Here is a 41,574-nt window from a genome sequence, read left to right as displayed (position 1 = left end):
GGCGAAACGCGGACAAAAATGCTTCACGGACGACCCCGGGAAGGCCATCGTCGTCAACGGCCAGTACCCGACGACCAGAACATATTCGGGCAACGGCGTGCACACCGGCAGGATCGACCTCCTCGCAGCGAGCGCCGCCCCTGAGCGCAACCCGTGAGCGCCGCTACGCCGTGCTACACGATGCTATACCGTGCTATACGACGCTATACGGCGTTGAGCTGATGCAGCCCTTTCACGATTGCCGCAGTCAGACGAGGAGGACGGCATGACCTACGGCGGTTGGCCGCCCGCGCGGGGCGAGGACGTGCGCCCTCAGGCGAAGCAGTACGAGTACATGGGCGAGGACGACCCCGTGGAGGAGCCCGCGCCTTCGCCGAGGCCGGATCAGCAGCTGACGCCATTGGAGATGGAGCGCTTGCTGATGAAGCAGCTCGGCGGGCTCCCTAAACAGGGCGAGCGGCAGACGGTGTCGTGGGAGCGCGGCCCCGACGGCATCGGGGAGTCGAAAGAGGTCGCGGAGGCGGACCTGAAGGAGCATCAGCGCCGCGTGTGGGCACGGGAGGACGAGCGGGGCGCGGAGCTGAGGGCCAAAGCGGCGCGGGAGCGCGAGGAGCAGGAGGGAACACGTGGCTGACCAGAGCAATGCGCGGTTGACGCTCACCGCAGGGGCATTGGAACGCTTCGCGGGCAGGTTGGAGGAGAGCGCGGGTTCGTTGGGCTCGATGTCTCCGTGGGATCGGCTCGCGCAGATCAGAGCCCCCGGCCTCAAGCTCACAGATTTGGCCGCGGCGCACGCGGACCGGATGCGGGCCGCGCACACCGGGATCGCCCAGGCTATGGGCGCGACCGCCCGCTCGACCCGGCAAGACCACAACGCCTATCACGAGACCGACCACGACGCGGGCACGGGCATTGCCGCAACGACCGGGCGAATCGGGGGCATAAGTGTCTGATTTGCCGACGCTGCAGCAGATCCTCGACTTCGACGCGCAGAGCTTCACCGCCGTGGGCGAGGGCTGGATCGAGGACAGCAAGACATACGACGCGCACGCCCGAAGCCTCCAAAGCATCCACGACGCGCATCTGGAGGCGACTGAGGGCAAGGGAGAGCAGGCCCGAGCCGAGTCCCTCTTGCCGCACCGCAAGGACCTCGACGCGTGTGGCGAGGCGCTCGTCGAAGCGGGCAGGCACGCGGTGGAGGGCGGCGGAGAGCTCGCGCGTATCCAGGGCTTGGCCAAGGCGTTGTTCGACCGGCACGGCAAAAGCGGGCAGATCGAGCTCCTGCCCAACGGGAAGGTGCTCGGGCCCCGCTGGGACTGGGAAGAGGGCGAGGCTGTCGCGGACGACCTCTACGAATACCGTCAGCAGTTCGCCGACGCCGACGCCCAAACCCACGCCAAGATCGACGCCGCTCTCGCTGGATTCGACAACAAACACGGCAAAGCGCCCGTAGAGACGGGCGAGAAGGTCAACTTCTTCGGGCCGATGAAGGACAGCCCGGCCGATCCGAGACACGACGGGCCCTACGACCCCCATATGGATCCGCACGAGGCAGCGAAAGAGATCGCGGACGGCACGATGCCGCTCCCCGCCGACTCGGACCTGCGGGATTTGTGGAGCCATCTGAGCGACGACGAGAAGCTCGGGATCTACAAGCAGCACCACGACATCGGCAACCACAACGGCCTCCCCTGCGCGGACCGCGACAAGTACAACCGCCTGTACTTGGACCAGTTCATCGGCGGCGACGTCGCGAAGACGGTGGACGGGGTCATCAACAGCCGGAGCACCGACCTCCCGGACGAGCGGCGCATGCTCCTCTACGTCGATCCGAAGGGGCACACAGCCATCGCCACGAAGAACCCGGACACCGCGCAGAACGTCGCGGTGTTCGTGCCGGGGATGGGCACCAGCCTCCACGGCGAGGACATGGGGCCGATCATCGGCCACGGCATCGGCGTCGCGGACGGACTGGGCATCTGCGACGACATCCAACGCGCGGCGGACCACCAGCAGCGCGGCAGCACGGCGGTGGTGTACTGGGACGACTACGACGCGCCGACGGGCCCGCTGCACGGCGCGACGGAGTCCGACTCCGCGAAAGCCGGGGCATACCCGTTCGCCCAGTTCACAGACGGCCTGCACGCCTCCCACGCAGGGACCGGGCATTTCACAGCGGAGGGATGGTCGTACGGGTCGGTCGTGCTCGGCGAGGCCGCGAAGACGTACTCCCTCGACGTGGACGACATGATCTTCGTCGGCTCCCCGGGGGTGGACGCGGACAACGCGGGCCAGCTCCAGTACGGGGGCCACCTCGGCGAGCAGGGCTACTCGCGGGCGCACACCTGGGCGACGATGGAGGCTGGCGACCCCCTGCGGCTCGCGCCCGACGCGGTGGCCGGGCACAACGCCTACCCGACCGAGCCTGGATTCGGGGCGCAGGTCTTCGAGAGCGACCCGCACTACGACGGCAGCGGCCACACCAGCTACTGGGACTACGGCAACAAAGGCCTAGAGACCCAAGCTCAGGTCATCACCGGAGCAGCCCCGGAGAAACCCCCAATCCCGCCGGTCCAGCGATACCCTGGAGACAGCCTGCCCGTTCCGCCAGGCGCCGGGAACGACCACATGCCCACCGCCCCCCGATCCGGACAAGGCGGCGCTAGCTGATGCCCGAGCCCCAAGGCACACCTCGACAATCCGGTCTCGACCCGACGACTCGAGCGATCGCCGAAGCTATCGGCGCACCACGCGGGAAACGCGACGAAGAACTCGCGCCAGAGCCTCCCGCTGCCCCGACTCGCCGATGGCGCTGGGGACGCTGGCTCGCGCTCGGGAGCGCGCTGCTCCTCGTCCTCGGCTGCGTCGGACTCGGGATCGTGTTCCGCCACGGCGTGTTCGGCCCCCGGCACACGCGCGAGAACGCCCCCTCCGCCCAGACGACAGGAGCCCGTATGCCCGCCAGCGAGGCCGAAGCCCGCCAAGACGTGATCGACTTCTACCGCACAACCCTCCAAAACATCGGCGAGGACTGGTACTGGAGCAGCACCGCCCCAGGAGACAACGTGGTGGACCGAGAAGGAGAAAGCCACAACCGCGGCGGACAAGACTCGACCTTCACCACCTCGTTCTGGCTCCGCGGCGACATCATCGACACTTCCGAGCAGCCCGAGCACGCCGACCCGTTCTTCGACAGGATCATCTCCGTCTGGGAGCGCATCGGCTGGCACGGCACCGACCGCCAAACCCGCCCAGACGGCACCCGCTTCTACAACGGCGTCACCGACCGTGGATTGGAGATCGACCTCACCATCGGTGCCAAAGGCGGCATAGCCACCATCTGCCAAACCCGCTTCCCGAAGAACGGGGCAGAACCGCGCGGCGCGGACGGCACCTTCCCCCGCCTGATCACCCGCGACGGCCCCGCCCCCTGGACCCCATCAAACACGCGTTGAGTGCGGAGCACAACTTGGCGACAGGTTCAAACGCCCTTATTCGGCGGACTCGAGGTAATTGTTCACGGCTGCGACCAGTTCCGAGAGCTGCCCTGCGACCGGTTCGTCTAGGTTGCGGACCATTTTGAGGACCCCAATTGAGCGGTCACGCGCGCTGCGAAGCTGTTGATCCACCTCAGCTCGCGAGAGGGGCGTTCGTCCCGCATCAAAGGCCCGGCAATCGGCACGCAACTGCGCGCCTTCTTTCTCGTGGCGTTTGAGCTGCGCTTGCGCTTTACGACGCTCTGCGACAGCAATTTTCTGACAGTCGGACGAGCAATAATCCTGACGACGACCACGGCCTAGACGCCTCCGAAACTCTTTGCGGCACGCTGGCCGCGAACAGCGGGTCGTTTCGACCTCAACCTGGTCACCCTGCCGTTTCGGGGACCGGAAGGGGACGACTTTTCCACTCATACTGTCCTCACAAAATTTGCATACAAATCAAATACAAAATAACAGTTCAGGCGCATAAATTCAAGAGAAACAACTTACGACACGCCGACTAGATTGCGATTTGAATTGCGCAGATTCAGCAGGGAAGGAGAATGATCTTACCAGGGAAATCTTTTCGAGCATGGTGTTGCAGGTGCCAGCGGTTTTGAAGGGCAGGGATATGACCGACAGAGAATCTCGGTCCGGGGTGAAGTTGTCGTCGCAGCTCGGACTCATCGCGTGCACACATCCGCAGGCCTACACGCTGCCCCTAGTCTCCGACTACGTCGCGGACAGCAGCGACGTGCTCGTCTCCCGTTTGGGTTCCGCCAATGACATAGTCCCGCATCTGCGCGAAGCGGGCGAACGCTCGAACATGATCGTCGATGCCGGGTGCTGGAAGAAGAGCATCACCGGACAGGGGGCATCGGCCGTTATCGGCGATGGCCTCGATGCCCTTAACCTCGAACAATGGGCGAAGCAGGTCGTCAAGAGCACCGCAGCCCGAGCCGTGCTGACCCCGAGCTACCACGTGCCGTTTGGGGAGTGGGACTCGCTCGAGGCCCTACTCCGAGCCACCGCCGCCGAGCATCACCCGAGCCTGGTCACCCTCGTCCCAATAGGGGCCAAAGTCCTCGAAGGCCAATACCTCGACCAATTCCTTGACCGCCTATCAGCGACCCGGCCCAGACAAATGGCCTTCGTGTTCACCGGGAACAAGAAGCCGTTCAGCCCTGACAGCATGCCCGGCGGCAGGGCCAGGATCCGAGGGCTGCGCCGACTGCTCGCCCGCTTTCCGGGCACATGGGTGCTCGGGGTCGATCCGCTCATCGCCACCGACGCGCTGGCATACGGCGCGGGCCTCGTCGCCGTCGGCCCCAACTACGGAGAGCGCAATCCTTCCGGACCCGACGACAGAAGCAGCGGCGGTCGTGCCGTCAAGGGCCTGCCTGGCTTTTTCCTGTCCTCATTGCTCGAGCTGCGCAGCCCCGGCATGTATGAAGAGTGGTTCTCCAACCTGCCCCCGGATGAAGTGGAGTTCTGTGAGGAGTGCGACCGGCACGTCGACAGTTTCGACTCCACAGAGGAAGACAGGCAGAGAATCTTCGAGCACAATTTGCACGCCACCGCCGGTTTCGTCAATGAGCTCGTCGGCCGACAGGAGCGGGGCCGGGAACGACGGGCTTGGTTGGACAAGCGGAGATGCCACGCCCTCGAAGGGCACACCGGTCGCGGCACAATGGTGGGGCCTATCCAGGCAGACCAGACGCTTCGAGCGCTGTGCGAGCTCGACGACCCCTGGGGCCGTTCGACGAACACTCACGGGGCGTGGATTTGAGGTAGGCGCGATACGCCGTTTCTTGGAAAGCCCATCCAGACCGCTTCCATGCCCGTCTCACGAACGGTCCTGCGGGCACTATCTCGACGATCTCGCCGCCGACCTTGAGCCAGATCCCGATCCCCGCGACGGACGCCTCCCAGACGTAGGAGTCGAACTTTTTGGGCAACCGGTCGAATAAGGCGATCTGTTGGCAAAAGGGCAGAAACTGCGCCGCTCGGCACACTGTGCTTCGCCACGCCGCGCCCTCCACGATCGCCGCGCCGACAGTGAGCGGCGAGGCAAGCCGCCGAACGACCTGGTGGTCAGCTTCAAAGTCGACTGCGCCAGCCGGGGGGTTGTTGAGCGCAAGCATGGTGCGCACCGGCAGGTCATGCATATCCACAGGCGTGTTCAACGGTAGCTCTAGCAGAGCTCCGAGGAGCGGTAGGCTGGGCACCGCACCTAAGCCATGTCCCGCACGCCTGGCCGCCTCCGTTTCGTTAAGGCGCACAACGGCCGCGGCCTTTGCCCCTGTCACGACAGCACCGCCGGGCACAAGTTGCCACTCCCCGTTTGCCAGGTCTCCGGGACGTATCGGCTCGGTCACCGCCAGCGGATGAAGCATGCCCCAATCTTGTCATATATCAATAATTGAACGAAGATAGACATGCTGATCGTGTTCAATTATGTTTAATTGTGAGGAATTGATGGAGATCCCGGACAGCGCGCGGATGTTCAACGCGAGCAAGCTCGCCGAACAATCAGGCGTGAGCGTCGCCACGATCACGAACTGGTCGAGCTTGGCGGACCGCCCGCTGCGGGCGCACGTCGGCGAGGACGGGAAACGGCTTTTCCGATGGGGTGACCTCATCGAATTCCTCGATGCCCACCCAGGCCTGCCAGCGGCAGCGAAAGCCGCGAAAAAGATACGCACAAACCCGCATGGGTCCGCTGGCGTCTCAGGACCGGATCGTGAGACCCTCAAGGCCATTGCCCGGGAGATCAAGGCTGCAGCAATCGCGACGGCCGACGCGACGCTGCGCGCGGCGGAGCACCAACGAGACATAGCGCACGAAATGGCAGAGACCCAATTGCAGATGGTGCGGGACTTGTGTACCACGGTCAAGGCGTTGGACAATGCCTTGACCTTGGCGCTGGCGCCGAACACGCTCAACGACTAGCGAAGTGCCCTCTGATGGCTTGCTCCTCCTCGGGGGCGCAGGGGAATGCTGTGTTTCTTCGCCCAGCGAGCAACGCTGGAAGTGCTTGTCCCGATTTCCGCCGCGATCTCAGGCAAGGTCCTTCGGCGCTGGACGTACTGCTCGTGCAGCCAACCACGGTCGACCGTGATCTGAGAACGTCTGCCGGGAGGGTTGAGCGGTATCCCGCAATCTCGAGCAAGCCGAGTGGTGACTTGGCGGCTGACACCGGCGGAACGTGCGATCTGCCGGAGGCTGTGATCGTTGTCAAGGTAGAGCTTCTTGAGCATTGAAGGCGAGAATTGACTCCGTGCGTTCATGTACTGCACGCCGTTGGCCCGGGCCTCGTGTTCAGTCAGGAATAGCGCCGGGGCCGGACGTTCTTCGAGCATATAGCGCACAGCGTGAATGGTGGTGCCCAGCCCGGAGGCGGCCAATCCTAGGCTCATACGCTCTTCTCTGATCAGCTTATGCAGCCGTGGAGGCTCGATCGCATACGGGTCAGGCCCGGGGAGATCGAGCCCGTCGAACAGTCCGTCGGGCGGGTGCCATGTCACCGGTTCGCCACGCACCGAGTTTTCCTCCAAGAAAGTAACGCCAACCCGGTCCATCGCGTCGAGCAGCTCAGGAGTCAGGAGCTCGGGAAAGTCGGCGAGCTGCGAACGGAATTCGCTTTGGTGCGTCGCCCAGGGCGCGGTGGAGCGTCCGCTGATCCTCTCGGTCAGCCAATGGCGGGCGAGGCTAGCTCTGCGATTGCCTCCTGGGCGGACACCGGTTTCGCGGCAGAGCCGAAACCAGGTCTCGTCCGGCAAAAGCTCCTTGTACGGCAGTTCGCGTCGCCTTCCGTAGTCGATTGGCACCTCAACCGAGCCGAGATGCTCAGCTATCCGGGTCAGAGCGATGCGGACTACCGGCCAGCTCGGCTCGGCCTCAAGGAGCTGCAGAAATCTCGATACGTCCGTCTTATCCCGGGCAAGACCGAGGCGTTCTGTGATCTCAGGCAAATAAAGTCTAGTGCCGATGAGCAGCAACGCGCAGGACAAGGCTGGCCGTAAGTAGCGCTCGCCGCAATGAGGCGGGGCCAAACGGATCGCAACTCCTCGCCATATTGCGCTTGGCGTGCTGCGGATGCGCATCCCGACTCCGAACCGGCCAGCCGCCGGTCTGCAAGGTCGGTCGGAGCCGAGCTGGTAGCGGAGCTGTTCGCTGGGTTTGAGCAACGGGTCGAGCGCTGCGAGCTGGATCGAGGTGAGAACAGGGCTGACATGCTTGCCCCAAGTCCCTGTGCTAGTCGCGCTCACGGTGACCCCACGCTGGCGTGAACCGGCCACGAGCCAACGGAGAGCTTCACCGGCCTGCCGAACTCCAGGGGCGGCGAGGACCGACATGGCTGCGGTAACCCCAGCTGCGGTAGCTTCGACGCTGGAGAACAGCAGAGTCTCCGGATGATCGTCTTTAAGGTATTCCGCCGGGGTCATCGTGTACGCGCTGAGCAGATCGGGCGGCAGCACAGCCGCGATCTCGTCGAATGTGGCATAGCGCAACATCCGGTTCGCGACCGCTCGGAGGTCTGCGAGTGCAGCGTACAGATGCTGCGGTACGTCCGCATACACGCCGAACGCTGCCATCCCTGGGGGGATGGCTTCGAAAAGCATCTGCTGGGCGACGAGTGCGGGGTGCCTATCGGGGAGTCTCAGGGTGCGCGTGTTTGTGAGGTCGCCCAAGCAGCGTTGCTCTCGAGCATCAGTCCTGTCTTGTTTGCTCGCGCAACAGCTTGGCTCTGGCACGGACCTGCTCGGACAAGGGCGGCGGCGTTGCGGTTCCGAGCAGCTCGGACATGCGCCTGCCAGCAGTCGTTGGTGGGGCAGACAAGCGAAAGACCAGTCAAACCGCCACTCCAGCCGCCAACGTCCATTTGTCTCGGCCAAGCAGTCAGGACAATAGCGAGATCCACTACCCCGAGTCCAAAGCAACCGCTCTTCGGTCTGACGTTCCCGCGGATTCGCCTTTGCTGTGCCACCATTGCAGCCCGCCAGTGTCATGGATGCGATCGTCTTTAAGGGGATGGCGGTCGCGAGAGCGATGTTTTCGACCTCGTGGCGGTGCAATGCCATCACATAATTGCGCCCAGTCGATCGCGGCCCCTGGTCAAGGAGCCCGACCGAGCGCAGCAGTTCGCCCCAGGTGGTGTTGTGTCGATGGGCGAGAGCTTCGAGCCAGGAGTCGAGCGCCTCCCCAGGCAGAGGTAGAACACATAATGGGAGTTCTCGGACCTGGGTCATCCGCTTTTCCGTTTGGGTTTGGTGGTGATCTTTCTGGCTGCGATGGCGGTGTCGAGTTCAGGGCGCGCGGTTTCCGCCGCGGCATCGATCTTCACTGAGTTCAGGAGGTCTTCGGTGAGCTTCTCCACTCCAATTCGAACGGCACGTTGGCAGGCGCGGTTGACGAGGGTCATCAGGGAGCCGATATTGCCGGTGCTTCGCGCGAAGAGATGGTCGGAGAGGTCTTCGGCGAGCATTCCTTGGTGTTTGTCGCAGAGCGCGATGCGCTGTTCGATCGAGAGGAGTACGCTGCGCCATTCGGAGCGGCCTTGTTCGGTGCTGACGGAGAACGGGCGCATACCGAGCCGGGTAGTGCGCCGCCCGGTCTGTGCGAGCACCGCGTCCGCGTAAGTCGAGCCTTCGGAGAACAAGCCGCGCTGGGCGAGTCCGACACCGACGAAGAGGAGGGTGACGGGGAATTCGTTGGCGATGTATTTGAAGTGGTTAGAGACCTCCACGCCGCTGGCCCGGCTCCAACGCAGGAAGTGGAGGTCGTCGACGACGAGCAGCTTCGTCTCGCACGACAGTACGCAGTCGAGCGCGCGATGGGCGAACTCGGCGCTCGTGCCGCGTGTGGTTCCAGGGTGGGCGTAGAAGTCCAGCATCGCCCGGTTGAACTCGCGCATCCCCGTGTTGCCGGTCAGCCCCACCCGGCACACCGGCCAGCGTTGATGCCCCTCGCTTGTTTTCGTCCCATCGGCCGCGACTTCTCGTTGGTGGAACTGCTTCGCGAAGCCGAGCACGGCCGTCGTCTTCCCCAGGCCTGGTGTCGCGTCGATAGCGATCGCTCCCTTGGCCTTGTCGCCGTCCTGGGCGTTGCTGTCCACGATGTCCCAGAGGTCCTCGTGCAGCTCGGCGAGCTGCGGGGTCTTGAGCGGGCCGAGGTTCGCGTGCCAGATCCTGCGCCGCTTGTCGTAGTCTGCCCGGGCCTCTGTACCGAGCGCCCGCAGCTGAGCCAGGGTCAGCGGCTCCGGCTGTGTCCGCGCCGGAGCCTCAACGAACCGCTGCCAGCCCTCTTTCCGCGCAAGGGTGAGATTGTCCAGCCGGGACTGGTCCGGCAGAAGGTCTGTCGGGGATCCGCGGCTCACAAATCCTCCAACGCGTCTGCGTAGAAGTCGTCCTCGTCCAGGTCTTCTTCGTCGTCACCAAGCTCTGGCTCAGGATCGTCCGGCACCGGCTCGTCGGGTTCCTCGGGGAGCTCGAGGAGTCGACGAACGGACGGCAGGACCGAAACCTCGTCGGCAGCTGGCTCTTGCGCGGCGAGGAGGGCATTCTGCTCGCGAGCGAGCCGAAGCGCCATGCGTCGTTCGACCAACGTGGACCCGAGCCCGAGGCTCCAGCGCTCCAACAGGTCCGCGACCGCGAGCCGGTCGTCCGGATACGTGTACTTCGCCGCCGCGAGCTTGCGGGCGAACCACAACGCGTCCTCGCTCAACGGCATCGTCAGGTTCGGGGCGTGCTCCCACGTCAGCGCGCCCCACTCACGGGTGCCCGGGTCTCGGAAGAAAACCCGGGTGATGTCGTCGGGGACCGTGTGGATCGGCCAGCGACCCTTCGCGACACTAGTGTGCGGGCTGGTCATGTTGCGGTACGGGTCGAGGGCAGGGCCGTTGTAGCGGCGGCCGCCGATCTCGACCCCGTAGTGCTGGATGGTGCGCCATTCGACCGGTAGGAACTCGTACGCCAGGTCCGGGTCGCGCGGCGCCTCGATGTACCCGGCGCGGGCCACGCCGTGCTCGAACATAGACGCTGGTGACATCCGTAGCCCGGGAACCCCAGGATCCACCAGGGAGTCATGCGGGCGGTGGTGGTAGACCACGGCCACCCACTCCCGGACAATCGCCTCCAACTCGTCCAGATAGAAAAACGCATCGCCCTCGGGGTCAACGCCGCGCGAGTGCACGTCCGGTCCCTTGTACCCGGGCAACGCCTGCAGCAGATCCTCTCGCAAGGTGCGGAAGAACCGCTCGACCGGGCCTTTGTCACGCCCGGTCCGCAGCCGCACGGGCTGCACCGAGATCCCCAGCCGTTGGCACACGCTCGTCATGTGTTCGGAGATGTAGACCTTCCCGTGGTCCACCACGATCGACTCCGGCACGATCCCCGGCCCGGAAGAACCCTTCAGGTGGCTGTCCAGCGCTTCTCTGTCCACCAGCACTGAACGTGGGACGCCATGTTCCGGCCACACCGCCGACGCGGGCCAATCCTTCCCGGCCGATGGCGGCCGGTACGACTGGTACAGCATGGCCACCGCGTCCACCGACTTCGTGGACACCGGAGTGATCCGGATCCCGGTGACGCAACGGGTGTACCAGTCCATACCCACCGTCAGCTCCGCCTGCACCCATCGCAACGTCACCGGATCCAACGCAAACACGTCTAACCGGGTCGTGTCCAGCAACAGGTACTCGCCCGGACGAGTCGGGCGCAGCTTCCCATACGCCGCGCTCGGCCGGTCGGCGATGTCCCGGTTGCGCTTGGTGCTGAGGCGGAACGTGGGATGTCGCCGTTCCAAGTCCTCCAGCATCCGGAATGCAGTGGCCCTGCTCGGCAAAACCACCGTTCCTTCGCCGTAACGCGCTGCGACACGGGCGTTGGTCCGGTTGATCACCATCGTCCGCGACGGCTTGGACTGGTCCGTGTGCTCCACCATCACTTCCAAAGCGGTTTCGGCCCAGCGCTGATCGACCTTGCTGGGAGTTTTCGCCGATGGGAGGCCCCTCTTGTCGACCAGCCCGGCTTCACCGATCTGACGGAAGTCCTGGGTCCATCGTTTGAGCGTGCGATCAGACACGTCGAGTTCTGCGGCCTTCGCGGCGTACCTGGCTTCCAGAGGAAGGGCGGGGTTGTACTCGGGTCGCGGTTCTTCGGGGGAAGCGAGTTCGGAGCTGCCCGACCGGTACCCGGTGAGGACCTCCCTGATGTGACCAGCTCGTTCGTTGACCCGCTGGATCTCCGGTTTGGATAATTCCGCCAGGATCACGCTCGCCGGTTCGGCTGGCTCGTCGGCTGATGCGCCCGGTGTATCGGGGATGATCTTGGCGGCATCGCTGTGCAGCAGTTCTCTGACGGCCACACGCAGGATCTGATTCGTCGAGTGGCTCTTGAGGACCACCTCGTTGCCCGCCTTGGTCGGCAACAGCTCCACTACTTCGACGGTCTCCCCGTCATAGATCAGTCGTGTGCCCACCCCCATACGCACGGCGGAATCACTCATGCCGGGATCCTGAGCGGCAGAGAGCGGGAGAGCGGCTGGGCGATGTCGCAAATGAGTTCTTGCCGCCACAGCAGATGCAAAACACCAGATCGTGTCGTCGCGACCGGCCGATTCGGCAAACAGTGAAAAGCATCCTCCAAAGCCGCTCCTGCGAGATCTTGCGATCGCAGCTCGTCGAGCAAGTCTTTGTCGAAGAGCCAATCCCGACGATAGCCGGCAAGGAATCGCACATTCGCGAGCTCCGCCTCGGAAGGTTCTCCGGCCACTTCATACCGCCAACCACGTCCTTCGATGGCTCTCTTCGTCCAAGCTAGTGCGTGAGCGACAGTCGGATCGAGCCAGCGTGAGCGCGGTTTGACGTCCACCACCACCGGGCATTGATCGGTGATCAGCAGATAGTCCGGAATATGCTTGCACTGTACGCCGTCCACCTCGGCTGAGAGCAAAAACGGCTGAGCGACGATCTGGCGGACGGAACGGTCGAAGTCGGCGAACAGCAGCCGTGCCAGCTCTAGCCTGGACTCGTAAATCACATGACGACGCTCCGTCGCCGACCAGTAGGCGCCTGAGTAATGTCGCTGCCCCCGATACCAACGGAACGTTCGCCAGGGAACGGACGAAGCCAAGAGGTCCAAACTCGTGTCCATCCACCCGCTTGATCGCGCCGCGCTTCCGTCGCGGCCACGAAACTGCACACGCGCCGATGCCAGATCAACCTTGGGCGAGGGGATCGGGTTCGACCGCATAGAATCTCATTCTACATGTCATATATGACATTCTCATGACAAGTGCCATGAGAATATGACAAATATAATGAGACCCTACACACGAAGCCTCAGCCGCGCGCCATGTCCACGAACCGGGACACGTGCAGCTGGTGGGCGACGGTGATAGTGCAGGTCGGGCCGTTACGGTGCTTGCCGAGGATGAGGTCCGCCTCGCCGCCGCGCGGGTCGTCCGGCTCGAACGCGTCCGGGCGGTGCACCAGGATCACCATGTCGGCGTCCTGCTCCAACGATCCCGACTCGCGCAGGTCCGAGACCTGGGGCCGTTTGTCGGTGCGCTGCTCGGGGCCACGGTTGAGCTGGCTGAGCGCGACGACGGGCACTTCGAGCTCTTTGGCGAGGAGCTTGAGCTGGCGGGAGAACTCGGACACCTCTTGCTGGCGGGACTCGACCTTCTTGCCCGAGGTCATGAGCTGGAGGTAGTCGACGACGACGAGTTTGAGGTCGTGGCGCTGTTTGAGCCGCCTCGCCTTGGCGCGGATCTCCATCATGGTGAGGTTCGGCGAGTCGTCGATGAACAGCGGGGCCTCGCTGATCTGGCTCATCCGCCTCGCGAGGCGGCTCCAGTCGTCGTCGCTCATCTTGCCCGAGCGCATGTCCGCGAGCCGGATGCGCGCCTCGGCGGAGAGGAGCTTCATGACGATCTCCATCTTGCTCATTTCCAGCGAGAACATGGCGCTGGTCAGGCCGTTCTGCACCGAGCAGGCACGCACGAAGTCCAACGCGAGGGTGGACTTCCCGACACCGGGACGGGCCGCGACGATGATCATCTGGCCAGGATGGAAGCCGTTGGTCACCCGGTCGAGGTCCGCGAACCCGGTGGGCACGCCGGTCGAGATGCCGCCCCGGCTCGCGATGGAGTCGATCTCGTCCATCGTGGTCGTGAGCAGCTCCCCCAGCGGCACGACCTCGTCGGACCGTTTGCGCTGGGTGACGTCGAAGATCTCCGACTGCGCCCGGTCCACCACCTCGGCGACGTCCTGGCCCTCCGCCCCGCCGTAGCCGTACTGGACGATGCGGGTGCCCGCCTCGACGAGGCGGCGCATGACCGCCTTCTCCGCGACGATCTCGGCGTAGTACCGCGCGTTCGCCGCAGTGGGGACGCTGGAGATCAGCGTGTGCAGGTACGGCGCTCCGCCGATCCGCCCGAGATGGCCCTTGCGCTCCAGCTCGGAGGCGACGAGCACCGCGTCCGCGGGCTCGCCCCGCCCGAAGAGGTCGAGGACGGCCTCGAAGATCAGCTGGTGCGCGGGCCGGTAGAAGTCGGCCCCTTTGAGCTCCTCCAGCACGTCTGCGATCGCGTCCTTGGACAAGAGCATCCCGCCGAGGACGGACTGCTCGGCGGCGACGTCCTGCGGGGGCTGGCGGCCTGCGTCCTGCCACTCGTCCCGTGGCGGCTCCTCCGAGCGCGCAAGGCCTATGCGTTCTAGCGAACCGCCCACGGCCATCCTCAGTCCTCGCTCTCGTGTCTGTGTCGTCGCCACCGGTGTACCCGAGGGGACTGACAATGTTGGACGGCGACTTCGTTGACGACCGCTGCGCTGCGCGCACCCCGTCTGAGGGATGACCAAGACACGCTAGGGCTCGAAAGCCCATCGGTCAAGATTGGTTGTCCACAGGGCCTGTGGACAACTGCGCTTTGTTCGGGACAAGTTGTTCACGACTGCCCCCAGCCTGTGGATGAAATGTGGACAAAGTTAGACAGAATCTATTTCTTAGCAGGTCAAGTGGTGTGGAGAAAGTATAAAGCCTGTGGATGAAAAAAGTCTCGGCGTGTCTTCTCTATGGCCCTGTCGGCGTGTTGGGCCGCTCTGGACAACCGCAGGCCACCGAAGTGGCAGACGGATGGCGCCGGGAGTTTCCGCGCCGTCCGCGATTTCCCCAAGCCCGCGCTGTTGACGCCCCCGGGCTCGGCGGGCATGATCCTGGTGGTGGTCGTTCGGGCGTACAACGGGGTGGCCGAGTTCTGGGCGGCGGCAAGAGGCCTCTACGAGACAGACCCGGCGCGGCACACGTTCGCCCTCAGCGCCCTCTCCGCGTTCTTGTCCCAGGGCGGCTCGCCGTCCCTGCTGCTGACGGTCTGGAGGGACGACGCCCTCGTCGGCGCGATGCTGCAGATCGACCGAGCCGATCCGCTCCGGCTCTCCGCGCTGTCGCTCGACGACGTCGGGGCGGTCGTGGAGGCGTATGCCGCCGCAGACCCCTCCCTCGTCGCGGTGGACGGCCCGGCCGAGGTCGCCGAGGCGTTCGCCGAGGCATGGCGGAGCCGGGTGGGCGCGGAGCCCGCCCCGCCGCGCCACAACTTGCTGCACGAGCTCGGCAGGCTCGCCCTGCCCGCCGTCCGGGGCGCCGCGCGGCTCGCGACGCTCGCGGACCTCGACCTGCTCGCCGGATGGACCCTCGACTACGAGGAGGAGGACTACGGCAGGCGGAGCACGCCCGAGCGGATGGCGCGGGTCCTGCGCTCGAACCTGCTCGGGCCGGAGCTCGTCTTCGCCGTCTGGGAGGACGAGGGGAGGCCGGTCGCGTTCGCGGGCGCGCGCCGCCCCGTCGCCGGGGTCTCCCGCGTCGGGCCGGTCTTCGTCCCGAAAGAGCTCCGGGGCAACGGCTACGGGATCGCGGTGGCCGGGGCCGCCACCTCGTGGGCGCTCGACGAGGCGGGCGCCGCACGCGTCGTCCTGTTCACGGACGAGTCCAGCCCCGCGCCGAACTCGATCTACCGCAAGCTCGGCTACCGGCCCGTGGAGCGGTTCAGCGAGATCAGGTTCCAGAGACTGTGACAGCCGGGCGCGAGCGCTAGGATTCTTGCGAGTATCGTCCTGGTATGCGCACGACACTGCCGTCCAAGACCCGGGCCCGCCTGCTGCTCGCCGCGCCCTGGCTCGCGGCGCTCCTCTCGCCCTGCCCCGCATGGGCGGACGGCTCGTACTTCGCCACCTGCACCGGGTTCGACACCCAGTCCCAGCCCAGCACGGGCTGGGACTACAGCAGCGGCACGCCGACCATGACGATGACGACCACCACGGTCCAAATGCCCCGGTCCAGCAGCGGCCAAGGCCCGACGCCCGGGGCCGCCGAGCAGACGGCCCGCGCGGGCATGGGCGCGGCGCTCGGCGTGAGCTGCTCGGTCAGCGGCTTCGAGGACAACGCGCCCGGCTCCGGGGACTGATCCGCGCCAACAGGCCTCGCGCGGCCCGAAAACGCCGCTGGGCGCTCGGGCAGCTGCTGCCCGAGCGCCCAGCGGCGCACACCGTCGACTACGCGGCGGCGGTGATGTCGATCTTGACCTTCGAAACAAGGCCCGCGCCGAGGTCGACCTCGATCTCGTACTGGCCGAGGGAACGGATCTGGTGCGCGGCGAGCTGCACGTCGTCGGCGGCCACCTGCGCGCCTGCGGCGTTGGAGATGGCGGCCGCGACCTGCGCCGGGGTCACCGAGCCGAAGAGCTTGCCGGTCGTCCCCGCGCGCGCGGGGACGGACACCGAGCTGACCGAGGCGAGCTTCGCCTTCAGCTCCTCGGCGCGCGCCTTCGCCCGCGCGCTGCGCTGGGCCTCGACGGCCTTGATGGTCTCGGCCTGCTTCTGCGCGGACGCGGTGCCGGTGATCGCCAGCTTGCGGGGCAGCAGGAAGTTCCGGGCGTAGCCCTCTTTCACTTCCACGAGGTCGCCGGGCGCGCCGAGGCCCGCCACCTGCTTCGTCAAAATCAACTGCATGTCGTGCTCCTTGAAGTTCTTGGTCTCTGTGCTGTGTGTCGGTCGCGGCGGGCTCGGGCCCAGGCCGCAAACCGGATGGCTAGAACGGCGGCTCGTCGTCGCCCGCCGAGCGGGACGCGGCGTAGTCGTCGCCGGGGGGCGCGGAAGCCCACGGGTCGTCGTTGCCGTAGCCGCCGGAGCGGCTTCCGCCGCCACCGCCGCTGCTGCCGCCGCCTCGGGCCGCCCGGTTCACTTTCGCCGTCGAGTAGCGCAGCGAGGGGCCGATCTCGTCGACTTCGAGCTCGACGACGGTCCGCTTCTCGCCCTCGCGGGTCTCGTAGGAGCGCTGCTTGAGCCTGCCGGTCACGATGACCCTGGTGCCCCTGGCGAGCGACTCCGCCACGTTCTCGGCGGCCTCGCGCCAGATGTTGCAGCGCAAGAACAGCGCTTCGCCGTCCTTCCACTCATTGCTCTGGCGGTCGAAGGTCCTCGGCGTGGACGCGACGGTGAAGTTCGCGACGGCCGCCCCGGTCGGGGTGAACCTCAGCTCCGGATCGGCCGTCAAATTGCCGACCACGGTGATGACGGTGTCGCCTGCCATATCGCCCTCCTGGGGAGTTACTTGTCTTTGCGGAGCACTTTGGCGCGCAGGACGGTCTCGTTGATCCGCAGCTGGCGGTCCAACTCGGAGACAGTCGAGGACTGCGCCTTCAGGTCGACGACGGCGTAGATGCCCTCGGCGCGCTTGGCGATGGCGTACGCGAGCCGACGGCGGCCCCACACGTCGACCTTCTCGACGGCGCCGCCCTCTTCGCGAATGACACCAAGAAGCTTGTCCACCGCCGGGGCGACGGTACGCTCATCGATGTTCGGGTCGAGGATGAGCATGAGCTCGTATTGACGCATGAAACCCCATCACCTCCTACGGTCTAAACGAACCCGGCCGGACAAAACAGAGAAGAGATGGCCGGGTCAGGAGAATCTCATATGTTCGGTCGGCCAGTGTAGACCAGGGCGGGCCCTTCTGCCAACTCCGGCTCCGCGCCCCGGGCTTGCGCCAGGGCCCCGCCCGAGCGGTAGAGAGACTGGACCAGCGCGGCGCAGATCGCGACCAACGCCCCGTCGCGCAGGACGAGCAGCACGAGGTAGAGCCGCTCGACGGTGGGATCCCCGCCGCCGGAGAAGCCCTGGTAGAACCACCACTCGCGCATGAGCCAGTTCAAAAGCTCAAGGACCATCCAGCCGAGCAGCGCCCAGACGCGGGGGAACGCGAGCACCGCGAGCGGCACCAGCCACAGCGAGTACTGCGAGCTCCACACCTTGCTCGTGAGGAGGAACGCGGTGATCGTCAGGAACATCAGCTGCTCGAGGGTCGGCGCGCGGCGCGCGGTGAGCGCCACGGCGGCGATCCCGGCCAGGAGCAGCGCGAACGCGCCAAAGGAGACGAGGTTCGCCTTCTCGGGCGGCAGGAGCCCGACCGCGCCGTCCTGCAATCGGACGCGGACGTAGTCGAACACCAGGTAGATGAGCGAGCCCTCTTGGGCGGAGCGGTCCTTGTTGAACGTGAAGAACTCGGCCCAGCCGTCCCGGTAGAGATACGCGACCGGGAAGTTCACCGCGACCAGCGCCCCTGCCGCGGCGAGGAGCGCCTTGCCCCAGTCCCCCAGCCGCTTGTCCCGCCACGCGACCAAGAGCAGCGGGAAGAACAACAGGACCGGGAAGAGCTTGACCGCCGCGCCCAAGCCCGCCAGGAGCCCGACGAGCAGCGGCGCGTTCTTGCGCCAGGCGAGCAACGCCGCCATGAGGAACGCGACGCCGAGCCCGTCGAAGTTCGTGAAGGCCTGCACGAAGACCACCGGGCTGAGGGCCACGAGCCACACGTCCCACACCCGGTCCCCGGCGAGCTTCGCGCTCGCCCACACGACGACGAGCCAGGCCGCCGCGATCGCCAGCGCGCAGACCGCGAAAAAGACCAGCGCGGGCGCGAGGGGCGGCAGCGCCCCGTGCGCGGCTCCCGCCGACCACGCGTGCGCCGCGCCTGCGGCCGCGTATTGGAAATAGCCGAGCAGCACCGGGTACTCCATCCAATGCCCGTCCGGGCGGTGGTCGCGGTACGGCGCGAAGCCCTTGTCGAACCCCTCCGAGCCGTACAGCGGCACGATGTCGGTGTAGCAGGCGCGCGCGTACTCGTTGTGGCCGCCCCAGAGCACTTCGTACTGCCCCGGCTTCGTCTCGTGCTGCTCCAGGCAGGGGGCCTTCGAGCCGAAGCCGAGGAGCAGCCCGGCCACGGCGAGGAAGAGCAGCACGCGCAGCGGCGTGAAGAACGCCTGCCTGCCGACCGCGCCGTGCCAGCCGAACGGCCCGCCCGTCCATCGGGAGAGCTGGCCGAAGGCGGCGCTCTCCCATGTCGGGAGGACCCGGCCCCGAATCGTCGCGTCGTCCACCTCGGACGAAGGGCTGACGAAGGGGGCTCGGGTCACCCCGTCACTCTATAAGCACCGGCCTCAGTGGTGGCCGTGGTCGTCGCCGTACTGCTCGCTCCAGTCGTAGTCCGGCGGGTAGTCGCCGTCCTGGTACTTGGGCGGCAGCCCCTGGCCGAGGTCGGGGTTGGGGACGCCTGCGTCCAGGTCGGGGTCGTCGTCGCCGAGGTCGACGCTGTGGCAGTGCTTCCGGTCCATGTTGACGCCCCATTCCTCGTCCCACTGCTGGCCCGGACACCACTGCTGGTCTTGGCGCAGGGGCGGGGGAGCGGCGAGGGCCGGGGACGGGGCGGCGAGGGCGGCCCCGGAGAGGGCGGCCGCGAAGAGTGCCGCAGTGATGGTTTTCATGAGATGCGCCCTGCTTTCCTAGGAGGTGTCGCTGCTGGTCAGAGCGCGTGGAACGCCCCGCTCCATGCTACAGCCGATCATGCCGGGCCGTCCAGGCCTCTCCCGAGGCGGGGCGGAGGTCAGTTGTGCTGGCCCCGGTACGGCGAGCCGTAGTAGGGGTTGGCGTTGTAGGGATAGTGCTCGCCCCATGGATAGTTCGGCGGGTACTGCCCCGGCGGGTAGTCGGACGGCGGCCCGGGGTCGGGCGTGGGAGTCGGGTGCAGGTCGGTGTTGGCGTCGTTCGGCTTCGCGACGCCGTGGCAATGCGCCCTGTCCCAGTTGACCCCCCAAGTCATCGGCCACGGCTGGCCGGGGCACCACTGCCCGTCGCCGCCCGTCTCCTGCGGGGCGGCCGTCGCGAGCCCGGCGCAGGCGCAAGACCCGACGAGGCACGCCAAGACGAAGATCGAGCGCATGCCGTCCTGTCCTTCCCAACGCGGTTCGGCCACGTCGGAGAGCGGCGGCCGTCGAATTCGATACTACATCGAATGTCGATACCGCACAGGCTTCACATGTCGGGCTAGCGCGAGGCCCCGCGCTTGCTCTTCGCCCTGGCCTTCGGAACTCCGGTCACGTACGAGCGGATGAGGAAGTTCCACGAGCAGCCCCGGCAGACCTCCACGACGTGGACGGTGAACTCGCCCCTGGCGAGCGAGAGCTGGGCGAGCTCGTGCTCGCCCCTCGCGGAGCCGGAGGCCGGGCCGAGCGCGTCGCCGAACACCCACGACACGTGGGTCAGGTTTTCTTTCGCGCAGACCGGGCAGAGGGTCGTGCCCGCCTGGCCGTGGAATTTCGCGGCCAGGAGCAGGAAGCGGTCCGCGTCGCAAATCTCCTCCCGCGCCACCAAACCCGCCTGGTAGTCGGCAAGCCTCGCGCGCCGCTGGAGGCCGTACTCCACGACGTGCTGTTGGGGCTGGGCGAGCGATCGCATCTTTCTAGGGTATGCGAAAACCCCCGGTCGCGTCGGAAGCCGACGCGGCCGGGGGTTTTCTCAACGAGCCACCGCACCCGCCCAGGGCATGCGCAGAACCGTCCGGGTCGCGCCGGAAGCCGACGCGGCCGGGGGTTTTCTCAACGAGCCTGCGAGATCAATTAGATCCGCGGGGCGGGCTGCACAGGCGGAACGGGCGGAACCGGCTGCACGGGAACAGGCTGCGCAGGCGGGGCGGGCTGCACCGGCGGGGCCGACTGCGCGGGGCCGTCGCCGTCGCCGCCGTCATAGCCCCAGCCGCCGTGGCCGTGGTGGTGGTCCCAGCCGCCCTGGTCCCAGCCGCCGTGGTGGTGGCCCCAGCCGCCCTGGCCCGCGTCGCCGCCGTGGTGCCAGAACCAGAAGGCCGCCGCGATCCGGAACGCGACGAACAGGAAGATGAGCACCAGGCCGATCAGGAGCGAGATCTTCCCGAGCAGCTTGGTCTTCGCCGCCGCCTGCTCGGCGCCCTCGGCGTCGCCCGCCGACCACAGCGGGTACACCTTCCACGCGTTGGCGAACGCGCTGAACGCGAGGGGCCAGAAGAACACGACCGAGGCCACGGCCCAGCCGATGTTCGATTGCGGCAGATTTGTGGTCACATGGGTGACAGCACCCGGCGCAGGCTGTTCCTGCGGCTCGGGGGATTCAGAGGATTGGGTCATTGCGAGCCTCCTTGGACAGGGGTGTCATAACTCCGCTCATTGCGGACAACTACCAGGCTAGACTCAAAAACTCAGGGCAGCATAAGCCCCAGCTGCGTGATCGACGTCGAAATCCTGTCCAGTTCCTGTCGATCCGGATCGACCCGCCAGGCTCAGCGGACGGCCTCTTTGCCCCCCATGTCGGTGCGCCATGTTGGTCCGCCATCTTTCAGGTTGATTCTTACACGCACGAAATTGACAGCTATATCGGCGCGATATACCATCGAGATGGGTCAAACCAAAAAAACAAGCAGCAGGAAGGTCCGGACATGTTGGAGATGGCGATCCTCGGATTGCTCCATGACTCCCCCATGCACGGCTACGACCTGCGCAAGCACCTCAAGGAGCTGCTTGGACCGTTCCGGGCCTTCTCGTACGGGTCGCTGTACCCGGCGCTGCGGGGCCTTGAGGCGGAGGGTTTGATCTGCTCAGAGGACGGCACGCCGCCGCCCTCGGCCAAGGGCGCCAGGGCCGGCGCCGCCCCGGTCGGCACCAAGCGCGCCAAACGGGTCTACGAGATCACCCCGGAAGGGCGGGAGCGCTTCATCGAGATGGTGAGCGACACCGGCCCCCGGAACTACACGGACGACGGCTTCGGCCTTCGGTTGGCGTTTTTCCGCTTCACCACGCCCGAGGTGCGCATGCGCATCCTCGAGGGCCGTCGTCGGCAGGTCGAGCAGCGACGCGACACCCTGCGCGACACCTTGGCGAAAGCCACCGCCGGCCTGCGCCGGTACAGCGCCCAGCTGCAACAGCTGGCTCTGGAGTCCACTGAACGCGAAGTGGGATGGCTCAACGAGCTCATCGCCGCTGAGATCCGAGGAGAAAGCCACCAATCATGACCGAGAACGTGAACGCTGAGCACGTGAACGAAGTCCGGGTCGCCATCGTCGGCGTTGGCAACTGCGCCGCATCGCTGGTCCAGGGCGTGCACTACTACAAGGACGCCGACGAGAACGCGACCGTCCCCGGCCTGATGCATGTGAAGTTCGGCCCGTACCACGTGCGCGACGTGAAGTTCGTCGCCGCGTTCGACGTGGACGCGAAGAAGGTGGGCTTCGACCTCTCCGAGGCGATCTTCGCCAGCCAGAACAACACCATCAAGATCTCCGACGTGCCGCCGCTCGACGTGCCCGTCCTGCGCGGCCCCACCCTCGACGGACTCGGCAAGTACTACCAGATGACCATCGAAGAGGCGCCCGGCGAGGGCGTGGACGTGGTCGCCGCCCTCAAGGCCGCGAAGGTCGACGTGCTGGTCTCCTACCTGCCGGTGGGCTCCGAGGACGCGGACCGCTTCTACGCCCAGTGCGCCCTCGACGCCGGAGTCGCGTTCGTGAACGCCCTGCCCGTCTTCATCGCCTCCGACCCCGAGTGGGCCGCGAAGTTCGAGAAGGCAGGCGTGCCGATCGTCGGCGACGACATCAAGAGCCAGGTCGGAGCCACCATCACCCACCGCGTGATGGCCAAGCTCTTCGAGGACCGGGGCGTCGTCCTCGACCGCACGTACCAGCTCAACGTCGGCGGCAACATGGACTTCAAGAACATGCTCGAACGCGAGCGCCTCGAGTCCAAGAAGGTCTCCAAGACCCAGGCCGTCACCAGCAACCTGACGGGCTCCCTGGCGGGCAAGATCCACGACCGCAACGTCCACATCGGCCCCTCCGACTACGTCGAGTGGCTCGACGACCGCAAGTGGGCGTACGTGCGCCTCGAGGGCCGCGCCTTCGGCGACGTGCCGCTCAGCCTGGAGTACAAGCTGGAGGTCTGGGACTCGCCGAACTCGGCGGGCATCATCATCGACGCGGTCCGCGCCGCGAAGATCGCCCTCGACCGGGGCATCGGCGGCCCGGTCTACCCGGCCAGCGCGTACCTCATGAAGTCCCCCCCGCGCCAGCTCCCCGACGACGTCGCCCGCGCCCAGCTGGAGACGTTCATCTCCGGCGAGTAAGACGAGAAAACAGCTGTGGCCCCTGTCCGAACCCGGACAGGGGCCACAGCTGTTTCAAAAGACAGCTCCGCAAAAGACAACCTCGTCAGCCCGCCGCCCCGACGACTCGCACGGTGATGTTGAGCCGCCCCTCGACCAGGCCGCAACCGTGGGGCGCGGTGCGCGGGAACAGTTTCGGGACGCCGTGGTGGGCGAACCGCGAGGGCCCGCCGAACACGAACGCGTCGCCCGAGTCGAGCCGGACGTCCGTGTAGGGCCTGCCCCGGCCCTCGGCGTTGCCGAAGCGGAACACGCAGCTGTCGCCGACGCTGAACGAGACGACCGGATCGGCGGTCTGCTCCTCCTTGTCCTGGTGCATGCCCATGCTCGCGCCCTCTCGGTAGCGGTTGACGAGCGCCGCGTCCGGGCGGTAGCGCTCGGCGGCCTGCGCGCCGTGCGCGCTGTGGACGGCGGCCCGAGCGAGGCCGCCGAGCCAGTCGGGGAACGGCAGGACCCGCCTGCCGTTCACGTCGTCGGCGGTACGCGTGTACCGGTACGGCAGCCAGTGCCAGCCGAGGCAGACCGTCTCCACCGACATTCGGCCCCCGCCGGGGAGCGAGGGCGCCCGCGCCGGGACCGGGCCGCCCGCCCACTCCTCGAAGGCGGCGCCCAGCCGGACCTGATCGGACATCGGCAGCCAACCGGGAAGGTGGACGGCGCCAGGAGCGATCTCGTGCCGCGAAGGACGCTCGCCCATGACGGCGTCCGAACCAAAGAGCGTCACGTCGGGGCTTCCTTTCCCTCGTCCTTCCGCGAACTGCGAGCACAGAGCCGCGAAAACAAGGGTAGACCTGGCCCCGCAACGGCGACAGCCCCCGCGCGGGCTCGCGCGGGGGCTGTCGCTCTTCGACGGGTCAGTGTTCGACGGGCCGGCGGCGGTTGGGCAGGCGGGCCGCAGCGGTGGGGCGGCCGCCTCGCCTGAACAAAGCCGCCGCGATTGGCGCGGCTCTCCGGAGAGCCTTGCGATTCGCCGCTAGTGCGCTGCCAAGGAGGCGCCGCGTGCGTCACAGGCCGATATGGAACCAGACTCCGTTGTCGTCCCGGTCCCAGCCTCTGTCATGGTCCCTGTCGCGGTCCCAATCGCCGTCCCGGCGGTCCCAGTCCCTGTCGTGGTCCCAGTCCCGGCCGCCCCACTCGTCATGCCGGTGCCAGCCTCGGTCGTAGCGCCAGCGGTCGTCATGGCAGCGGCCCCAGTCCCAGTTGTGGCCCCACCGGTTGTCCCATTGCCAACCGGGGCACCAGCGGTAGTCCGGGGCGGGGCGGATGGTGTCCGAATGCGGGGCCGTCGGGGACGCTTGCGCCACAGCAGGCGCCATCAAGGCTCCGACCGGCGCGGCGACGGCGAAGAATAACGCGGCGATTTTGCTCTTCATCTCTGACTCCTTTGTGAGAGGTAAGGATGAATGTACGAGCCGAACATTGTGGTTTCGGTCACTGCGAGCTGTGAGTCGGCTGGTAATTCTGCCGCCGTTCGCGCACTAGTGCGCGCAGGGCTAGCCGTTCGCGCACTAGTGCGCGAAGTGCCTCCTCGGCTTCTGCCCGCCCTGGGCCAGCTCGCCCATCGCGGTCGAGATGCTCTTGACCAGCGCTTGGGCGAGTTCGCCGCTGAACCCCTCGCGAATGACGATCCGCAGCACCGAAAGCCCCTCCGCGCCGTCGGGCATCGGGTAGGCGGGCACCTGCCACCCCTCCGCGCGCAACGCGTGCGACAGCTCGTGGACGTCGAACCCCAGGTCGTCCGCCAGGGCGAACGCGACCACGGGGATCGCGGACCCGTCGGCGACCACCCGCACCCCCGGCAGCTTCCCGAGCTCGTCGGCGATCCATCGGGCGATGCGCTGCAACGCGCCCATGACCTTCGCGTAGCCCTCCCGCCCGAGCCGCAGGAAGTTGTAGTACTGCCCGATCACCTGGTTGCCGGGCCGGGAGAAGTTGAGCGTGAACGTCGGCATGTCCCCGCCGAGGTAGGAGACCCGGAAGACCAGCTCCTCGGGCAGCCGGCCCCGATCCCGCCACACCACGAACCCGACCCCGGGGTAGGTGAGCCCGTACTTGTGCCCGGAGACGTTGATCGACGCGACCCTCGGCAGCCGGAAGTCCCAGCGCAGCTCCGGGTGCAGGAAGGGCGCGACGAAACCGCCGCTCGCCGCGTCGACGTGGATGTCGACGTCCGGGCCGCCCGAGGCCGCGAGCGCGTCGAGGGCCTCGGCGATCTCCGCGACCGGCTCGAACTCCCCGGTGAAGGTGGTGCCGAGGATCGCGACGACGCCGATGGTGTTCTCGTCCACCGCGCCGACGACCTGCTCGGCGGTGATGGTGTAGCGGTCGGGGGCCATCGGCAGGTACCGGGGCTCCACGTCGAAGTAGCGGCAGAACTTCTCCCACACCACCTGCACGTTCGACCCGAGGACCAGGTTCGGCCGCGACGTGTCCTTGCCCGCCGCCTGCCGGGCGAGGCGCCACCGCCATTTCAGGGCGAGGCCGCCGAGCATCACGGCCTCGCTGGACCCGATGGTGGACACCCCGGTCGCGCTCGCCGCGTCGGCGGGGTCGAGCCCCGGTGCGTGGAAGAGGTCGGCGACCATGGACACGCACCGCGTCTCGATGGCGGCGGTCGCGGGGTACTCGTCCTTGTCGATCATGTTCTTGTCGAATGCCTCGGCCATGAGCGACCGGGCCTGCGGCTCCATCCACGTGCTCACGAACGTCGCGAGGTTCAACCGGGAGGAGCCGTCGAGCATGAGCTCGTCATGGATGTGCCGGGCCACGTCGTCGGCTTCGATGCTCGTGTCGCCGAGCCGCGCGGGCGCGTTGAACTGCAAGTCGAGCCGACTGGTGTACGCGGGGTCTGCGCTCATGGCTCTGCTCCTCTGCTCGAATCAGGTCTGCTCGAAACCGGTCAGGCGACCTCGACGCCGTCCTCGCGGGGCAAGATCTGGAATTCCGCCCCGGCAGGGCCGTATTGGGCGTAGCGGTCGGTGTACAGCTGCGGGAAACGCTCCGTCTCGGCGTGCACCGGCACCGCGAGGCGCGCGTTCACCGCGCGCAGGAAGTCGATCCCGTTGGCGAGGGTCATCCACGGGCCGCCCGTCGGCACCGCGAGCACCTGCGGGCTGGTCTCGGGCACATGCAGGGCGTCGCCGGGGTGGTAGAAGAGGTCGGGCTCGGACTCGTCGCCGAAGATGAAGCCGAGGTTGTCCACCACGGGGACGTCCGGGACGAGGACCGCGTGCTTGCCGCCCACCACGCGCACTGTGAGCGCGCCCGCCACGAACGAGTCGCCCGGCGCGACCTGCTGCCAGCTGCCGCCGAGGATCGCCTGGGTCTGCGCGTCCGTGACGAGCGAGGCCTGTGGGTTGAGCTCCAGAAGCGGCGCGAGCCTGGCCTGGTCCACATGGTCGGCGTGCTGATGGGTGACGAGGACCGCGTCGAGCCCCGAAATCCCCTCGAAGCCGTGCGAGAAGGAGCCCGGATCGATGAGGACTTTCGTCCCGGCGTGCTCGACGAGGACGCAGGACTGGCCGAAATGGGCGAGGCGCATGATCCCCACCCTACTCGCGACGGCCCCGCCCGCAACCGGTCATTCGCTCACTCGCAGCTGCTGGGCGCCTGCTGGTCTCCGGCGAACCGGGCGGCGAGCCAGTCGAGCACATCTTTGTCGTCCTCGACGCCGTGGCCTTGGCCCGGCCGCACGATCTCCTGCACGCGAAGGCCGAGCTTGCAGCCCTGCTGCACCGCCTCCTTGACCCATTCGGGCCGGACCAGCTCGTCGTTCGCGCCCTGCACCACCAGGAGCGGCCCGTCCCCCGCTGTCTTCGGCAGCTCGATCTCTTCGAGCCAGCTACGGAGCTTCGCCTGCGCCTCCGGCGTGGCGGGCACGGCGTCGGACGGGGCGATCTGGGCGGTGAGCTCGGCCCGGCGCCCCAGATTTTCCGGCGCGCAGGAGGTGAAGGCCTCGTGGTTGTCGAGCAGGGCCCCGGAGAGGAAGTCCTCCCACTTGCCTTCGGGGTGTTTCGCGAGATAGCCGGCGATCAGCGCGGGGAACACCGACTCTTGGCCCTTGCTCAGCTGGCCCGCCAGCGCCGCGTCCAGGAACTCCGTGTCCTGCACGGCGGGGGCGAGCGCCACGGCCCCGACGAACTGGAACGACTTCCCGTACTCCTTCGCGTGCTCCAACGCGGCCCACGCGGCCTGCCCGCCCTGGGAGTGGCCGAGGGCCGCCCATTTGTTGGAGTGCTGGGGGACGAGCTGGCGCGCGGCGGCGACCGCGTCGATCAGGTTGTACGCGGCGGTCTTCGGGTCGAGGAACGGGTGCGTCCCCGAGCCGGAGAGCCCCTGGTAGTCGCTCATCACGACGAGGTAGCCCGCTTTCACCAAGGGGACGATCCGCGCCGAGATGCTGGCGAGCTCGGGGTGCTCGGCGGGGCCGCAGCCCGCCGCCGTGCCGGTCAGGCCGTGGCCGACGGTGACGATGGGCCAGCCGCCCTCCGGCGCGGGGCCCGCGGGCGTGAGGACCACGGCGCCGACGTCGGTCGCCGAGCCGTCGATCCCCGAGGTGGAGCGGTACCGGATGAGCGTCGCGTCCGCGCCGGGGGGCAGGAGGCCCTTCCACGCGGCAGCGGCCGCGTCGGCGGGGAGCTTCGTGCCGGGCGGCAGGCTCGCCAACGGGGTCGTCGTGGTCGTCGCCGTGACGGGCGGGGCGGGGCGGGGCGGCGGCGAAGCAGGCTTGCTCTCCTCGCACGCGGTGAGGACGCCGCTCGCCACAATGGCCAACGGGGCCGCTGAGGCCACACATCTGCTCGCGAACCGACGCCAGGCTTTTCGCACGTCCAACAGTGTAGAGCCTCTGCGCCTGCCCGTTCGAGTTGCTACCCTGGCGGTCGTGCCCGCCCGAGCCAGCTCCGTCCGCCTCTCGTCGGTCTGGGTGTTCACCGCCGTGCTGCTGGTGTTCGTCGTCTTCGCCGAGCAGGTGTCCGGGGCGTTCGAGGCGCACCCCGCGCTGTCGACGGCGGCCACTGTGTTCTCCGGAATCTTCGTCCAGGCGGTCCCTTTCGTCGCATTGGGCGTGGTGGTGAGCGCGTTGATCGCGGCGCTGCTGCCGGGCGACCGGCTGCGCGAGCTGCTCCCCGCTCGGCAGAACGCGCGGGTGCTGGCGGCGGGCCTCGCCGGGATCGGGCTGCCCGCCTGCGAGTGCGCGTCCGCGCCGATCGCGGGGCGGATGCTCGCCTCGGGGACGGGGCGAGGCGCCGCGATCGCGTTCTTGCTCGCCGCCCCCGCCATCAACCCCGTGGTGATCGCGGCGACGCTGGTGGCGTTCCCCGACCGCCCGCAGATGGCCCTGGCCAGGTTCGGGGCCTCTCTCCTCGTTGCGTGGCTGGTCGGGCTCGCTTTCGTGAAGAAGGACGCGGACGGGCAGCCCGCGCACGGGGCCGCGCGCGACGGGCACGACCACGGCGGCGGGGGCTCGCGCCTCGACCGGTTCCTCGAGGCGGCCCAGGCCGACCTGCTCTCGTCGGGTTCGTTCCTCGTGGTCGGAGCCGGATTCGCGGCGGTCGCCCACGTCCTCGTCCCCGCCTCGTGGCTCGTGGCGCTCGGCGGGAACCTCGTCCCTGCGGTGGCGGCGATGGCCGTGTTCGCGGTGGTGCTCTCGGTCTGCTCGGAGGCGGACGCGTTCGTCGCGGCGAGCTTCACCACGATGCCGTCGACCGCGCAGCTGGTGTTCCTGGTGGTGAGCCCGATGGTGGACCTCAAACTCGTCGCGATGCACGTGGGGCTGTTCGGGGCGAAATTCACGCTGCGCCTCGACGCGGTCGTCTTCGCGACGGCGGTCGCGCTGGCGACCGCGACGGGCCTCGTGGTGTTCGGGGGAGGTCGGTGACGATGCGGCGCGAGACCCAGCACCTGATCCTGCTGCTCGTCGGCGGCGCCCTGGTCAAGATCTCGCTCAACGGGATGTACGCGCGGTATGTGAAGCCCTCGATGGGGCCGTGGCTCACGGCGGCGGGGGCGGCGGCCGTCGTGTTGGCCGTGGCGCTCATCGTGCGCAGCTTCCGCTCGGGCCCGCAGCGCGAGCCTGCCCACGGGCACCAGCACTCGACCCGCATGGGGTGGCTCTTGATGGTCCCGGCGCTGGTGCTGCTCTTCGCGCCGCCGCCGGTCTTGACGGTGGACCAGCGTCCCGCGATCGCCGAGACAGCCGCGTCCGACGCGCACGACTTCCCCCCGCTGCCGCCCGGCAGGCCACAGCTGAAGCTGCTGGACCTGGTCGGCCGCGCGATCAACGCGCCGGGGACGCTGGACGGCGCGTCGGTCACGCTCGTCGGATTCGTCCGCAAGCTTCCCGACGGGCTGTACTTGGCGAGGGTGTTCATCTGGTGCTGCGTCGCGGACGCGCGCGCGGCGGTGGTCAAGCTCGACCTCCCGGCCGGCTCCGGGGCAAGCCTCGCGGCGCAGGACTTGGCGGACAAGCAATGGGTCCGCGTGGTCGGGACGTACGTGCCCGGCAGCGTCCGGGAAGACCCGGACAACGTCCCGACGGTCCGCGTCGTCGACGTCGAGCCCGTCCCCGCCCCGCAGGACCCCTACGAGCATTGACCCTCCGGCCACCCGTCCAGCACGGAGCCGTCCAGCGAACACACAGGTGAGCCGGGTACCGTAGCGGGCTATGCAGCCTAGAGCAACGACGCATAGAGCAGTGACAGCAGTGATCGTGGCCGCCGCCGCGGGCGGACTGGCGACAGCCCCCGCGCAGGCCGACCGGGCGGGCGTCTGCGCGGGCCTCGACGGCCTGTGGTCCGACCGCAGCGAGTTCATCCAGATCACCGGGCGCGCGGCGTGCGAGCTGACCCCCGAGTCGTCGGGCAGCTCGCTGCTGCAGCTGCAGTTCGAGTATCCGTCCGACGTGGCGGACGACCCGGCGGCGAGCAAACAGCTGGCGACGTACATCAGCACGCGGATCAAGCACTACCAGGGGCAGATCGCGGGAGACCAGAGCGAGGTCGCCGTCGGCGTCACCTACGAGGAGCAGCCTGCGGGCACCGCGCGGACGGTCGTCTTCACGGAGGCCGCGTTCACCAAGGGGAGCAGGCAGCCGGTGACGCAGAAGCTCACGCAGACCTTCACGCTGTCCTCGTCCTCCTCCCCCGTGGTCGTCGTCCAGCCCGACAACCCCGCGCCCGTGCCGCCCGACGGCTCCGCGCTGACCTCGACGACGGTGCAGGCTCCGACGGCCACCGCCACTCCCGAGACGACCGCTCCGACGAGCCTCACCCCTCCTGTCGCCACCACCCCTCCGGGGACCACTGTGCCGAAGCCGACCGCGCCCGCGCCGACCACAGGCGTCACGCCGTTCCGGCCGTTGGCGCCCGCGCAGCGCTGACCGGCATGCGCCTGCTCGTCTGCGCGCTGCTCGCGGCGGGGGCGTTCGGCGGGCTCGCGGCCGCCCCGGCCTCCGCCGACCAGGCAGGCGTGTGCGCGGCGGCGGGCGGGACGTGGCGCGAGCATGGCCAGTACCCGCGCCAGACCCAGGAGCCGCGCTGCGAGTTCCAAGAGAACCTGTCCGCCGACCGGGCGATCAGCTACAGCAGCCCGGTGCCGGAGGACCTGCTCGGCGACGCGTGGGCCGAGTCCCAGCTCGCCGCGTTCATCAAGGGGCGGGTCTCGGCGCTGCGCTCGTCGATCTCCTCGGCGCCGCAGAGCCTGGCCTCCGCCGACATCTTCGAGCACCAGAAGCACCAGCACTCCGCCTCGGTGCAGAGCCTCGTGTTCCACGAGCTGGCCGACCTGGGGGGCGCGCACCCCAACGACGCGTATCTGACGATGACGTTCGACTTGGCCGAGCACCGCAGGCTCGCGATCGGGGACGTGTTCAAAGCCGGGACGAACCTGCAGAGCGCCATCACCCCGCTGGTGCTGCGATACGCCCCAAAGAACGCCCGCCTCGACCAGCTCTCCATCGGCAACGGCTACAACACGGGAACGTACACGACGTTCGCGTTGACCCCGACGGAGCTGGTCGTCTACCTCCCCGAGGAGCGCGTCGGCCCGGTGAACGCGGGGGCGTTCACGACCCATATCCCGCTCGCCGCGTTCGGGGACACCCTCCGGCCCGAATACCGATAAACCCAGTATCGGTAAACCCAGTATCGGTAAACCCAGCACCGCTGAGCCCGGCGCCTGCGGCTACCCGTCGATCGGGCACACCGTGCCCGGCGCGGGCAGCCGCAGGGCGGTCAAATACTCCTCGACTCCCCGGTTCAAACACCCCTCGGCGACGTCCTGTCCGAGGTATTGCGCGTGGCCGGGGCGCGCGGTGCTCAAAAGGACCCCCGTCTTGGTCGCGGCGACGAACGCCTCCGCCCAGCTGTGCGGGGTGTTCGGGTCGTGCAGGCCGCTCACGACGAGCAGCGGGGCGGAGCCGGTCGCGTCGATGGAGGCCGCGGGCCGCGCGGGCTCGGGCCATCCCGCGCAGTCGAGGAGGCCGGGGAAGCTCTGGTTCGCGAACGAGGCGCCGAAGATCGGGCTGCGCTCGGACCATTCGCCCGCGAGGCGGGCCGCCGTCGCCGCGTCGACGCGCAGGGCGGCGGGCTGGTCGTCGCACCAGACGGCCCGGAGCGCGCTGGCCCCCGGCAGGCTCGGCGGCTTCGGCGGAGCCGGGGGCAGGCCGTCGAGGGCGCGGACCAGGACGTCGGCGAGCTGCGGCCACTGCTCGTAGCGGCGGAGCTTGCCGAAAATGTCGCGCACGTCGACCGCGCGCGGGTTCCGCGCGACGAGCGCGGCGAGGCGGGGGCGCAGGTCCGCGAGCCGCGCGGCCTGCGGACTGCGCGCGGCCCACGTGGCGAACTGGTCGAAGACCTCGTCCGACGAGGCGACGACCCCGTCGAAGAACTCTGCCCTCGGGCGGGTGAAGTCCACCGGCGAGTCGAGCGCCATGGCCCGCACCGCGCCGGGGTAGAGGTGCGCGTACACCGCGCCGAGGAACGTGCCGTAGGAGAAGCCGAGGTAGCTGATCTGCGGGGCGCCGAGCGCGCGCCGCACGGACTCCATGTCGCGGGCGGCCTCCTCCGTGCCGTCGTGCGCGGCGGCCGGGCCGAGCGCCGCGACGCAGCCCTGGTTGACGGCGCGCTGCGCCGCCTCGGCCCGCTCCGCCGCGCCGGGCTGGCGCAGGTCGGGCAGTGCGGCGAGCCGGTCGATCGCCGCCGCGTCCACACAGAGGGCCTGCCCCGAGCGGCCGGTCCCGCGCGGGTCGAAGCCGATGACGTCGAACCGGTCTGCCACCTCGGGCGGCATCTCGGCCGCGAGATGCGGGCCGGTGGACAGCCCCGGCGAGCCCGGCCCGCCGGGGTTCACGAAGAGCGGCCCGAGCGGGTCGTGCGCCGCCTTGGCGCGGGTGCGGGAGATCGCGACCGCGATCCTCCTCCCGTCGGGGCGGCCGTAGTCGAGCGGGACCGCGACACTGGCGCAGTCCAGCACGAAGCGCTCCCCCGGCTGGGCGACCCCCTCCCCGCACGGCCCCCACGCGACGGGTTCCGGGTCGAACGGCGCAGGCTCGGGCTGGGCCGCCTGCGGCGGGCGCGGCGGCGGTGGAGCAGGCGGCACGGCGCAGGCCGCGCCGCTGAGCAGCACGGCGGCGAACGCCGCAGCCCTGCGGAGCCGGGTTCGGACCTTCATCGCGACCAATCCTCCTCGACCGAGACGCCGACCGGGGTCCCCGGCTCCAGCCGCTGCGCCAGCTCGCGGCCCACCTGGACCTCGACCACGCACTCCTCGACGCGGCACAGCGCCCGCAGGCCCTCCCCGTGCGAGACGACGCCGACGACCTCGCCCCGGTACCGCGCCGGGGCCCCGGGGTCGAGCACCACCGAGGCCGCCGTCGGCGGGAACAACGCGGAGCCGACCCGGTTCAGCCCCACGAGCCGGGCCGCGAACTCGGTGGCCGGGTCTGCCGCGAGCCCCTCGGGGCCGGTCGTCTGCGCCACCCGGCCCGCGTCGAGGACCACGACGACGTCCGCGAGCGTCGCCACATCGGCGTAGTCGTGCGTCACCAAGACGCAGGTCTGCCCGGCGAGCAGCCCGCGCGCAAGTGCCCGCAGCTCGGCGGCGGCGGGCACGTCCACCGCCGCGAACGGCTCGTCCAACAGCAGCACGTCCGGCTCGGCGGCGAGCGCCTGCGCCAGCGCGACGCGCTGCGCCTGCCCGCCGGAGAGCTCGTGCGGGCGGCGCCGTGCCCATTCGGACGCGCCGACCCTCGCCAGCCACTGGCGCGCCAGCGCCCGCGACCGCGCCGCGCCCAGCCCCGCGACCCTCGGGGCGAACGCCACATTGTCCAGCACGTCCAGATGCTCGAACAGCACGGCCCGCTGCGCGAGGAGCGCGACCTTGCGCCGCCACACCGGCAGGGCGGCCACATCGCGCCCCCCGACCAGCACCCGGCCCCGCGTCGGGCGCAGCGAGCCCGAGACCATCGCGAGCAGGCTCGACTTGCCCGCGCCGTTCGGCCCGACCACGGCGGCGCACCCCCCGGCGGGGACCTCGAACGCGGCCTCGACGCCCCGGCCCTCGTGCGCCACGTCGACCGCCAGCGCGGACGCGGCGCTCATGCGACCGGGTCCTGTCCGGGGCGACTGCGCCCCGCCCACAGCGTGACCAGCACCAGCCCGACCGCGACGGCGAGGAACGCCAAGGAGAGCGCCTGCGCGGCGGCCGGGTCGACCTCCTGCTCCAGGTACACCTCCAACGGCAAGGTCCGGGTGACCCCCTGGAAGCTGCCCGCGAACGTCAGCGTCGCGCCGAACTCCCCGAGCGCGCGGGCAAAGGCGAGAGCCGTCGCGGAGACAATCGCGAGGCGCATCCTCGGCAGCGTCACCCGCCACAGCACCTGCCACGGGCTCGCGCCGAGCGCGGCGGCGGCGCGCTCGGGCGCCTCGCCCGCCGCCGTGAGCGCGCCCGCGAACGCGAGCGCGAAGAACGGCAGCGCCACGAAGGCCTGCGCGAGGACGACCGCCGTGGTCGAGAACGCGATCTGGACCCCCATGCCGTCGAGCCACCGCCCGACCAGGCCCCGCCTGCCGAACGCCGACAACAACGCCATGCCCCCGACCACCGGCGGCAGAGTCAGCGGCACCAGCAGCGCCCCGCGCAGGACGCCTTTGCCCGGCAGGGCGGAGCGCGCCAGCGCCAACGCGAGCGGCGCGCCCACCAGCACCACCAGCGCGGTGGCGCAGACCGTGGTGGCCAGCGACAGCCGCAGCGCCTCCCGGGCGGCCGACGAGCGCGCCAGCGCGGGCAGCGCCGCGAGCGGGACGCCGCGCGGCAGGCACAGCACCGGCAGGGTGACCAGCGCGAGGCCCAACGCGGCGGGCAGGAGCAGCGGCGCGGGCGCGCCCGCGTGCTCACGGCGCGCCAAAGCCCGCCTTCGCCAACGCCTCCTGGCCCTGCGGGCCGAGCACCAGGCCCACGAACTGCCGCGCCGCCTCGGCGCGGGATTGCTCCTGTGCTTGGGAGAGCACCGCGATGGGGTACTTCGTCGCGAGCGAGTCCCCCTCCGGGATCGGCACCGTCGTCGCCCGCTCCCCCGCCGCGCTCGCGTCCGTGCTGTACACCAGGCCCGCGTCCGCCTCGCCCGAAGTCACCTTCGTCAGCACGGCGGTGACCGAGGGCTCCTGGCTCTTCGCCGGGACCGCCACCCCCGCCTGGGCCTCGACGCGCCCGGCCAGCGCCCCGCAGGGCACCTGCGGCGCGCAGACCACCACCGACAGCGCGGGGTCCGCGAGGTCCGCGAGCCGCGCGATATGTTTCGGGTTGCCCGGCGCGGTGGCGATCACCAAATGGTTCGACGCGAACAGCCGCACGTCGCGGACCAGGCCCTTCTGTTGGGCGTGCGCCATGTTCGCCTCGTCGGCGGAAGCGAGCACATCCCCCTTCGCGCCCTGGTCGAGCTGCGCGACAAGCGTGGGCGACCCGGCGAAGGTGAACGTCACGCGCGTCCCCGGGTGCTGCGCCTCGAACTGCGCGCCGAGCTCGGTGAACACCCTCTGCAGCGACGCGGCGGCGAACACCGTGATGCTCGTCCCCGCCGGGGCCTGCGCGGGCGAGCAGGAGGCGAGGGCGGCCACGGCGACGACCGAGGACGCGGCTGCTCTCCACGCGTTCGGCATGGCTTCGAGTCTAGAGCCTGCCGGTGATGTCGGCTTCGGTCATGCCCCCGTTGCGCAGGCAGTGCGCGATGTCGAGGAGCTGGCTCTGGTACGGGTCGCCCAGCGCGAGCAGCATCGCGCGCAGGCGCCAGGTGAGGTTGCGGTGGTTCTCGTACTCGCCACGGGTCGGGGGCAGCTCGCCCGGCTTGGCCGCCACGCGGCCCTCCAGGCGCGCGAGCAGCTCCAGCCCGTCGATCTCGTGCGAGCGCAGCTCGCCCTGCGCGGCCTCGCGGGCGGTGCGGAACTCCGCGCTGTTCACGTCCGCGCCGCTGTTCGCCAGCGCCCCGTACAACGGCCCCCACACCGGCCCCTGCGTGTACGCGGAGGTGCTCGACACGCCCTCCCGCGCCAGCGCGGCGACCACAGACGGGGCCTTCTCCTTCGCCACCGAGCCCACCGCCGACGCGAGCACCGGGCTCGCGAGCTGCAACGGATGCGTCATCTCGCCCCTCCTACCAGTTCGCCGAGCCGCCGCCGCGCTCTTCGCGCAGGTACTGGTCCAGCTCCTGTTTCCACCGGGCGTTCGTCAACTGCGGCTTCTGCGCGCGCTCCGCCGACTTGCGGTACCACTCGGCCTCCTTCGCGGGCAGGCCCGTCGGGTCGTACAGGCCGTCCGGGGCCAAGCGCGCCACATCCGTCGCGTGCCGCAACGGGTCCTTCGCCTTGACCTCCAGCTCCTCCGAGGAAAGCGTCTGCGCGTCCGCCACCGCGGCCTGCGGCACGTTCGCCTCGTAGCCGGGGCGGCCCTCCCAATACGACTCCACCGGGTGCAGCAGGCGCAGCAAGCCGTCCACCGTCTCCGCGTCCGGCTCCGCAAGGAAGCAGACCGCGACCAGCCGCCACGAGGCGTCCCCGTCCAGGCCGCTCTCCAGCAGCCACCGCGCCAGGCCCCGCGCGAGCAGGCCCGTGTCGGTCACATGGTCCGTCGCGGCCGGGGCCGTCGAGCGGTCCAGGATCCGCGTGCCCTCCGGCAATCGCATCGCCGGGTCGATCTCGCCCAGCCAGCCCGTCGTGGTCACCCGCGCCGCCACCGGGCGGAACACCCCCGACTGCGGGTTCGGCGCCACACGCATGTCCTCGAACAAGAACACCAACCCGTCCAGGCCCGTGTGCTGGAACGGCGGCTGGGGCACCCAGCCCCAGGTCACCCCGTCCGCGAGGAAGCCCGCGCGCCGCGCGCCCTCCACGGTGCCGCCCGTGACGATCCAGCTCGCGAGCTGAGGCGCGCCCGCCGCCGGGTGCGTCGAGGCAATCATGCCCTCCAAACCCGAGAACGCCGAGGCCACCTTCGCCGTCTCCCCGTGCGCGGACTGCAACGCCGTCGGCGACAAGTCCGTCACCTTCGCCGTGCCCAACGCCTGGTTCTGCTGGTCCAAATGCCGCCCCGTGCCCGAAGCCCCGCCAGCGGTGTCGCCCTTCATCGCGTCGCGGAGCGCGCCCTGCTGCGCCGACTGCGAATGCGTCGCCGCACCAGCAGCGCCAGCGCCCGCACCAGCGCCGCCACGGCTCAAACCAGAGCCCTGCTGCGAACCCGAACCAGACGACGAGCCCGAGCCCGACGACTTCTCCACCGCCGACGCGCCCTGCGCGCCAGTCCGAGAAGCCTCCCCGCCACCACCAGGACCGCCGCCGATGCCGCCAATACGCGCAGGACCGCCGCCAGCACCACCAGCAGCAGGACCGCCACCGATGCCGCCAATAGACGGAGCGCCTATGCCCCCGCGACCGCCGCCCTCGGCGCCACTGATCTTCGAGGCCTCAGCATGCCCAGCTCCCGCATGCTCCGCGAGCGCCGCGCCCGACTGAAGACCGGTCGAAGCACCACCAGCACCCGAGCCACCGCCTTTACCGCCAGCGCCACCACCGGAACCACCGCCGGAACCACCGCCTTGACCACCAGCACCGCCAGAACCACCGCCGCCGCCTTGCTGAGCCGCTGCTTGTTGCAGATCAGCCTGGCTCTCAGCCTTGTTTGCCTGCTGAAAATTAGATGTGCTCTCAGCCTTGTTTGCCTGCTGAAAATTAGATGTGCTCTCAGCCTTGTTTGCCTGCTGAAAATTAGCAGGAGCACTCTCATTCCTGCTTACCTGCTGGAAGAGGTTGGTGTCACCTTGAGCCAAGGCTTGCTTCTGGAAATCTGCATCCCCGGAACTAATAGATACAGGGGTATACAGACTCCCCGTGTACAGGCCGTCGTTAAAGCCTTTCATATCGGACTGCTGGCTTTCAGCTGACTTCCCCGCTTGGCCCTTGATCTTCGAGATCTGCGCCTCAAGCTCGGCCTGCGAGTCCGTGACCCCAAAAAAATCCTTAAACTGGCTAGCTAAACTTTGGTTTGCCTGCGCCTTCTGCAGTTGAGCGATCTGCGCCAGAGCATCGGTCGCCGTCTTCGATATCTGCCCACGAGCGTCTTTCACATTAGACGCAGTCATCTTCTCAAAACCGGCCTGGCTCTTCATCTGACCGAGCCAGTTCTCTTTGAGCGAGAGGTATTTCTGCTGCTCCTCGGTGACCCCCTGCTCGGAGTCCGAGCCCGACACCGCCTGCTTCTTCAAACCATAGACATCCGAGTCGATCAGATCAAGCAGGCTCTGGATGCCCCCCAGCAGGCCTTTTTTCAGATCAGCCTCTTGCGCCAAGACGGCCTCGTCCGCATCAGGCCAATGCGGCTTGATGACATCATTCAGAATGCCGAAATCAGGTTGCGGTGCAGCCATTATAAATACCCTCCTACCTAATGGTCACATAACCGGAATGATGAATAATTAGCCAGTCGCGCTACAAACATCACTCAGTTTATCTTTCGCATGTCCAAAATCACTCGCAGCAGGATTCAGTTTATCATTATGCTGCTGTTCGGTTATTGCAGTCGAAAAAGATTTGATTGTTTTTAAATAATTATTCGCCGCATCAAATATATCGACAGAGACACCCTTCCCGACAATACCATCCAATGCTGGAAAAGCTTGCTCGAATTCCTTTTCCACACGAGAAACAACATCACCCAAATCGGAATCCGTGTACGACCAGCCGTCACGATTGGAGGTGATCTTCCAGAATGAGCTCAATGCATTGCTCAAGCCCCTAGTTTTCAACAAAACCTGGTGGCAAAGTTCTTTCGAGTCGTTAATTGGACCGACGCTCGCAGGACCTGGGCTAGAGCCGCTGGAGGAAGCCACCGCCGCGCCCCCCTGTTGAATGATGGTCGTCGTGCCGCCACCACTGCCGCCCCGGTTGCAGCCAGCGGCCCCGAACGCCGTCAGCCCAGCCAGACCAAGCACAGCCGCCTTCGCGACAACCTTCATACCCTGCTCCTTAGCTTTCTCAGTCAATTCTCGGACCTGCAGTTTCACGCCTCCAGTCGCCCAATCGGGCGCACTGCCAAACGATCCCCATCAGTATACGCACCACATCAACACCCCGCACCCCCAGCCTCCAAGCGACCAATGCCTGGGCGGAAATCACCCAGTAGCATTACAATCGCTTGTCAGCGCATCTTTAGCATGCCCGAAATTACTTGCAGCAGAATTGAGAGCACTGGAATCTTGCTGCTCAGTTATGGCATTAGAAAATATCTTTAGCGTTCTCAGGTAATTTTCCGAAGAATCCGCAATTTTACCCGAAGCACCCTTCCCGACGATGCCATCTATAGATGGAAACACTTGCTCCGACTCTTTCGCTACCCGTGAAACAGCATCCGACACATCGAGGTCTGTGTCCGACCATCCGCTACGGCCTGCGACAACCTTCCAAAACGCCTGCACCGCATTGCTTAAGCCTCTTGTTTTCACCAAAACTTGATGGCAGAGCTCTTTCGGATCGTTGATTGGAGTAACGCCCGCAGTAGCTCCGCTGGAGCTACTGGGAGAAGTGGCGATTGCGGCACCAGCAGCGCCCTGCTGGACGACAGTCGTCGCGCTGCCAGCCCCGCCGCCCCGGTTGCAGCCCGTCACACCAACCGCCGCAAGCCCGGCCAGACCAAGCACAGCCGCCTTCGCGACAACCTTCATACTCTGCTCCAACCCCGCACCGCGCACGCTAGACCTCGACCGGCCCGCCCTGCGTCGCGGCAGGAGTCCGGAACACATCGCCATTCAGTCCCCCTTGGGTCGAGGCAGGAGTCGTAAAGCTCCCACCGCCAAGTCCGCCTTGAGTCGACGTAGGAGTCTGGAAGTTCGCACCGCCCTGGGTCGAAGCGGGAGTCCGGAACTCCGCAGTGGTGGCCCCGCCCTGGGTCGCGGCAGGAGCCTGAAAGCCCCCGGGTATGTCCTTGTTGAGATCCTTCAAGGCCGTGCTGTTGTCACCCTCGGTGCCCTCGTACTTCTGATGCGCCTCTTTCGAGGAGTCCGCCGTCTTCTGCGTCCGGTCTCCCGTCGCCTTGCTGTGCTGGTCGGAGTCCTGCTTGGCCTGCGCCGACTGCTGCTGCAGGTTGCCGTTGATATTGTCCGAGCCCGCTGCGGCGTGGTAGCGCTCGGTAGACTCCTGCCACTGCTTGACCAATTCGTCCAACAAAGTCTTCAACGACTCGTGCTTGGGACTGACCTCCGCCAGCAAGTCCATATAGACGTTCGTGCGGCCCCCGCCCGCGAGGTCCCCGCTCCCGGATTTGATTGTGCTCATCTCGTCCCGCTCCTTGTACGATCTCCGGTCCCCACCGCGCGAGGCCTCCTGCACAAGTATATGGGTCCGTCAACCCCCTCGCGCGACAACCGCCATCGGATACCGCGCCGTCCTCACCGGCCCCGCTATCACCGCTCGGCGGACTCCCGGTCCTTCCAGAACGTCAGGCCGCCCTGTGCCATCTTCTCGGCGAAATCCGCGCGCGCGGCGGCGGCGGCCCTCACGACCGCCTCGCCGAGCCTGGACCCCGGCGCGCTCCACACCCGCTCCCCCAGTTCCAGGGCGAACGCCGAGGCCATCGAGACGGTCACGGTGACCTGCGGGTTGTGGGGGTCGTCCTTGCCGACGCCCTGCACCGTGGACGGGTCGAAGGCCTGCAGCTGGCGGACCACCTCGGCGTAGCGCTCGCGCGACTCGGCCGCCTCGTTGGTCATCCACGACTCGGTCACCCGCAGCTTGTCCGGGTTCAGATCCGACAGCTCCCCGACCTCGGCCTTGATCCGCTCGGCCGCCGCCTTCTCGTCCGCGCGGAACTGGTCCTCGGGCTTCACCGGCCCGCCCTGCTCGGCCTTGCGCTGGCGGATGTACTCGTCCACCGAGTCCGGGCGCTCCCACTCGGGCAGGTCCCAGTACTCGTCGTAGTACTGGTTCTCCAGCGAGGCGCTCTTGGGCTTGGACTCGTGCATCGCGTCCACGACGGCCTGCCCGTAGCCGCCCATCGCGGCGTGCACCGCCGTCTCGACGATCCGGGCCAGCGCGACATGGCCCAGCGGCTCGTTGCGCGGCCCCCGCACCAGCTCGAACTCGTCCGCGAGCGCGTCCCATGCCAGCCGCACGTCGAGCAGCCTGCGCTCGTGCCCGACGGTGACCGAGACCCGCCTGCACGCCGACTCGCCGCCCACGCGCAGCTTCGGCAGCTCCTCGTCGAGGATGCGGATTCGCTCCTCCAGCGGTTTCGGCGTCCTCGCGGGCGGCAGATTCTCTTGTGAAGCCGTCATCCCTCATCCTCCGGCGATCTTCCTCAGACTCGCTCGTATCCTACCCGCACGGCGCTCCTCCGGCGCTACCCGAGCGCGTTTTCTGCCTCTTCCTCTTCCAGCAGCCGGTACGCGCGGTTGCGCAGCCGCAGCACCACGCCCGCGAGCAGGGCGGCGGCCATCGCCCCGACGAGCACGCCGATCTTCACGTGCCCCTCCTGCTCGGAGCCCTCGCCGAACACCAGCCCGCCCATGAGTAGGGGCACCGTGAACCCCACCCCGGCCAGCAGGGCCACCCCGAAGACGTCGAGCCAGCGCAGCGACGGGTCCAGCTCGGCGCGGGTGAACCGGGCCAAGGACCACGTCGCGCCGAACACCCCGGCGCATTTGCCGACAACCAGGCCGAGGATCACCCCGAGCGTCACCCGGTCGGCGAACGCGGCCTCCACCCCGCGCAGCCCGCCGATCCTGACCCCGGCCGCGAAGAACGCGAACAGCGGCACCGCGACGAGCGCGGAGAGCGGGTGCAGCCGGTGCTGCAGGCTCTCGGCCAGGCACTCGCCCTGCTCGTCCTTGTTGACGGGGACCATGAAGGCCAATGCCACGCCTGCGGCGGTGGCGTGCACCCCGGAGGCGTGCGTCGCCGCCCAGGCGACGACCGCGACCGGCACGAGCAGCCACCACTGCCTGGCCCCTCGCCGCAGCAGCGCGCGGAACAGGAGCACGGCGAGCGCGGCGACGCCCAGGGCCGCCCAGTTCAGGCTCCTGGAGAAGACCACGACGATGATGACGAT

The 41,574-nt window shown here is 68.1% G+C and carries 44 protein-coding genes and 1 pseudogene (1 of these 45 cut by a window edge); 15 read left to right on the top strand and 30 right to left on the bottom strand.

The features are described from left to right. The first annotated feature begins 265 nt into the window (after positions 1-265). The 6 genes from ACRC20_RS13970 (at position 266) to ACRC20_RS13945 (ending at position 6,431) form a co-directional block, all read left to right on the top strand. The gene (locus ACRC20_RS13970) at positions 266-634 is read left to right on the top strand and encodes a hypothetical protein (RefSeq protein WP_438686989.1); all 369 of its coding nucleotides are present in this window, start codon (positions 266-268) and stop codon (positions 632-634) included. After that, entirely contained in the window at positions 627-953 is a 327-nt protein-coding gene (locus ACRC20_RS13965) for a hypothetical protein (protein ID WP_438686988.1), read from the top strand. Before ACRC20_RS13970 ends, ACRC20_RS13965 begins: the two co-directional genes overlap by 8 nt. Further along, positions 946-2,670 carry an alpha/beta hydrolase gene (locus tag ACRC20_RS13960; protein WP_438686987.1) on the top strand — a complete coding sequence of 575 codons (1,725 nt, stop codon included), beginning with the start codon at positions 946-948 and terminating at the stop codon, positions 2,668-2,670. The genes ACRC20_RS13965 and ACRC20_RS13960 overlap by 8 nt, the downstream gene beginning before the upstream one ends. Further along, the gene (locus ACRC20_RS13955; RefSeq protein ID WP_438686986.1) at positions 2,670-3,455 is read left to right on the top strand and encodes a hypothetical protein; all 786 of its coding nucleotides are present in this window, start codon (positions 2,670-2,672) and stop codon (positions 3,453-3,455) included. Before ACRC20_RS13960 ends, ACRC20_RS13955 begins: the two co-directional genes overlap by 1 nt. A gap of 616 nt (positions 3,456-4,071) precedes the next feature. Beyond that, positions 4,072-5,268 (top strand): hypothetical protein, encoded by a 1,197-nt coding sequence (locus tag ACRC20_RS13950; protein ID WP_438686985.1) that lies wholly within the window; start codon positions 4,072-4,074, stop codon positions 5,266-5,268. A gap of 689 nt (positions 5,269-5,957) precedes the next feature. After that, positions 5,958-6,431: a hypothetical protein gene (locus ACRC20_RS13945; protein ID WP_438686984.1), complete on the top strand. Its 474-nt coding sequence runs from the start codon at positions 5,958-5,960 to the stop codon at positions 6,429-6,431. Here the strand turns inward: ACRC20_RS13945 and ACRC20_RS13940 are convergent. The 6 genes and pseudogenes from ACRC20_RS13940 to dnaB all read right to left on the bottom strand — a co-directional run bounded on the left by ACRC20_RS13940 (position 6,428) and on the right by dnaB (position 14,220). Continuing rightward, positions 6,428-8,077 carry a hypothetical protein gene (locus tag ACRC20_RS13940; RefSeq protein ID WP_438686995.1) on the bottom strand — a complete coding sequence of 550 codons (1,650 nt, stop codon included), beginning with the start codon at positions 8,075-8,077 and terminating at the stop codon, positions 6,428-6,430. The two genes, ACRC20_RS13945 and ACRC20_RS13940, sit on opposite strands and share 4 nt — an antisense overlap. A 231-nt stretch (positions 8,078-8,308) precedes the next feature. Then, positions 8,309-8,731 (bottom strand): annotated as a pseudogene (locus ACRC20_RS13935) (TniQ family protein); the annotation flags it as partial. After that, positions 8,728-9,858 (bottom strand): AAA family ATPase, encoded by a 1,131-nt coding sequence (locus tag ACRC20_RS13930; protein WP_438686983.1) that lies wholly within the window; start codon positions 9,856-9,858, stop codon positions 8,728-8,730. The gene ACRC20_RS13930 and the pseudogene ACRC20_RS13935, both read right to left, overlap by 4 nt. Beyond that, positions 9,855-11,987, bottom strand: coding sequence for a helix-turn-helix domain-containing protein (locus ACRC20_RS13925; protein ID WP_438686982.1), 2,133 nt, complete (start codon positions 11,985-11,987; stop codon positions 9,855-9,857). Before ACRC20_RS13925 ends, ACRC20_RS13930 begins: the two co-directional genes overlap by 4 nt. After that, positions 11,984-12,733, bottom strand: a complete 750-nt coding sequence (locus ACRC20_RS13920) for a TnsA-like heteromeric transposase endonuclease subunit (protein ID WP_438686981.1) — start codon at positions 12,731-12,733, stop codon at positions 11,984-11,986. Before ACRC20_RS13920 ends, ACRC20_RS13925 begins: the two co-directional genes overlap by 4 nt. A gap of 89 nt (positions 12,734-12,822) precedes the next feature. After that, entirely contained in the window at positions 12,823-14,220 is a 1,398-nt protein-coding gene (gene dnaB, locus ACRC20_RS13915) for a replicative DNA helicase (RefSeq protein ID WP_438686980.1), read from the bottom strand. A gap of 447 nt (positions 14,221-14,667) precedes the next feature. On the opposite strand from dnaB, the gene ACRC20_RS13910 reads away from it, so the two are divergent. Continuing rightward, the gene (locus ACRC20_RS13910; RefSeq protein ID WP_438686979.1) at positions 14,668-15,552 is read left to right on the top strand and encodes a GNAT family N-acetyltransferase; all 885 of its coding nucleotides are present in this window, start codon (positions 14,668-14,670) and stop codon (positions 15,550-15,552) included. 44 nt (positions 15,553-15,596) lie between these two features. Further along, a complete protein-coding gene (locus tag ACRC20_RS13905; RefSeq protein WP_438686978.1) occupies positions 15,597-15,941 on the top strand; it encodes a hypothetical protein in 345 nt (114 codons plus the stop codon). An 88-nt stretch (positions 15,942-16,029) separates the two neighbouring features. Here the strand turns inward: ACRC20_RS13905 and rplI are convergent, their stop codons facing one another. The 8 genes from rplI to ACRC20_RS13865 all read right to left on the bottom strand — a co-directional run bounded on the left by rplI (position 16,030) and on the right by ACRC20_RS13865 (position 20,963). After that, on the bottom strand, positions 16,030-16,485 hold the full coding sequence (rplI, locus tag ACRC20_RS13900; protein WP_438686977.1) for a 50S ribosomal protein L9: 456 nt from the start codon (positions 16,483-16,485) through the stop codon (positions 16,030-16,032). A 79-nt stretch (positions 16,486-16,564) separates the two neighbouring features. Then, positions 16,565-17,065: a single-stranded DNA-binding protein gene (locus tag ACRC20_RS13895; RefSeq protein ID WP_438686976.1), complete on the bottom strand. Its 501-nt coding sequence runs from the start codon at positions 17,063-17,065 to the stop codon at positions 16,565-16,567. A 17-nt stretch (positions 17,066-17,082) separates the two neighbouring features. Continuing rightward, positions 17,083-17,370 carry a 30S ribosomal protein S6 gene (gene rpsF / locus ACRC20_RS13890; protein WP_438686975.1) on the bottom strand — a complete coding sequence of 96 codons (288 nt, stop codon included), beginning with the start codon at positions 17,368-17,370 and terminating at the stop codon, positions 17,083-17,085. A 77-nt stretch (positions 17,371-17,447) separates the two neighbouring features. Then, entirely contained in the window at positions 17,448-18,944 is a 1,497-nt protein-coding gene (locus ACRC20_RS13885; protein ID WP_438686974.1) for a glycosyltransferase family 87 protein, read from the bottom strand. Positions 18,945-18,968: 24 nt separating this feature from the next. Continuing rightward, a complete protein-coding gene (locus ACRC20_RS13880; protein ID WP_438686973.1) occupies positions 18,969-19,292 on the bottom strand; it encodes a hypothetical protein in 324 nt (107 codons plus the stop codon). A 119-nt stretch (positions 19,293-19,411) separates the two neighbouring features. Continuing rightward, entirely contained in the window at positions 19,412-19,747 is a 336-nt protein-coding gene (locus ACRC20_RS13875) for a hypothetical protein (RefSeq protein ID WP_438686972.1), read from the bottom strand. A 104-nt stretch (positions 19,748-19,851) separates the two neighbouring features. Continuing rightward, positions 19,852-20,262 (bottom strand): DUF5318 family protein, encoded by a 411-nt coding sequence (locus ACRC20_RS13870; protein WP_438686971.1) that lies wholly within the window; start codon positions 20,260-20,262, stop codon positions 19,852-19,854. Between the two features lie 161 nt (positions 20,263-20,423). Then, positions 20,424-20,963, bottom strand: a complete 540-nt coding sequence (locus tag ACRC20_RS13865) for a CD225/dispanin family protein (protein ID WP_438686970.1) — start codon at positions 20,961-20,963, stop codon at positions 20,424-20,426. A gap of 308 nt (positions 20,964-21,271) precedes the next feature. Here ACRC20_RS13865 and ACRC20_RS13860 point away from each other — a divergent pair, with 308 nt between their 5' ends. Continuing rightward, the gene (locus tag ACRC20_RS13860) at positions 21,272-21,844 is read left to right on the top strand and encodes a PadR family transcriptional regulator (RefSeq protein WP_438686969.1); all 573 of its coding nucleotides are present in this window, start codon (positions 21,272-21,274) and stop codon (positions 21,842-21,844) included. Beyond that, positions 21,841-22,950 carry an inositol-3-phosphate synthase gene (locus tag ACRC20_RS13855; protein WP_438686968.1) on the top strand — a complete coding sequence of 370 codons (1,110 nt, stop codon included), beginning with the start codon at positions 21,841-21,843 and terminating at the stop codon, positions 22,948-22,950. The genes ACRC20_RS13860 and ACRC20_RS13855 overlap by 4 nt, the downstream gene beginning before the upstream one ends. A gap of 85 nt (positions 22,951-23,035) precedes the next feature. Here ACRC20_RS13855 and ACRC20_RS13850 read toward each other — a convergent pair whose 3' ends face one another. The 5 genes from ACRC20_RS13850 to ACRC20_RS13830 all read right to left on the bottom strand — a co-directional run bounded on the left by ACRC20_RS13850 (position 23,036) and on the right by ACRC20_RS13830 (position 27,780). Then, positions 23,036-23,686: an alpha-ketoglutarate-dependent dioxygenase AlkB family protein gene (locus ACRC20_RS13850; RefSeq protein ID WP_438686994.1), complete on the bottom strand. Its 651-nt coding sequence runs from the start codon at positions 23,684-23,686 to the stop codon at positions 23,036-23,038. A gap of 307 nt (positions 23,687-23,993) precedes the next feature. Beyond that, complete coding sequence (locus ACRC20_RS13845) at positions 23,994-24,362, bottom strand: hypothetical protein (RefSeq protein ID WP_438686967.1); 369 nt, start codon at positions 24,360-24,362, stop codon at positions 23,994-23,996. A 135-nt stretch (positions 24,363-24,497) separates the two neighbouring features. Continuing rightward, entirely contained in the window at positions 24,498-25,847 is a 1,350-nt protein-coding gene (locus ACRC20_RS13840) for a glutamate decarboxylase (RefSeq protein ID WP_438686966.1), read from the bottom strand. Between the two features lie 41 nt (positions 25,848-25,888). Further along, positions 25,889-26,530, bottom strand: coding sequence for an MBL fold metallo-hydrolase (locus ACRC20_RS13835; RefSeq protein WP_438686965.1), 642 nt, complete (start codon positions 26,528-26,530; stop codon positions 25,889-25,891). A gap of 47 nt (positions 26,531-26,577) precedes the next feature. Continuing rightward, on the bottom strand, positions 26,578-27,780 hold the full coding sequence (locus tag ACRC20_RS13830; protein ID WP_438686964.1) for an alpha/beta hydrolase family protein: 1,203 nt from the start codon (positions 27,778-27,780) through the stop codon (positions 26,578-26,580). Positions 27,781-27,871: 91 nt separating this feature from the next. Here ACRC20_RS13830 and ACRC20_RS13825 point away from each other — a divergent pair, with 91 nt between their 5' ends. From ACRC20_RS13825 to ACRC20_RS13810, 4 genes are all read left to right on the top strand, one after another. Beyond that, complete coding sequence (locus ACRC20_RS13825; protein ID WP_438686963.1) at positions 27,872-28,867, top strand: permease; 996 nt, start codon at positions 27,872-27,874, stop codon at positions 28,865-28,867. A 2-nt stretch (positions 28,868-28,869) separates the two neighbouring features. Then, entirely contained in the window at positions 28,870-29,583 is a 714-nt protein-coding gene (locus tag ACRC20_RS13820; protein ID WP_438686993.1) for a TIGR03943 family putative permease subunit, read from the top strand. A gap of 100 nt (positions 29,584-29,683) precedes the next feature. After that, positions 29,684-30,367, top strand: a complete 684-nt coding sequence (locus tag ACRC20_RS13815) for a hypothetical protein (protein WP_438686962.1) — start codon at positions 29,684-29,686, stop codon at positions 30,365-30,367. Between the two features lie 5 nt (positions 30,368-30,372). After that, positions 30,373-31,110 carry an RsiV family protein gene (locus ACRC20_RS13810; protein WP_438686961.1) on the top strand — a complete coding sequence of 246 codons (738 nt, stop codon included), beginning with the start codon at positions 30,373-30,375 and terminating at the stop codon, positions 31,108-31,110. Positions 31,111-31,170: 60 nt separating this feature from the next. Here ACRC20_RS13810 and ACRC20_RS13805 read toward each other — a convergent pair whose 3' ends face one another. Genes ACRC20_RS13805 through ACRC20_RS13780 form a run of 6 tightly spaced genes read right to left on the bottom strand, consistent with a single transcriptional unit; the run spans position 31,171 to position 36,754 of the window. Further along, on the bottom strand, positions 31,171-32,658 hold the full coding sequence (locus ACRC20_RS13805) for an alpha/beta fold hydrolase (protein ID WP_438686960.1): 1,488 nt from the start codon (positions 32,656-32,658) through the stop codon (positions 31,171-31,173). Beyond that, positions 32,655-33,587, bottom strand: coding sequence for an ABC transporter ATP-binding protein (locus ACRC20_RS13800; RefSeq protein ID WP_438686959.1), 933 nt, complete (start codon positions 33,585-33,587; stop codon positions 32,655-32,657). The genes ACRC20_RS13805 and ACRC20_RS13800 overlap by 4 nt, the downstream gene beginning before the upstream one ends. Further along, the gene (gene modB / locus ACRC20_RS13795; protein ID WP_438686958.1) at positions 33,584-34,393 is read right to left on the bottom strand and encodes a molybdate ABC transporter permease subunit; all 810 of its coding nucleotides are present in this window, start codon (positions 34,391-34,393) and stop codon (positions 33,584-33,586) included. Before modB ends, ACRC20_RS13800 begins: the two co-directional genes overlap by 4 nt. Next, on the bottom strand, positions 34,380-35,144 hold the full coding sequence (gene modA, locus ACRC20_RS13790; RefSeq protein WP_438686957.1) for a molybdate ABC transporter substrate-binding protein: 765 nt from the start codon (positions 35,142-35,144) through the stop codon (positions 34,380-34,382). Before modA ends, modB begins: the two co-directional genes overlap by 14 nt. A gap of 10 nt (positions 35,145-35,154) precedes the next feature. Further along, positions 35,155-35,625 carry a hypothetical protein gene (locus ACRC20_RS13785; RefSeq protein WP_438686956.1) on the bottom strand — a complete coding sequence of 157 codons (471 nt, stop codon included), beginning with the start codon at positions 35,623-35,625 and terminating at the stop codon, positions 35,155-35,157. Positions 35,626-35,635: 10 nt separating this feature from the next. Beyond that, positions 35,636-36,754 carry a hypothetical protein gene (locus ACRC20_RS13780; RefSeq protein ID WP_438686955.1) on the bottom strand — a complete coding sequence of 373 codons (1,119 nt, stop codon included), beginning with the start codon at positions 36,752-36,754 and terminating at the stop codon, positions 35,636-35,638. 192 nt (positions 36,755-36,946) lie between these two features. On the opposite strand from ACRC20_RS13780, the gene ACRC20_RS13775 reads away from it, so the two are divergent. Then, the gene (locus ACRC20_RS13775) at positions 36,947-37,417 is read left to right on the top strand and encodes a hypothetical protein (protein ID WP_438686954.1); all 471 of its coding nucleotides are present in this window, start codon (positions 36,947-36,949) and stop codon (positions 37,415-37,417) included. A gap of 531 nt (positions 37,418-37,948) precedes the next feature. Here ACRC20_RS13775 and ACRC20_RS13770 read toward each other — a convergent pair. The 5 genes from ACRC20_RS13770 to nhaA all read right to left on the bottom strand — a co-directional run. Beyond that, positions 37,949-38,488, bottom strand: a complete 540-nt coding sequence (locus ACRC20_RS13770) for a hypothetical protein (protein WP_438686953.1) — start codon at positions 38,486-38,488, stop codon at positions 37,949-37,951. Positions 38,489-38,644: 156 nt separating this feature from the next. Continuing rightward, a complete protein-coding gene (locus ACRC20_RS13765; RefSeq protein WP_438686952.1) occupies positions 38,645-39,193 on the bottom strand; it encodes a hypothetical protein in 549 nt (182 codons plus the stop codon). Between the two features lie 28 nt (positions 39,194-39,221). Beyond that, positions 39,222-39,803 (bottom strand): hypothetical protein, encoded by a 582-nt coding sequence (locus ACRC20_RS13760; protein WP_438686951.1) that lies wholly within the window; start codon positions 39,801-39,803, stop codon positions 39,222-39,224. 128 nt (positions 39,804-39,931) lie between these two features. Next, positions 39,932-40,801: a hypothetical protein gene (locus tag ACRC20_RS13755; RefSeq protein WP_438686950.1), complete on the bottom strand. Its 870-nt coding sequence runs from the start codon at positions 40,799-40,801 to the stop codon at positions 39,932-39,934. 65 nt (positions 40,802-40,866) lie between these two features. Beyond that, on the bottom strand, positions 40,867-41,574 hold the 3' portion of the coding sequence (nhaA, locus tag ACRC20_RS13750) for a Na+/H+ antiporter NhaA (protein WP_438686949.1). Its footprint extends 546 nt past the window's final position; the window shows 708 of its 1,254 coding nt (coding positions 547-1,254); its start codon lies beyond the right edge, outside the window; its stop codon occupies positions 40,867-40,869.

The sequence above is a fragment of the Segniliparus sp. genome, assembly GCF_051660745.1.
Taxonomy (GTDB): Bacteria; Actinomycetota; Actinomycetes; order Mycobacteriales; family Mycobacteriaceae; genus Segniliparus.
This window is presented reverse-complemented; position numbering and strand designations above follow the sequence as displayed.

Excerpts from the sequence above, each read along its gene's own strand:
- ACRC20_RS13970 (WP_438686989.1), top strand. The coding sequence starts at position 266 with ATGACCTACGGCGGTTGGCCGCCCGCGCGGGGCGAGGACGTGCGCCCT.
- ACRC20_RS13955 (WP_438686986.1), top strand. The coding sequence starts at position 2,670 with ATGCCCGAGCCCCAAGGCACACCTCGACAATCCGGTCTCGACCCGACG.
- ACRC20_RS13950 (WP_438686985.1), top strand. The coding sequence starts at position 4,072 with ATGGTGTTGCAGGTGCCAGCGGTTTTGAAGGGCAGGGATATGACCGAC.
- ACRC20_RS13945 (WP_438686984.1), top strand. The coding sequence starts at position 5,958 with ATGGAGATCCCGGACAGCGCGCGGATGTTCAACGCGAGCAAGCTCGCC.
- ACRC20_RS13940 (WP_438686995.1), bottom strand. The coding sequence starts at position 8,077 with ATGGCAGCGTTCGGCGTGTATGCGGACGTACCGCAGCATCTGTACGCT.
- ACRC20_RS13925 (WP_438686982.1), bottom strand. The coding sequence starts at position 11,987 with ATGAGTGATTCCGCCGTGCGTATGGGGGTGGGCACACGACTGATCTAT.
- ACRC20_RS13920 (WP_438686981.1), bottom strand. The coding sequence starts at position 12,733 with ATGCGGTCGAACCCGATCCCCTCGCCCAAGGTTGATCTGGCATCGGCG.
- dnaB (WP_438686980.1), bottom strand. The coding sequence starts at position 14,220 with ATGGCCGTGGGCGGTTCGCTAGAACGCATAGGCCTTGCGCGCTCGGAG.
- ACRC20_RS13905 (WP_438686978.1), top strand. The coding sequence starts at position 15,597 with ATGCGCACGACACTGCCGTCCAAGACCCGGGCCCGCCTGCTGCTCGCC.
- rplI (WP_438686977.1), bottom strand. The coding sequence starts at position 16,485 with ATGCAGTTGATTTTGACGAAGCAGGTGGCGGGCCTCGGCGCGCCCGGC.
- ACRC20_RS13895 (WP_438686976.1), bottom strand. The coding sequence starts at position 17,065 with ATGGCAGGCGACACCGTCATCACCGTGGTCGGCAATTTGACGGCCGAT.
- rpsF (WP_438686975.1), bottom strand. The coding sequence starts at position 17,370 with ATGCGTCAATACGAGCTCATGCTCATCCTCGACCCGAACATCGATGAG.
- ACRC20_RS13880 (WP_438686973.1), bottom strand. The coding sequence starts at position 19,292 with ATGAAAACCATCACTGCGGCACTCTTCGCGGCCGCCCTCTCCGGGGCC.
- ACRC20_RS13875 (WP_438686972.1), bottom strand. The coding sequence starts at position 19,747 with ATGCGCTCGATCTTCGTCTTGGCGTGCCTCGTCGGGTCTTGCGCCTGC.
- ACRC20_RS13870 (WP_438686971.1), bottom strand. The coding sequence starts at position 20,262 with ATGCGATCGCTCGCCCAGCCCCAACAGCACGTCGTGGAGTACGGCCTC.
- ACRC20_RS13865 (WP_438686970.1), bottom strand. The coding sequence starts at position 20,963 with ATGACCCAATCCTCTGAATCCCCCGAGCCGCAGGAACAGCCTGCGCCG.
- ACRC20_RS13860 (WP_438686969.1), top strand. The coding sequence starts at position 21,272 with ATGTTGGAGATGGCGATCCTCGGATTGCTCCATGACTCCCCCATGCAC.
- ACRC20_RS13855 (WP_438686968.1), top strand. The coding sequence starts at position 21,841 with ATGACCGAGAACGTGAACGCTGAGCACGTGAACGAAGTCCGGGTCGCC.
- ACRC20_RS13850 (WP_438686994.1), bottom strand. The coding sequence starts at position 23,686 with ATGGGCGAGCGTCCTTCGCGGCACGAGATCGCTCCTGGCGCCGTCCAC.
- ACRC20_RS13845 (WP_438686967.1), bottom strand. The coding sequence starts at position 24,362 with ATGAAGAGCAAAATCGCCGCGTTATTCTTCGCCGTCGCCGCGCCGGTC.
- ACRC20_RS13840 (WP_438686966.1), bottom strand. The coding sequence starts at position 25,847 with ATGAGCGCAGACCCCGCGTACACCAGTCGGCTCGACTTGCAGTTCAAC.
- ACRC20_RS13835 (WP_438686965.1), bottom strand. The coding sequence starts at position 26,530 with ATGCGCCTCGCCCATTTCGGCCAGTCCTGCGTCCTCGTCGAGCACGCC.
- ACRC20_RS13820 (WP_438686993.1), top strand. The coding sequence starts at position 28,870 with ATGCGGCGCGAGACCCAGCACCTGATCCTGCTGCTCGTCGGCGGCGCC.
- ACRC20_RS13810 (WP_438686961.1), top strand. The coding sequence starts at position 30,373 with ATGCGCCTGCTCGTCTGCGCGCTGCTCGCGGCGGGGGCGTTCGGCGGG.
- ACRC20_RS13805 (WP_438686960.1), bottom strand. The coding sequence starts at position 32,658 with ATGAAGGTCCGAACCCGGCTCCGCAGGGCTGCGGCGTTCGCCGCCGTG.
- ACRC20_RS13800 (WP_438686959.1), bottom strand. The coding sequence starts at position 33,587 with ATGAGCGCCGCGTCCGCGCTGGCGGTCGACGTGGCGCACGAGGGCCGG.
- modA (WP_438686957.1), bottom strand. The coding sequence starts at position 35,144 with ATGCCGAACGCGTGGAGAGCAGCCGCGTCCTCGGTCGTCGCCGTGGCC.
- ACRC20_RS13785 (WP_438686956.1), bottom strand. The coding sequence starts at position 35,625 with ATGACGCATCCGTTGCAGCTCGCGAGCCCGGTGCTCGCGTCGGCGGTG.
- ACRC20_RS13775 (WP_438686954.1), top strand. The coding sequence starts at position 36,947 with ATGCCCAGCTCCCGCATGCTCCGCGAGCGCCGCGCCCGACTGAAGACC.
- ACRC20_RS13770 (WP_438686953.1), bottom strand. The coding sequence starts at position 38,488 with ATGAAGGTTGTCGCGAAGGCGGCTGTGCTTGGTCTGGCTGGGCTGACG.
- ACRC20_RS13765 (WP_438686952.1), bottom strand. The coding sequence starts at position 39,193 with ATGAAGGTTGTCGCGAAGGCGGCTGTGCTTGGTCTGGCCGGGCTTGCG.
- ACRC20_RS13760 (WP_438686951.1), bottom strand. The coding sequence starts at position 39,803 with ATGAGCACAATCAAATCCGGGAGCGGGGACCTCGCGGGCGGGGGCCGC.
- ACRC20_RS13755 (WP_438686950.1), bottom strand. The coding sequence starts at position 40,801 with ATGACGGCTTCACAAGAGAATCTGCCGCCCGCGAGGACGCCGAAACCG.